General features: G+C 33.2%; 41 protein-coding genes, 4 tRNA genes, 3 rRNA genes and 1 pseudogene (1 of these 49 running past the window's edge). 25 read left to right on the plus strand and 24 right to left on the minus strand.

What is annotated here, in order from left to right:
* Positions 1-6: 6 nt before the first annotated feature.
* The 8 genes from rrf to AJ882_RS04050 all read right to left on the minus strand — a co-directional run bounded on the left by rrf (position 7) and on the right by AJ882_RS04050 (position 10,628).
* Positions 7-123, minus strand: a 5S ribosomal RNA gene (rrf, locus tag AJ882_RS04015).
* A gap of 256 nt (positions 124-379) precedes the next feature.
* Positions 380-3,435: ribosomal RNA gene (locus AJ882_RS04020) — 23S ribosomal RNA — on the minus strand.
* 533 nt (positions 3,436-3,968) lie between these two features.
* Positions 3,969-4,045: transfer RNA gene (locus AJ882_RS04025), tRNA-Ile, on the minus strand.
* A gap of 8 nt (positions 4,046-4,053) precedes the next feature.
* Positions 4,054-4,129, minus strand: a tRNA-Ala gene (locus tag AJ882_RS04030).
* A 102-nt stretch (positions 4,130-4,231) separates the two neighbouring features.
* Positions 4,232-5,744: ribosomal RNA gene (locus AJ882_RS04035) — 16S ribosomal RNA — on the minus strand.
* The 16S, 23S and 5S rRNA genes sit together here with 2 tRNA genes alongside, the layout of an rRNA operon.
* 603 nt (positions 5,745-6,347) lie before the next feature.
* Positions 6,348-7,355: a type II asparaginase gene (locus AJ882_RS04040; protein ID WP_255005614.1), complete on the minus strand. Its 1,008-nt coding sequence runs from the start codon at positions 7,353-7,355 to the stop codon at positions 6,348-6,350.
* 83 nt (positions 7,356-7,438) lie between these two features.
* Complete coding sequence (gene recJ, locus AJ882_RS04045; protein ID WP_002853146.1) at positions 7,439-9,010, minus strand: single-stranded-DNA-specific exonuclease RecJ; 1,572 nt, start codon at positions 9,008-9,010, stop codon at positions 7,439-7,441.
* A complete protein-coding gene (locus AJ882_RS04050; RefSeq protein ID WP_002855601.1) occupies positions 8,997-10,628 on the minus strand; it encodes a CTP synthase in 1,632 nt (543 codons plus the stop codon). The genes recJ and AJ882_RS04050 overlap by 14 nt, the downstream gene beginning before the upstream one ends.
* A gap of 119 nt (positions 10,629-10,747) precedes the next feature.
* On the opposite strand from AJ882_RS04050, the gene thyX reads away from it, so the two are divergent.
* Together thyX and AJ882_RS04060 are read left to right on the plus strand one after the other, a co-directional pair.
* Positions 10,748-11,371 carry an FAD-dependent thymidylate synthase gene (gene thyX / locus AJ882_RS04055; protein ID WP_002853111.1) on the plus strand — a complete coding sequence of 208 codons (624 nt, stop codon included), beginning with the start codon at positions 10,748-10,750 and terminating at the stop codon, positions 11,369-11,371.
* Between the two features lie 119 nt (positions 11,372-11,490).
* A complete protein-coding gene (locus AJ882_RS04060; RefSeq protein WP_070279673.1) occupies positions 11,491-12,876 on the plus strand; it encodes a cation:dicarboxylate symporter family transporter in 1,386 nt (461 codons plus the stop codon).
* A gap of 38 nt (positions 12,877-12,914) precedes the next feature.
* Here the strand turns inward: AJ882_RS04060 and AJ882_RS04065 are convergent, their stop codons facing one another.
* Positions 12,915-15,284, minus strand: a complete 2,370-nt coding sequence (locus tag AJ882_RS04065) for a ribonucleoside-diphosphate reductase subunit alpha (RefSeq protein ID WP_002859734.1) — start codon at positions 15,282-15,284, stop codon at positions 12,915-12,917.
* Positions 15,285-15,299: 15 nt separating this feature from the next.
* Positions 15,300-16,628: an adenylosuccinate lyase gene (gene purB, locus AJ882_RS04070; protein ID WP_002857713.1), complete on the minus strand. Its 1,329-nt coding sequence runs from the start codon at positions 16,626-16,628 to the stop codon at positions 15,300-15,302.
* A gap of 77 nt (positions 16,629-16,705) precedes the next feature.
* On the opposite strand from purB, the gene AJ882_RS04075 reads away from it, so the two are divergent.
* From AJ882_RS04075 to dsbI, 6 genes are all read left to right on the plus strand, one after another.
* Complete coding sequence (locus AJ882_RS04075; protein WP_002877921.1) at positions 16,706-17,608, plus strand: RluA family pseudouridine synthase; 903 nt, start codon at positions 16,706-16,708, stop codon at positions 17,606-17,608.
* A 112-nt stretch (positions 17,609-17,720) separates the two neighbouring features.
* Positions 17,721-18,599, plus strand: coding sequence for a fumarylacetoacetate hydrolase family protein (locus AJ882_RS04080; protein ID WP_002857697.1), 879 nt, complete (start codon positions 17,721-17,723; stop codon positions 18,597-18,599).
* A 63-nt stretch (positions 18,600-18,662) separates the two neighbouring features.
* The gene (locus AJ882_RS04085; protein ID WP_002886505.1) at positions 18,663-19,577 is read left to right on the plus strand and encodes a cytochrome-c peroxidase; all 915 of its coding nucleotides are present in this window, start codon (positions 18,663-18,665) and stop codon (positions 19,575-19,577) included.
* Positions 19,567-21,345: a methyl-accepting chemotaxis protein gene (locus tag AJ882_RS04090; RefSeq protein WP_002853148.1), complete on the plus strand. Its 1,779-nt coding sequence runs from the start codon at positions 19,567-19,569 to the stop codon at positions 21,343-21,345. Before AJ882_RS04085 ends, AJ882_RS04090 begins: the two co-directional genes overlap by 11 nt.
* A gap of 105 nt (positions 21,346-21,450) precedes the next feature.
* Positions 21,451-21,618, plus strand: a complete 168-nt coding sequence (gene dba, locus AJ882_RS04095; RefSeq protein WP_002779270.1) for a disulfide bond formation protein Dba — start codon at positions 21,451-21,453, stop codon at positions 21,616-21,618.
* 11 nt (positions 21,619-21,629) lie between these two features.
* Complete coding sequence (gene dsbI / locus AJ882_RS04100) at positions 21,630-23,156, plus strand: disulfide bond formation protein DsbI (RefSeq protein WP_002859731.1); 1,527 nt, start codon at positions 21,630-21,632, stop codon at positions 23,154-23,156.
* A gap of 20 nt (positions 23,157-23,176) precedes the next feature.
* Here the strand turns inward: dsbI and queC are convergent, their stop codons facing one another.
* Positions 23,177-23,851, minus strand: a complete 675-nt coding sequence (gene queC / locus AJ882_RS04105; protein WP_002779268.1) for a 7-cyano-7-deazaguanine synthase QueC — start codon at positions 23,849-23,851, stop codon at positions 23,177-23,179.
* A gap of 77 nt (positions 23,852-23,928) precedes the next feature.
* Here queC and AJ882_RS04110 point away from each other — a divergent pair, with 77 nt between their 5' ends.
* The gene (locus AJ882_RS04110; protein ID WP_002855588.1) at positions 23,929-25,155 is read left to right on the plus strand and encodes an HD domain-containing protein; all 1,227 of its coding nucleotides are present in this window, start codon (positions 23,929-23,931) and stop codon (positions 25,153-25,155) included.
* Positions 25,156-25,246: 91 nt separating this feature from the next.
* A pseudogene (locus AJ882_RS04115) lies at positions 25,247-25,643 on the plus strand (DUF1440 domain-containing protein).
* Between the two features lie 11 nt (positions 25,644-25,654).
* On the opposite strand, the gene ilvD reads toward AJ882_RS04115, so the two are convergent.
* Positions 25,655-27,331 carry a dihydroxy-acid dehydratase gene (ilvD, locus tag AJ882_RS04120; RefSeq protein ID WP_002886503.1) on the minus strand — a complete coding sequence of 559 codons (1,677 nt, stop codon included), beginning with the start codon at positions 27,329-27,331 and terminating at the stop codon, positions 25,655-25,657.
* 159 nt (positions 27,332-27,490) lie between these two features.
* On the opposite strand from ilvD, the gene AJ882_RS04125 reads away from it, so the two are divergent.
* From AJ882_RS04125 to AJ882_RS04135, 3 genes are all read left to right on the plus strand, one after another.
* A complete protein-coding gene (locus AJ882_RS04125; RefSeq protein WP_002855562.1) occupies positions 27,491-28,138 on the plus strand; it encodes a ferritin family protein in 648 nt (215 codons plus the stop codon).
* Positions 28,139-28,202: 64 nt separating this feature from the next.
* Positions 28,203-28,442, plus strand: a complete 240-nt coding sequence (locus AJ882_RS04130; protein ID WP_002853093.1) for a ComEA family DNA-binding protein — start codon at positions 28,203-28,205, stop codon at positions 28,440-28,442.
* Positions 28,443-28,474: 32 nt separating this feature from the next.
* The gene (locus tag AJ882_RS04135; protein ID WP_002853153.1) at positions 28,475-29,050 is read left to right on the plus strand and encodes a ribonuclease HII; all 576 of its coding nucleotides are present in this window, start codon (positions 28,475-28,477) and stop codon (positions 29,048-29,050) included.
* On the opposite strand, the gene AJ882_RS04140 is transcribed toward AJ882_RS04135, so the two are convergent.
* The 3 genes from AJ882_RS04140 to AJ882_RS04150 all read right to left on the minus strand — a co-directional run bounded on the left by AJ882_RS04140 (position 29,051) and on the right by AJ882_RS04150 (position 36,437).
* Positions 29,051-30,496 carry a glutamate synthase subunit beta gene (locus tag AJ882_RS04140; RefSeq protein WP_011049569.1) on the minus strand — a complete coding sequence of 482 codons (1,446 nt, stop codon included), beginning with the start codon at positions 30,494-30,496 and terminating at the stop codon, positions 29,051-29,053. It lies immediately after the preceding gene.
* Between the two features lie 9 nt (positions 30,497-30,505).
* A complete protein-coding gene (gene gltB / locus AJ882_RS04145) occupies positions 30,506-34,996 on the minus strand; it encodes a glutamate synthase large subunit (RefSeq protein ID WP_011049568.1) in 4,491 nt (1,496 codons plus the stop codon).
* A 133-nt stretch (positions 34,997-35,129) separates the two neighbouring features.
* Positions 35,130-36,437 carry a Na+/H+ antiporter family protein gene (locus AJ882_RS04150; RefSeq protein ID WP_072227286.1) on the minus strand — a complete coding sequence of 436 codons (1,308 nt, stop codon included), beginning with the start codon at positions 36,435-36,437 and terminating at the stop codon, positions 35,130-35,132.
* Between the two features lie 204 nt (positions 36,438-36,641).
* Between AJ882_RS04150 and AJ882_RS04155 the strand changes: the two genes are divergently transcribed.
* Together AJ882_RS04155 and AJ882_RS04160 are read left to right on the plus strand one after the other, a co-directional pair.
* Positions 36,642-37,880, plus strand: coding sequence for a sulfite oxidase (locus AJ882_RS04155; RefSeq protein WP_002853131.1), 1,239 nt, complete (start codon positions 36,642-36,644; stop codon positions 37,878-37,880).
* A 2-nt stretch (positions 37,881-37,882) separates the two neighbouring features.
* Positions 37,883-38,224 (plus strand): monoheme cytochrome C, encoded by a 342-nt coding sequence (locus AJ882_RS04160; protein WP_002853099.1) that lies wholly within the window; start codon positions 37,883-37,885, stop codon positions 38,222-38,224.
* Between the two features lie 25 nt (positions 38,225-38,249).
* On the opposite strand, the gene gyrB is transcribed toward AJ882_RS04160, so the two are convergent.
* From gyrB to dnaA, 3 genes are all read right to left on the minus strand, one after another.
* A complete protein-coding gene (gene gyrB, locus AJ882_RS04165) occupies positions 38,250-40,559 on the minus strand; it encodes a DNA topoisomerase (ATP-hydrolyzing) subunit B (RefSeq protein ID WP_002853129.1) in 2,310 nt (769 codons plus the stop codon).
* 28 nt (positions 40,560-40,587) lie between these two features.
* Positions 40,588-41,655: a DNA polymerase III subunit beta gene (gene dnaN / locus AJ882_RS04170; RefSeq protein WP_002855594.1), complete on the minus strand. Its 1,068-nt coding sequence runs from the start codon at positions 41,653-41,655 to the stop codon at positions 40,588-40,590.
* A 159-nt stretch (positions 41,656-41,814) separates the two neighbouring features.
* Positions 41,815-43,137 (minus strand): chromosomal replication initiator protein DnaA, encoded by a 1,323-nt coding sequence (dnaA, locus tag AJ882_RS04175; RefSeq protein ID WP_002876079.1) that lies wholly within the window; start codon positions 43,135-43,137, stop codon positions 41,815-41,817.
* A 95-nt stretch (positions 43,138-43,232) separates the two neighbouring features.
* On the opposite strand from dnaA, the gene ruvC reads away from it, so the two are divergent.
* From ruvC to metA, 4 genes are all read left to right on the plus strand, one after another.
* Complete coding sequence (gene ruvC / locus AJ882_RS04180) at positions 43,233-43,715, plus strand: crossover junction endodeoxyribonuclease RuvC (RefSeq protein WP_010891952.1); 483 nt, start codon at positions 43,233-43,235, stop codon at positions 43,713-43,715.
* Positions 43,716-43,918: 203 nt separating this feature from the next.
* Positions 43,919-46,486 (plus strand): flagellar hook protein FlgE, encoded by a 2,568-nt coding sequence (gene flgE, locus AJ882_RS04185; protein WP_044261790.1) that lies wholly within the window; start codon positions 43,919-43,921, stop codon positions 46,484-46,486.
* Positions 46,487-46,912: 426 nt separating this feature from the next.
* Positions 46,913-48,184, plus strand: a complete 1,272-nt coding sequence (locus AJ882_RS04195) for an O-acetylhomoserine aminocarboxypropyltransferase/cysteine synthase (protein ID WP_002855597.1) — start codon at positions 46,913-46,915, stop codon at positions 48,182-48,184.
* An 83-nt stretch (positions 48,185-48,267) separates the two neighbouring features.
* Positions 48,268-49,149 carry a homoserine O-succinyltransferase gene (metA, locus tag AJ882_RS04200; RefSeq protein WP_002783526.1) on the plus strand — a complete coding sequence of 294 codons (882 nt, stop codon included), beginning with the start codon at positions 48,268-48,270 and terminating at the stop codon, positions 49,147-49,149.
* Between the two features lie 4 nt (positions 49,150-49,153).
* Here metA and AJ882_RS04205 read toward each other — a convergent pair whose 3' ends face one another.
* The gene (locus AJ882_RS04205) at positions 49,154-49,753 is read right to left on the minus strand and encodes an NAD(P)/FAD-dependent oxidoreductase (protein ID WP_002795202.1); all 600 of its coding nucleotides are present in this window, start codon (positions 49,751-49,753) and stop codon (positions 49,154-49,156) included.
* 159 nt (positions 49,754-49,912) lie between these two features.
* Here AJ882_RS04205 and queF point away from each other — a divergent pair, with 159 nt between their 5' ends.
* Both queF and AJ882_RS04215 read left to right on the plus strand, forming a co-directional pair.
* Positions 49,913-50,296 carry a preQ(1) synthase gene (gene queF, locus AJ882_RS04210; protein WP_002783530.1) on the plus strand — a complete coding sequence of 128 codons (384 nt, stop codon included), beginning with the start codon at positions 49,913-49,915 and terminating at the stop codon, positions 50,294-50,296.
* A gap of 137 nt (positions 50,297-50,433) precedes the next feature.
* Positions 50,434-51,078, plus strand: coding sequence for an outer membrane beta-barrel protein (locus AJ882_RS04215; protein ID WP_002860141.1), 645 nt, complete (start codon positions 50,434-50,436; stop codon positions 51,076-51,078).
* Between the two features lie 35 nt (positions 51,079-51,113).
* Here the strand turns inward: AJ882_RS04215 and AJ882_RS04220 are convergent, their stop codons facing one another.
* Entirely contained in the window at positions 51,114-51,743 is a 630-nt protein-coding gene (locus AJ882_RS04220; protein ID WP_002853105.1) for a hypothetical protein, read from the minus strand.
* Positions 51,744-52,062: 319 nt separating this feature from the next.
* Between AJ882_RS04220 and leuA the strand changes: the two genes are divergently transcribed.
* Genes leuA through leuD form a run of 4 tightly spaced genes read left to right on the plus strand, consistent with a single transcriptional unit; the run spans position 52,063 to position 56,674 of the window.
* Complete coding sequence (gene leuA / locus AJ882_RS04225; protein WP_002867508.1) at positions 52,063-53,598, plus strand: 2-isopropylmalate synthase; 1,536 nt, start codon at positions 52,063-52,065, stop codon at positions 53,596-53,598.
* Positions 53,595-54,671, plus strand: a complete 1,077-nt coding sequence (gene leuB / locus AJ882_RS04230; protein ID WP_002867509.1) for a 3-isopropylmalate dehydrogenase — start codon at positions 53,595-53,597, stop codon at positions 54,669-54,671. Before leuA ends, leuB begins: the two co-directional genes overlap by 4 nt.
* Positions 54,658-56,070, plus strand: coding sequence for a 3-isopropylmalate dehydratase large subunit (gene leuC, locus AJ882_RS04235; protein WP_072227287.1), 1,413 nt, complete (start codon positions 54,658-54,660; stop codon positions 56,068-56,070). The genes leuB and leuC overlap by 14 nt, the downstream gene beginning before the upstream one ends.
* Before the next feature lies 1 nt (position 56,071).
* The gene (gene leuD / locus AJ882_RS04240; RefSeq protein WP_002867510.1) at positions 56,072-56,674 is read left to right on the plus strand and encodes a 3-isopropylmalate dehydratase small subunit; all 603 of its coding nucleotides are present in this window, start codon (positions 56,072-56,074) and stop codon (positions 56,672-56,674) included.
* On the opposite strand, the gene AJ882_RS04245 is transcribed toward leuD, so the two are convergent.
* From AJ882_RS04245 to AJ882_RS04260, 4 genes are all read right to left on the minus strand, one after another.
* Complete coding sequence (locus AJ882_RS04245; RefSeq protein ID WP_002867511.1) at positions 56,654-57,184, minus strand: GNAT family N-acetyltransferase; 531 nt, start codon at positions 57,182-57,184, stop codon at positions 56,654-56,656. The two genes, leuD and AJ882_RS04245, sit on opposite strands and share 21 nt — an antisense overlap.
* Before the next feature lie 27 nt (positions 57,185-57,211).
* Positions 57,212-57,287: transfer RNA gene (locus tag AJ882_RS04250), tRNA-Val, on the minus strand.
* Between the two features lie 3 nt (positions 57,288-57,290).
* A tRNA-Ala gene (locus AJ882_RS04255) sits at positions 57,291-57,366 on the minus strand.
* A 139-nt stretch (positions 57,367-57,505) separates the two neighbouring features.
* A protein-coding gene (locus AJ882_RS04260; protein WP_002867512.1) for a glycosyl transferase family 90 crosses the window boundary here: on the minus strand, positions 57,506-57,671 show its 3' end. 791 nt of this gene lie beyond the right edge of the window; the window shows 166 of its 957 coding nt (coding positions 792-957); its start codon lies beyond the right edge, outside the window; it ends in the stop codon at positions 57,506-57,508.

A 57,671-nucleotide genomic window follows, 5' to 3' on the forward strand; every position in this document is an offset into this window, starting at 1 on the left:
TTAACAAGTCCGCAATGAGCTACTTTCCCCCTGCCAGTAAGGCGTAGTATCATCACCCACGATGTGCTTAGCTTCTTGGTTCGGGATGGAGCAAGGCGTTTCCACATCTGTATAATCACGGACATTGTTATTTAAATATTCTTTGAAAGATTGAATTTAAAAAATAAAGCTTAATCTTTTATTTCTTTACTTTTTTCTTTATTCTCTTTCTTCTTTTCTTATCTTTTATCTTTGATAAGTTTTTATATAGAATACTTAAAAAACAATGTTAAGAGCAAGTTCTAATACAAACTCTACTTGAAAGATTTCTATTAAACTCTAAATATTATCTATATTCAAAGTCTTCTTAAAAACCTTAACAAGGAAGTGATGCTTTATTAAAGATAAGCCAAACGCTCTATTAGTACTGGTCAGCTAAAGGACTTTCATCCATTACACACCCAGCCTATCAAACTAGTAGTCTTCTAGAGAGCTTAGAGAAGATTCATCTTAGAGTTGGCTTCACGCTTAGATGCTTTCAGCGTTTATCCTTTCCAAACTTAGCTACGCTGCGATGCTCTTGGCAGAACAACAGCTACACCAGTGGTTTGTTCAACCCGGTCCTCTCGTACTAGGGTCAAATCTCTTCAATCTTCTTACGCCCACGGCAGATAGGGACCGAACTGTCTCACGACGTTCTGAACCCAGCTCGCGTACCGCTTTAAATGGCGAACAGCCATACCCTTGGGACCTGCTCCAGCCCCAGGATGCGATGAGCCGACATCGAGGTGCCAAACCTCCCCGTCGATGTGAGCTCTTGGGGGAGATCAGCCTGTTATCCCCGGGGTACCTTTTATCCTTTGAGCGATGGCCCTTCCACACAGAACCACCGGATCACTAAGACCGACTTTCGTCTCTGCTTGACTTGTATGTCTTGCAGTTAAGCTGGCTTATACCTTTATACTCTACGAACGATTTCCAACCGTTCTGAGCCAACCTTTGTAAGCCTCCGTTATTATTTGGGAGGCGACCGCCCCAGTCAAACTACCCACCAGACATTGTCCCACTTGAGGATAACTCAAGCTGGTTAGCTACCCAAATAAGAAAGAGTGGTATCTCAACAATGGCTCATATACAACTGGCGTCATATACTCAAAGCCTCCCACCTATCCTGCACATTCTTATCCAAGTAGCAGTGTCAAGCTGTAGTAAAGGTCCACGGGGTCTTTCCGTCTTGCCGCGGGTAGGAGGAATTTTCACCTCCACTACAATTTCACTGGATCCCTCTTTGAGACAGCTCCCATCTCGTTACGCCATTCATGCAGGTCGGTATTTAACCGACAAGGAATTTCGCTACCTTAGGACCGTTATAGTTACGGCCGCCGTTTACTCGGGCTTCGATCAAGAGCTTCGCTAATGCTAACCCCATCAATTAACCTTCGAGCACCGGGCAGGCGTCACACCCTATACATCCTCTTACGAGTTAGCAGAGTGCTGTGTTTTTGGTAAACAGTCGGGAGGGACTCTTTGTTGTAAGTTTCCTTGCTTTCGGAGTAAATCCTAATACAAAGCTAACCACACCTTATACCGAAGATACGGTGCTATTTTGCAGAGTTCCTTAAAGAGAGTTCTTCCACGCGCCTTAGAATACTCATCCCACCCACCTGTGTCGGTTTACGGTACGGGCAACATTAGCTAAACTTAGAAACTTTTCTTGGCTCGACGGCATCAGGGGTTCTTCTATCCATCCGAAGACTTCAAAAAGCCTTTCAGTTCTCGGAGTATTGTTATACGGATTTGCCTGTATAACCTCCTACGACCTTAGACTAGCACTTCCATCCGCTAGCCCCCTTAGCCCTAAGCGTCCTTCCATCGCACACTAATGTTGGTATTGGAATATTAACCAATTTGCCATCGTCTACCCCTTTCGGACTCGACTTAGGACCCGACTAACCCTACGATGACGAGCATCGCGTAGGAAACCTTGGGTTTACGGCGTTAATGATTCTCACATTAATTATCGCTACTCATGCCTGCATGCTCACTTCTATTCGCTCCAGCACTCCTTACCGGTATACCTTCGACGCAAATAGAACGCTCTCCTACCACTTGCACACAACTTAAACTACTTAACTTTAGTCTAAGAATATTTTTACTGATTTTACTAAGTTTTATTTCTATCTTTACTCTATAAAAATCAGTAAAAATATAACTAAACATATAACTTAGTTTCTCATATTCTAAACTTAAATAATCTAAGTTGTGTGCAAGTCTACAGCTTCGGTACTTACTTTAGCCCCGTTATATTTTCCGCGCAAAATCACTAGACCAGTGAGCTATTACGCTTTCTTTAAAGGATGGCTGCTTCTAAGCCAACCTCCTGGTTGTTTAAGTAACTTCACATCGTTTTCCACTTAAGTAAGATTTAGGGACCTTAGCTGGTAGTCTGGGTTGTTTCCCTCTTGACGACGGATTTTATCACTCGCCGCCTGACTGCTGTGATTACATATAAGGTATTCGGAGTTTGATAGGGTTTGGTACATTGGTGTATGCCCTAGCCCATTCAGTGCTCTACCCCCTTATATTACGACACAACGCTATACCTAAATATATTTCGGAGAGAACCAGCTATCACGAAGTTTGATTGGCCTTTCACCCCTATCCACAAGTCATCCCGGGGCTTTTCAACGCCTATGGGTTCAGTCCTCCACTAGTTCTTACACTAGCTTCAACTTGCTCATGGATAGATCACTTCGTTTCGGGTCTGCAGCATCTGACTAAGCGCCCTATTCAGACTCGCTTTCGCTACGGCTTCGCGTTTGCTTAACCTTGCCAGACACCACAACTCGCAGGCTCATTATGCAAAAGGCAGTCCATCACCCTGTATTGCTACATAGGGCTCTGAATGATTGTAAGCAAATGGTTTCAGGTTCTATTTCACTCTGATCACCTCAGTTCTTTTCACCTTTCCCTCACGGTACTTGTGCACTATCGATCTGGTATTAGTATTTAGGGTTGGATCGTGGTCGACCCGGATTCAGACAGGATTCCTCGTGTCCCGCCCTACTCAGGATACTGCTAGCTAAGGTTTGTTTTTCGCATACGGGACTATCACCCTCTATGGTTATACTTTCCAGAATGTTCTGCTAAACTTACCTCTTGCACATTGCAGTCCTACAACCCCCAGTGCAAGCACTGGGTTTGCCCTCTTGCGCTTTCGCTCGCCGCTACTGACGCAATCTCTATTGATTTCTTTTCCTGAGGGTACTAAGATGTTTCAATTCCCCTCGTTCGCTCCTATATAGGTAATGTATATCTCTATACATTGGGTTGCCCCATTCGGAAATCTACGGATCAAAGCTTCTTGACAGCTCCCCGTAGCTTATCGCAGTCTAGTACGTCCTTCATCGCCTTTACCAGTCAAGGCATCCACCATTCGCTCTTAGTAGCTTACCTTTTTTACCTTTTATTATTGATTCTAAAACGCATCACTTCCTTGTTAAAGTTTTTATGATAAGACTTCTTTATCTTAAGACGGAAAGCATTCAAACACTTAATATAAAACTAAATGATTTAGTCTCAACTAAGCTGTGAGTTTGAAACTTGTCTTTAATTTATAATCCTTAAATCTAATATTCTCTTTATTCATAGAAGAGAAGACAGCTAAAAGTTAAGTTAAACTAAAGAAAAGATAAATAGGTTTTATCCTTTAACAAGTCCTGTAAAATTGTTTTTATTAAAACTTGCTTGTGACTCTTAACAATGATAATTAAAAGAACATTTAGGTTTAAAACCTAAAGGAAGTATATATATTAACATAATCATTATAAATATAAATGCATAATGTATATGCTACTTATATCTATTAAAGTATATTCTTTTATAGTTAAAGATAAAAATAAATCTAAGTATAGAGTTTATATTTTATATTTAATCTATTTTATATACTTGCTTTAGATTTTAAAGCTTCTTTATTCAAATCTTTTTTATGGTGGGCCTAACAAGACTTGAACTTGTGACCTCACCCTTATCAGGGGTGCACTCTAACCAGCTGAGCTATAGGCCCTTAATAAATGGTGGAGAATAGCGGGATCGAACCGCTGACCTCCTGCGTGCAAAGCAGGCGCTCTCCCAGCTGAGCTAATTCCCCATAAACAATTAGCTTTATCATCAATCTTTGAAATCTAAACAAGAATCAATTGAGTTTATATATTGAAGTAATAGTTGTGAGACTTATTACTTTGTACTCTAGAAAGGAGGTGATCCAACCGCAGGTTCTCCTACGGTTACCTTGTTACGACTTCACCCCAGTCGCTGATTCCACTGTGGACGGTAACTAGTTTAGTATTCCGGCTTCGAGTGAAATCAACTCCCATGGTGTGACGGGCGGTGAGTACAAGACCCGGGAACGTATTCACCGTAGCATGGCTGATCTACGATTACTAGCGATTCCGGCTTCATGCTCTCGAGTTGCAGAGAACAATCCGAACTGGGACATATTTTATAGATTTGCTCCACCTCGCGGTATTGCGTCTCATTGTATATGCCATTGTAGCACGTGTGTCGCCCTGGGCATAAGGGCCATGATGACTTGACGTCGTCCACACCTTCCTCCTCCTTACGAAGGCAGTCTATTTAGAGTGCTCGGCCGAACCGTTAGCAACTAAATACGTGGGTTGCGCTCGTTGCGGGACTTAACCCAACATCTCACGACACGAGCTGACGACAGCCGTGCAGCACCTGTCTCTAAGTTCTAGCAAGCTAGCACCCTCTTATCTCTAAAAGGTTCTTAGGATATCAAGCCCAGGTAAGGTTCTTCGCGTATCTTCGAATTAAACCACATGCTCCACCGCTTGTGCGGGTCCCCGTCTATTCCTTTGAGTTTTAATCTTGCGACCGTACTCCCCAGGCGGTACACTTAATGCGTTAGCTGCATTACTGAGATGACTAGCACCCCAACAACTAGTGTACATCGTTTAGGGCGTGGACTACCAGGGTATCTAATCCTGTTTGCTCCCCACGCTTTCGCGCCTTAGCGTCAGTTGAGTTCCAGCAGATCGCCTTCGCAATGGGTATTCTTGGTGATATCTACGGATTTTACCCCTACACCACCAATTCCATCTGCCTCTCCCTCACTCTAGACTATCAGTTTCCCAAGCAGTTTAATGGTTAAGCCATTAGATTTCACAAGAGACTTGATAATCCGCCTACGCGCCCTTTACGCCCAGTGATTCCGAGTAACGCTTGCACCCTCCGTATTACCGCGGCTGCTGGCACGGAGTTAGCCGGTGCTTATTCCTTAGGTACCGTCAGAATTCTTCCCTAAGAAAAGGAGTTTACGCTCCGAAAAGTGTCATCCTCCACGCGGCGTTGCTGCGTCAGGGTTTCCCCCATTGCGCAATATTCCCTACTGCTGCCTCCCGTAGGAGTCTGGACCGTGTCTCAGTTCCAGTGTGACTGATCATCCTCTCAGACCAGTTAAGCGTCATAGCCTTGGTAAGCCATTACCTTACCAACTAGCTGATACTATATAGTCTCATCCTACACCGAAAAACTTTCCCTACTCAACTTGTGTTAAGCAGGAGTATAGAGTATTAGCAGTCGTTTCCAACTGTTGTCCTCTTGTGTAGGGCAGATTAACTATACCTTACTCACCCGTGCGCCACTAATCCACTTCTAGCAAGCTAGAAGCTTCATCGTTCGACTTGCATGTATTAGGCACGCCGCCAGCGTTCACTCTGAGCCAGGATCAAACTCTCCATAAAAATTATAGATAGTTTAATCTTTTTCTTCAAAGAAAAAGTTATGAAAGATTAAAAGAAAAACTTTTAATCTTTTTAATTATTAGATTGAATAGATTTTACATAATTACTTATGCCTAAATCTTTCTGGCTCAATCGATCACTTATTTAGATTTCAAAGATTGACTAATAAGATTTGAATAACAATACTAAGTTAAAAGAACAAAACAAAAAATCATTTTTAAAAGAAAAGTTTTTAAATTAAAAAACAAGATTTATAAAAAAGCTTTTAGTTTATAAGACAAAAACCAAAAGAGTTAATTTATAAAATCTACTAAGCTAGTGAAACTTTATAATTTAAAAGATTTTAAGTCCTTTTTTCAAAAAAAGGAAATGAAAGTATAACCAATTAAACTTAAAAGGGGATTAAACAAAGGATTAAATAGTATAAATATTTGTGTAAGTATTTATATAAGTATTTGGTGGGTTTAAAAATGGGGGGGGGAGGGGTTAAATGATAATAAAAAATACAAGATATAATATAAAGATATAATATACTATTAATAGGATTGAAAGGCTTGACTTAGGGAAGATAAGTTCCCTAAGTTTAGAAATATTTAAAAAATTTTAATATTTTAAAAAATACTCTTGAATTTTTTTAGGATCACTTGTTTTTGTAAGTGCTAATATAAGCAAAACTCTTGCTTTTTGAGGATTTAAATCTTCAGCACTAATAAAACCTAATTTTTCATCTGAATCACTCACAGCAACACAACCTGCTACAACCCTTGAACTTACAACAACCTTAAGCCCTTTTTTTAAAAGCTCTTTTAAAACATCTTTTTGATTTTTGTGTATACTTCCTGCTCCACTTCCTGCAACAACTATGCCCTTAGTTCCATGTTCAAATAAAGCTTTTGCAGCGACACCACTACCATCATTTGAATAGCTATAAAGAATATCTACTTTTGGCAAACTTGTGAGTTTGCTTACATCAAAAGGAGCGTTTTTTGTGTGAGCTTTAGTAACATTATTATAGAAAAAGACTTTACCATCTACTATATAACCCAAATCCCCAAAATCAGGAGAAGAGAAAGCATCAACATTTAAACTATGAGTTTTTACTACGCCTCTAGCGCTTAAAATTTTATCATTTATAGCTACCATAACACCCTTATTCTTAGCTTCTTTATTGGCAACTAATGCCACTGCATTATAAAGATTTTTCGGACCATCCGCACTTATAGCAGTTGATGGACGCATAGCGCCAACTAGAACTACGGGCTTATCACTTTTAATGGTTAAATTTAAAAAATAAGCAGTTTCTTCCATAGTATCAGTACCATGAGTTATCACCACACCGTCTATCCCCTCAGCAAAAAGCTTAGCAATTTTTTTAGCAAGCCTTAACCAAATTTCATCACACATATTTGAACTATCAATATTTGCTATTTGCTCCCAACTAATATCTGCTAAATCTCTAATTTGCGGAACTGCTTTAATTAATACATCTATATCAATGGCTCCGGCCGTATATCCTGTTGTAGCAATAGTGCTATCAATGAAGCCTGCTATCGTTCCGCCTGTTCCTAAAATAGCAATCCTTGATTTAGCTTTTTTCATGCATACTCCTATAAAAAGACAACATATAAATAATTTTTTAATCTCTTGTATATTAATTTTTTAATGTTATTAATGCAAATTATAAGTAAAAATTTTTATAAAATCTCTTTAACAACAAACTGTGGAGTTACCATTCCCCTAAATTCATTCTTAGAAATACTTCCAAGCAAAGAAATATTTTGATTCAATTCTGGCTCTTTATCAAAATTAAAAAATAAAGCTTCTATGGTTTTATTTTCCTTAGTTAAAACAAGCTTTAAGTGTTTTTCATCTTTACCTAGAAGTTTTTTATTTTTTACACAAAGATTTTCTAAAACAAAAAAAGGTCGTGGATTTTTATGTCCAAAAGGTTCAAAAGATTCTAAAATTTCAAGCATTTCAAAATCAATTTCGCTAGGTTCTAAGATTCCTAAAATTTCATCTGTATCCAAAAATTCACTTTCAGAAATTTGCGAACATTCTTTTTTGATTTTATTTTTAAATTGTTCAAAATTTTCAGAGTTTAAACTGATTCCAGCAGCACCTTTATGACCACCATAATTGCTTAATATAGAATTTGTCTTAGAAATTAAAGCTAAAATATCAATCTTGCCAACACTTCTTGCGCTGCCTTTTAAGTGTTCTTCATTTTGAGAAAATACAAAAGCAGGTTTATTAAAATGTTTAGCTAAACGACTTGCCACAATCCCTAAAACACCTTCATGCCAATTTAAACCCGATACCACAATACAAGAATCGTTTTCATCGATTTGATTTAAACTATCTTCAAAAAGCTGTTTTTCTTCATCTTTACGACTTTCATTAAAACTAACAATTTGCTCTAGATATTCTAAAGCTTTATTAAAATCTTTAGTGTGTAAAAATTCATAAGAAATACTTGCATCATCCATTCTTCCAGCACTATTTATAAGCGGAGCAATTAAAAATCCTATATTATCAAGAGCAAATTTATCCTTTTGATAATAATGCTTAATAGCTCTAAAAGCAGCCCTTTTAGATTTGTTAATATGATCTATGCCACGCCTTACTAAAGCACGATTTAAATCTCTAAGTTCCATCATATCTGCAACAATTGCAATCGCCAAAAGTTCTAAAAATTTACACATGTCATATTTAAGCTTGCACACCTCTTTTAAAGCCGCTATCAAATACCATGCGACTTGAGCTCCACAAATTTCAATTTCTGGAAAATCACAATCTTTTTGCTTTGGATTGATAATGGCAAAAGCATCAGGTAAAATATCTTGAGGCATATGATGATCAGTGATAATCAAATCTATATTTTTTTCTTTACAGAGTTTGGCTGCTTCAAGAGCAGCTATTCCATTATCTACTGTTATTATTAAATTTACATCAAGTTCGTTGATGATCTCAGCATTTAATCCATATCCATCTTTAAAACGATTCGGAATTCTTATAATATAATCAAAACCTATATCATCGAAAAATTCTGCCATAATAACACAAGAAATGATTCCATCAACATCATAATCTCCTACTATAGCGACTTTCTCATTTTTTTCTACAGCTTCTTTGATGCGATTAGCTGCTTTATATGCATCCTTTAAACAGCATGGCAAAGGCAGATCACAAAGTTTGGTATGCAAATCTTTTTCAAAGCGTGAAGCCAAAATTTTTTTAATTTCATTTTTATTAATTATCTTCATAGTTTATAGCTGCCTTGATAAAACTGCAAATCACAGGATTAACATGCTCAAGTCTTGATGTAAATTCTGGATGAAACTGCACAGCCAAGAAAAAAGGATGACAGTTAAGCTCAACTGCTTCAATCAATCCTTTGCTTTCACCACTTACAATCAAACCGTGTTTTTCAAAATCTGCTCTATATTTTGGATTTGCTTCATAGCGATGACGATGGCGTTCTTTTACACTCTTTACTTCATTATAAACCTTAGCCAAAAGGGATTTTTCCTTGATATCACATTTATAAGCCCCTAAACGCATAGTTCCACCTAAAGGAGTTTTTGCAGTACGAATTTGTTTTTCTCCATTTGTATCCATAAATTCATCAATCAAATAAACCACAGGATTTTGGCATTTTTCATTAAATTCACTTGAATTTGCATCTTTAAGTTTTAATACATTTCTAGCAAATTCCACCAAAGCAAGCTGCATACCTAAACAAATTCCTAAAAAAGGAATTTTATTTTCTCTTGCGTATTGAATGGCTTTTATCTTACCTTCTACACCACGATATCCAAATCCCCCAGCAACCAAAATTCCACTCACATCTTTAAATACTTCAGAACTTTCCATATTTTCAAGTTTTTCACTATCTACCCATTTTAACTCCACTTTAGTATCTAGGGCTGCACCTGCGTGTATAATAGCTTCAGTAAGGCTTTTATAACTTTCTTTTAAATCCACATATTTGCCTACAAAAGCGATTTTAACTTCATTGCTTGGAGCTATAACTCTTTTTACCAAAGAGTCCCAATTTTCCATATTAGGTTTTAAATTTTTCAAATCCAAAATTTCAGCAATAGGGCTTAAAATATCTTGCTTTAAAAAATTAAGTGGAATTTGATAAATACTAGCCGCATCAACACTTTCTATCACGCAATTTTTTTCCACCCCGCAAGAAATAGCAATTTTATCTTTTAAATCTCTATCAAGAGCTTTTTCACTACGACAAATAATCATATCAGGACTAATGCCTATGCGCCTTAACTCGCCTACACTATGTTGAGTTGGCTTTGTTTTTAATTCCCCTGCAGCCTTAATAAAAGGTACTAGAGTAAGATGAATATTCATAGCATTATTTTTACCCACTTCCAAACGCAAAGCACGAATAGCTTCTAAAAAAGGCAAGCCTTCTATATCCCCAACAGTTCCGCCTATTTCAACGATAAGTATATCTTTGCCTTCTCCTGCTTTTTTAATGCGATCTTTGATTTCTCCTACTATATGAGGGATAACTTGAATGGTTTTGCCAAGATATTCTCCACGCCTTTCTTTTTCAATCACACTTTGATAAACCCGTCCTGTAGTGAAGTTATTATCTTGAGATAAACTCTCATCCAAAAAACGCTCATAATGCCCCAAATCAAGATCCGTTTCTGCTCCATCATCAGTTACAAAAACCTCTCCATGCTCAAAAGGACTCATAGTGCCTGGATCAACATTGATATAAGGATCAGCTTTTAAAATACTCACTTTAAGCCCTGAATTTTTTAAAAGTGTTGCGATAGAAGCAGCGGCTATCCCTTTACCCAAAGAACTTAAAACTCCACCTGTTACAAAAATATATTTTGTTTGTTTCATTGATAATAAGCCTTATTTTTTTATCTAATTATAGCTTGATAAAACTTTTTATTTCATTAGAATTTTAAGTAAAAAATGCAAGAATTACAAAAAATATTTTTATCAAAAAAGGAATAAGCATGCAAATCACTTTACTTTTTCACACTCCATTATCTGTTTGTTCTCATGCAACAAGAACTTGTTGGCAAAGCTTTGAAAAAGGCGATTGCGGTGGCGAAAAAGATAAAGAACTTATCGATCGCGTGGGCAACAAATTCAAACACGCTTCAACCTTAGAACATCTAAACTATACTTTTTATATACAAGGAATTTCAAGAGCTTGCTTACAAGAAGTTGCAAGACACCGTCACACTAGTCCTAGTGTAAAAAGCACGCGTTATACCTTAAAAGAACTTCGCAATGAAGCTGAATTTAAAATAGGAGATTTTGAAAATGCAAGCCGTTATCTTGTGCTTTGTGGTAATGAAGAGGTTGATAACGCAAGCATTAAAGCCTTAGAAAATTTACGCACTATTTTACAAAAAAGCATTAGTCTAGATATAGCCAAATACTGCTTACCAGAAAGCTATAAAACTGAACTTACACTAACGATTAATGCAAGAAGTTTGCAGAATTTCATTTCTTTGCGTAGTTCAAAATCAGCTCTTTGGGAGATTAGAAATTTAGCAAATGCTTTATTTGAAGCCTTGCCACAAGAACACAAATTTATATTTGAACATTGCTTACATAAAGATATAGAATAAATCATACTGATTTTATCTTATTTAAAATATTGTTATGCTACCATTTATAAAATCAAGCTTTACGCAAGTATATTTTCATATACCTTGTGCTTGATTATAGTTTCTTATAAGGACTTTTTATGGATAAACAATTTTTTCAAGATTTTCTAATGCTTTCACAAGCTCATACTATAACTACTCTTGCTATGCTTTGTGTTGTTTTTTACGCATTAAAAAAAATGCGGAATATAAAAATCAATTTTTCTCTTCGCATGCTATTTGCGCTTTTAATGGGTTTGGGGTTTGGTTTTGCTTTGCAATATTTGGCAAATTTTCCAGATGCTAAAGAAGCAAGTAATATTCTTTGGTATAGCGAAACAAAACATTGGTTTGCATTTGTAAGTTCTGTTTTTGTAGCTTTTATAAAAATGCTGGTTGTTCCTCTTGTAAGTATTTGCATTATAAAAGTAATTATAGAAATTGATAAAAATATCAAAATATCCTCCTTGCTTGGAATAAGTCTTTTTTGGATACTCTTTAGCACAGCCATAGCTGCAACCTTGGGTATATTTTTAGGTTATAGTTTTGATTTAGGAAGTAATTTTGCTATATATGAAGGAAATAAACAAATTCGCGAAATTCAAACTTTTTCAAATATTATACTAGGGCTAATACCTAGCAACATCATTGCAGCTATTAATAAAGAAAATATTATAGCTATTGTTATTTTTTCTTTTTTTATAGGAATTAGTGCTAAAAAAATTTCTAAAAAAGAAGAGTATGAACAAGCCTTTAAAAGTTTTCATAATTTTATCCTAACCTTTTATAATATTATGATGAACATGACTGCTACAGTTATTAGATTTATGCCTTATGCTGTAGTTTGTATGATGGCTAATGTGCTTTTAAGCAATGGTTTTGAAGCTATCAAAACAGCTGGACTTTTTATAATGCTTATTTATATAGCTATGTTAATAATGTTCGGGGTGCATTTTTTACTTCTTGCTTCACAAGGGCTAAACCCTATAAAATATGCAAAAAAAGCATTTCCTGTATGGTTATTTGCATTTAGCTCAAGATCTTCTTTGGGCACTTTGCCTATGACTACTTCAACTTTGCAAAATAAATTTGGAGTTAATTCAGCTATAGCTAATTTTGTAGCATCTATAGGTACAACAACAGGACTTAATGGTTGTGCGGGATATTTTCCAGCTTTAGCGGCAGTTTTTGTAGCTTTTGCTACACATACACATATTGATTTTACATTTGCTTTAATGATAGTTTTGGTAGCTGTTATTGGATCCTTGGGTATAGCTGGAGTACCTGGAAGTGCAACTATGGCAGCTTCTATTATGCTAGCAGGGATTGGATTTGGTAATAATTTTGTCATGCTAAGTTTGATTTTAGCTATAGATCCTATTATAGATATGGCAAGAACAGCAAGTAATGTCTCAGGAGCTATGACTTCGGCACTTTGTACTGCAAAAAATCTAAAAGCCCTAGATAAAGAAATTTACAATTCTTAATCTCTTAAAACCCAATATTTTTCATTGGGTTTTAGTATTTATTGGCAACCTTCACATTCTATGCTACGATCTGCAACATTGACTTTTTCACTATCAGGGCTTTCGCTTCTTAGATAATAAGTAGATTTTACTCCAAGCTCCCAAGCGAGTTGATAAATTTCATTTAAATATCCCCCACTTGCTTTATCAAGCGATAAAAAGATATTTAAACTCTGCCCTTGATCGATCCATTTACCACGCACAGCAGCAGCCTTTACAAGAATTTTTTGATCAAGTTCGTAGGCTGGAGTATAGTATTGCCAAGTATCAAGGCTTAAATTTGGCACAACAACAGGTATCATACCACTTAAATTTTGTTCAAACCACTTTCTTTTGTAAACAGGTTCTATAGTCTGCGTAGTACCCACCAAAATAGAAATAGAAGAAGTAGGTGCAATGGCCATCAAATAACCATTTCTCATACCATCTTTTTTAACTTTTTCTCTAAGTTTAACCCAGTCGCATTCACTTTGATCAAATAAGCCCTCTCTTAAAGTTAAAGCTTTAGCCTTAGGACTTGCTACATCAATAGGAAAAATCCCCTTGCTCCAATTTGATCCTTCAAAATCCTCATAAGAACCTTTTTCAAGAGCTAAATTTGAACTCGCATTAATAGCCTCAAAGCTAATTTGTTCCATAATCTCATCGATTTTATTTAAATGCTCATCGCTTCCCCAATAAATCTTAGCTTCAGCAAGCATTTGTGCCTCACCCATGACTCCAAGACCTATGGCGCGAGATTTTAAATTTGTATCTTTTACTTTTCTATGAGGATAAAAATTTAAATCTATCACATTATCAAGCATACGAATAGCCGTTGGCACAACACGCTCTATATCTTCTTTAGTATATACTTTGCTAAGATTTATACTTGCTAGATTACAAACGGCTGTTTTTCCATCATTTTTATATTTTTCTACTATATAAACTTTATTACCATCAATACTATCTAAAGTTGAGATTTTTTTGGCTGGTTTTTCATATCCCCCATCGATCGCAACTTTTTGTTCTTCATCAAAATGAAGTTCATCTCCATTTTCAAAAACTACTTTAATTTGATAATAATTTGGCTCGGTATTTTGAAAAATTTCAGTACATAAATTTGAACTTCTAATAATTCCTACATGAGCATTTGGATTTGCTCTATTAGCACTATCCTTAAAACATAAAAATGGCAAGCCTGTTTCAAAATAATTTAGCAAAATTTTCTTCCAAAGCTCTTTAGCTTCTACGATTTCTTTGGTAATGCTTTCATCTTTTTCATATTCTTCATAGCGTTTTTCAAAAGCCTCGCCATATAAATCACATAAATCTGCTGTATCTGCAGGATCAAAAAGAGTCCATTTATCATTAGCTCTTACTCTCTTCATAAAAAGATCATTGATCCATAAAGCAGGGAAAAGTTCATGAGCACGGCGTCTTTCTTCACCTGAATTTTTACGCAAATCAATAAAATCACTTATATCCATGTGCCAAGGTTCTATATAAACAGCTATAGCTCCTTTTCTGGTTCCTAGCTGATCTACTGCCACGGCAATATCATTAGTAATTTTCAAGAAAGGTATAATCCCTCCTGCGGCATTTTTATGCCCATCTATGCTTCCACCCATAGCACGCACTTTAGACCAATCCCAACCTATACCGCCACCAAATTTAGAAAGCAAAGCCATTTCTTGGTAAGAATCAAAAATACCTTCAATATTATCAGGGGTTGATCCTATATAACAAGAACTAAGCTGATGGCGCGTTGTTCTTGCATTAGATAAAGTCGGAGTTGCAAGCATGAGTTCAAATTTAGAAATTAAATCATAAAATTTCTTCGCCCATTCTTGAGGATTAAATTCATTCTGCGCTAAAAACATCGCAATGGCCATAAACATTTGTTGAGGAAGTTCTATAGGCATACCTTTACTATCTTTAATCAAGTATCTATCATATAAAGTTTTAATACCAAGATAAGTAAATTGCATATCGCGTTCAGGTTTAATATAAGCATTTAAATCATCTAAATCGTATTTTTCTTTAAGACCAAGTAAGATTCTTCCTTCTTTTTCGCCCTTTTCAAAATACTCACGCAAATGATTATAGCGATTCATACCATTAACTTTTTTATATAAATCAAATAAAAAAAGTCTAGCTGCAACAAAGGTCCAATTTGGACAATCAATATCTATCTTATCTACTGCAGTTTTAATTAAAGTTTTTTGAATTTCTTCAGTTGAAATTCCATCACGAAATTGAATCTTTGCATCGAGTTCAAGTTCGCTTAAATTCACACCTTCTAAATCTTTTACAGCATCAGAGGTGCATTTTTTGATCTTAGAAACATCCAATTCTTCTGTACGACCATTTCTTTTAATAACTTTCATTGCCTTCCTTGCTTTTTATTTAAATGTTCTTTTAAAAATTACATCAACATTTTTTGTATAGTAGTTATAATCGAAACATTTTCTTACATCCTCTTCGCTCAAACTTTTTCTTAAATCTTCATCGCTTAAAAGCGCTAACAAAAACAAACTTTCATTTTTTTCATTGATAGCAGCCTTACCATTTTGCAAATCTGCCCAAACTTTCATAGCGTTTCTTTGAACTATTTTATAAGCTTCTTCACGACTAATGCCTTTAAATGGAAGCTCTAAAAGCACCCTCCCTGAAAATACAAGCCCGCCTGTAAGATTTAAATTTTTCATCATATTTTCAGGATAAACTAAAAGCTTATCAATCAAATTTGTAAGACGCATAAGCATAAAATCAGCCGTGATAAAAGCATCAGGCAAAATAAATCTTTCAACACTAGAATGAGATATATCTCTTTCATGCCAAAGTGCAACATTTTCTAAAGCTGGAGTTACAAAAGATCTAAGCACACGACAAAGCCCTGTGATATTTTCACTTAAAACAGGATTTCTTTTATGTGGCATAGCTGAACTTCCTTTTTGTCCTACACTAAAATACTCTTCAGCCTCATAAACTTCAGTTCTTTGAAAATGTCTTATCGCTACAGCGATTTGCTCACAACTTGAAGCTAAAATTGCAATAGCAGAAATAACTTGAGCATAACGATCTCTTTGGATCACTTGATTTGAAACAGGGGCAGCTTTAAGACCTAAATTTTTACAAACTTCTTCTTCAAATTCTAAAGGAGCATGAGCAAAATTTCCCATTGCACCACTGATTTTTCCATAGCTTATCACTTCTTTTGCATGTTCTAAAAGCTCTTTTGCATGCAAAATTTCATCATACCAAATAGCTAACACTAAACCAAAAGTGATAGGCTCTCCATGAATTCCATGACTTCTTCCTACCATTAAGGTATTTTTATGCTCCAAAGCACGCTTTTTGATCACTTCTAAAAGCAAAGAAACATCTTCTAAAATAAGCTCCAAACTCTCTTTTATCTGTAAAGCAACAGCCGTATCTATACAATCAGAACTTGTCATTGCATAATGCACAAAACGACTCTCTTCTCCCAAACTTTCACTTACACTTGTAAGAAAAGCGATAACATCGTGTTTTGTGGTTTTTTCTATTTCGTCTATTCTTGCAATATCAAATTTTGCATTTTTAAGAATTTTTTCGCAGTCTGTGTCATTAATGAGACCGAGTTTATTCCAAGCTTTTACAGCGGCTAATTCTACTTTTAACCACGCATCGTATTTTGCTTGCATGTCCCATTTTTTAGCCATGATTTCTCTGCTATATCTTTCAACCATCTTTGAAACCTTTTTAGCTATAATTTTATATTTTAAAAAACAGAAATTATATCAAATTATCCTAAGAAAGTTATTAAATGGCTTACATAAAAATAAAACTCTCAAATAATGGAAAAAAGGCATTTCAAGTCCTTATGGAAAATTTAAAAATTAGCATAAATGAAGCACAAAAACTCATAGACAAAAAAAGACTTTTTTGCGATGGAATTTTAGTAGAAGAAAAGAATGAAATTTTAAATGGTTTAGTAGAGCTTATAGTCTATGAAAACAATCCCAAAGGAGTAGAAATTGTCTTTGAAAATGAAGACTTTGCCATACTTGAAAAAGAAAGTGGGATCTTAAGTCATCCAAATGGTAGACATTGTAAATACAGTCTTAGTGATGAAATTTGGCATCTTTGGGGAAAAGAAGCTTGCGTAGCACACAGACTTGATAAAGAAACGAGCGGACTTATACTTGTAGCCAAAAATAAAAAAGCTCAAATTGATCTTAAAGCTTTGTTTGAAAAAAAACTGGTTCAAAAAGAATACCTTGCTCTAGCTAACGGAAAAATAGAAGAAAATTTTATAATTGATAAAGCCATAAATTTAGCCAAAAACTACGATGATGTAAAAACAAGGATGCAAATTTGTAAGGAAGGAAAACAAGCTATCACTGAGTTTGAAATTTTAGAATACTTTCCTAAAATCAACGCTACTCTTTTACTCTGCAAACCCTTAACAGGCAGACAACACCAAATAAGAGTGCATTTACACTATAAAAATCATACCATTTTAGGCGATCCACTTTATGGGCTTAGCAAAGAACAAATCGAAAGTATTTTAGATGAAAAATTAACCCCCAAAGAACGCTTAAAACTTACAGGTGCCTTGCGTTTGTGTTTGCATTCTTATCGTTTGAAATTTCAATATAAAAATCAAAATTTTAATATCAACTCAAAAATAAACATAAAAGAAATTTTCAACAATTCTATAAAATAAAATGATGTTTCACTACGCTACAATCAATCACTTTTTTACCAAATTTTAAAACAAAAAAATAATTCTTGCTAAAACTTTAAGTATAATTAAATAAAAAAGCGAGATTTTCCAAATGAAATTTGTTAATTTTATACAGGGTCAAAAACCCAATCTAGGAGTACTAAATTCTAGTGGAAAAATTGTAAGTTTTGATGATCTTGGCATTGAAACTAACGATATGAATGAATTTATTATCCATTTTGATAAATTTAAACACAAACTTACAGACTTGGATTCTAAAATAGCCTATGAAATTCCTCAAGAAAATTATCTAGCCCCTATTATAGAACCTCGTCAAGATATTATATGTCTTGGGATTAATTTTTTAGATCATGCCAAAGAATCTGCCAAATTTAAGGGTGAAAAATTTGAAGAAAGAGAATATCCTGTATATTTTGGAAAACGCTGCAATCAAGCTACGCCACCTTTTGGCGATATACCTTTACATGCAGATGTAACTTCTCAGCTTGATTATGAATGTGAGCTTGCATTTATTTTAAGTAAAGATGCTTATAAAATCAAAGCTAAAGATGCAAAAGATTATATCTTTGGCTATACTATTATCAATGAAATTTCAGCTCGCGAACTTCAAAAACGCCACAAACAATTCTACCGAGCAAAAAGTCTTGAAGGTAGCACTATAATGGGACCTTATATCACAAGCGTAGATGAAATTTCTTATCCTCCTAAACTCCAACTTCAAAGCTATGTCAATGATGAACTACGCCAAAACTCTAACACTCAATTGTTTATTTTTGATATTGCTTATGTCTTAGAAGAACTTAGTGCAGGCATGCTTTTAAAAGCTGGAAGTATTATATCTATGGGAACTCCTAGTGGAGTAGGTATGGGGTTAAATCCACCTACTTTTTTAAAATCAGGAGATAAAGTACGCTGTGTAATAGAAAATTTAGGAGAACTTTGTAATAAAATAAAAAATATCAATTATTAAATAATTTACTAAAATTATACTATAATGGCATTTTAAAAACTTAAATTAAGGCAGAAATTTATCATGAAAAAAATAATAATGATTTTATGTTTATCTTATGCAAATATAGTCTTTGCAGTAGATATGATAACCCCTATTCCAAATTCCATCTCTTATGATAAAGAAAAAGCTAAACTTGGAAAAAGTCTTTATATGGATAAAAGTTTATCCAAAGATGGAAAAGTTTCGTGCAATACTTGCCATAGGCTTGATCAACACGGTGTTGATGGGCTTGAATTTTCAATAGGAGTTGATAATCAACTCGATAAACCCTTTAACACTCCTACAACCTTTAATTCTGTGTTTAATTTTGTGCAATTTTGGAATGGCAGAGCTAAAGATTTAACAGAACAAGCTATGGGACCTTTTTTCAATCCAAAAGAAATGGGGCTAAGTCCTGAACTTCTTTTACAAAAAGTTAATTCAAATGAAAATTATGTAAAAACTTTTAAAAAACTTTATGGAGAAGTTACGGTAGAAAACATAGCTCTTGCAATCGCCGAATTTGAAAAAACCTTGATCACTCCAAATTCTCCTTTTGATCGCTATCTTAGCGGGGATCAAAATGCTATTTCAACTCAAGCTAAAAAAGGTTACGAAGATTTTAAAGCTAATGGCTGCATCTCTTGTCATCAAGGTCAAAATATAGGTGGGAATATGTTTCAAAAAATCGGTATTTTTGAAGAATACCCAAACCAAGAAGATTTAGGGCGCTATGAAATCACAAAAAGAGAAGCTGATAAAATGGTATTTAAAGTTCCTAGTCTTAGAAATATAGCCAAAACCGCGCCTTATTTTCATGATGGTTCTATACCTACTTTAGATGCTTGTGTTCAGTTTATGGCTTACTATCAACTAGGAAAATTTTTAGATCAAGAAACAGTTGACAATATAGTTGCATTCTTAGAAAGCTTAACAGGAGAATATCATGACAAATAAAAAAAGTTCATTTTTGATAAAATTTATTATCTTATCTATACTAGTTTTGACTTTCATTCTTGTTTTATTGGCTATTATTTTTAATAACTATTCTTCATCTAAAAATAACAAAGACTTGATAAACATAGTTCAGCAACTAGAAATTTCAGATGAAAAAATCAATTCTATTTTTCAAAATAGTTTTAATTTTATCAACTACGATCCAAGTGTGCAAGCGATAAAAAAAATGCAAGAAAACTTTACAAAACTTAAAACTTTTGGGATTGACATAAACAAAGCAGAAGAAATTTTTAATGCCAAACTAATCCAGCTTAATTATTTTAAATCCGCAAATTCCATAGCAGTAAATTCAAAACTTTATTTATTTGAACTAGCTAAAAATTATTTTGAAGAATTGGAACAAAACCATGAAACAAATAAAAACAACTATAAAACAATGAGTTCTATGTTAAGCGTTCTTTCAACTGAAAATATTTTACAAAAAACAACACTAAATCAACTCAACAATCTTATGAAAGAAATCAAAAATGATACAAAAAGTGAAAATTTACAACTTTTTTTAAAACACTATAAAATGATTGTAAAGCAAATTTCTATTATGCAAGATAATTCTTCTATTTATGAGAATAATTCTCTCATGAAAGAGTTAAAACAACTTAACACTTTTACCCAAAATACTATAGAACAATCTAATTTATTTAAATTTTATATCGCTTTAGCAGTATTTGGAATCACTCTTGTATTATTTGTATTTTTTATTTTATTAACACTAAAAAAAGTCATCATGCCAATTCATACTTTAGAAAAACTAAGCGCTAATTTAGCTAGCAAAGAAGCCAATCTACACTCTCGTTTAAATATAGATCCAAAAAGTGAGCTTGGACAAAGTGCTCAATATATTAATTCATTTATTTCCACCGTTCAAAACTCAATCATAGAAGCCATAGAAAATGCTAAATCAAGTCATCAAAATTCACAAAAACTCAAAAACAACTCTATGATGCTTGAAAACAGCTCTAATTCGCAACATGAACAAATTCAAGGAGTTAAAGAAATCACTCATGTTTTAGATGATCATATCAATCTTGCGGGAAATTTAGCACAAGAAAGTATAGAAAATATGCAAGATATGCACATACTAATGGATAAAGTAGAACTTACTCTATCTGAACTTGTAAATTTAATAAATGAAAACAATGAAAAAGAACAAAATATAGTAGCCAATATGGACAATCTAACCCAAAGTGCGGATAATATTATAGAAATCACAAACTCCATTAAAGACATAGCTGATCAAACTAATTTACTTGCCCTAAATGCAGCTATCGAAGCTGCAAGAGCAGGCGAACATGGGCGTGGATTTGCTGTTGTAGCCGATGAAGTTGGACAGCTTGCTGATAAAACAAGTAAATCTCTTTTAAACATCAATGCTACTGTTAATACTATAGTCCAACAAATCAATGACAACAAAGCCTTAATGGATCTTATCCATGATTCTATGAAAGAAACCTCTTCAAAAACCAATGATTTACAACAAGAACTTGTAAATTCTATGCATAAATTGGAAAGCTCTATAGAATCAACCCAAACCATGAAAGATAAAAGCATGGAAGTAAAAGATAAAATGCTTATCTTAGGAACAAATATAGATAAAGTTAACGAACTTGCAAATTCTGTTAAAGATTTATCATGTGAAATCAATAATATCTCTCAAAATGTTCTAAATGGTGCCTCTAAACTCTCCGAAAAATTAAGTAGCTTTCAGTAACTTTTTTCACGTTAATTTAACTTAACGTGAAATTTCAATAAAAATTTTATTTTTAATTTATGTTTTTCAAGTAAAATTAGCAGTTTTTATTTCAAAGGAGATACTATGGAGTTTCTTGAACTTTTATTAGTTTTAATCGCCTTGATACTGATTATCAAAAAACCAGAAAAAGAAAATTTGGCTTTTGGTTTGGTAATGGTAGCTTGGCTTTTAATGGTTTTTTTCTATGTTGGCCACAAAACAGGCGCACTATTAACAATAATGAATCTGTAAGGAAGGGCTAAATGAACGAAATCAATAAAACAAAAAATTTCTACACACTAATGTGTTTAGCAGGCTTTTTGATTATACTCTTGCCTGTAGGTATTGCAAATTTGATATTTGGTTATATGTTGGGCGATAGTCCTTGCACGCTTTGCTGGGGACAAAGAGAAGCAATGATCTTTATCGGTGTAATGGCGCTTTTCATTGTTCGTTATGGTATGAAAGGTAAATACCTTGCTGCTCTTTTAATCATGACAGCAGTAGGGCTTTATCAATCTTTTGCTCACTATGGTAATCACGCTCATAGAGATTTAGATCAAGGTTTTGGTTTAGCAGTTTTTGGTATCCATACTTATTTTTGGGCTGAAGTAGTATTTTGGGCTGTTGTATTGCTCTTAGGTGTGATTTTTGCTTTTGCTCCTAAATTTAATGCTTTTGAAGCTGAACTAAATGGAGAAAAGTTTAGAAAATATACTAAATTTAGCTTTGCAGCAGTTTTAATCAGTGCTATCATCGTAGCATCAAATGTTTTCCAAGCCTTTGTTAGCACAGGTATTCCTCCTTATGTAGGACAAGGCGATCCTGTAAGATTTAGTTTAAATCCAAAATACATCATTTGGAGTAAAGAAGGTTGGAATGGTTTATGGCAAAATATTTCTTTCTTAGGAAAACGCGATGTTAAAGCTCCTGATTATGCTTTTGCACCTGCAAGTGAAAAACTTGGCATAAAATTTGATAATGATATCAACAATGCTCCATTTGCAAAAATCAATGATGAGCTTAAAATCACAAATGAACAAACCATAAATTTTGACAAAGCCATCAATACTCTTGATTATATCAATAACGAATTTGTAGCAAGTTCTAAATGGGATGTAGCTTTCTTAGATAATAATTTTAGCGTTAAAGAAGGTTTTGAACTTGATCCTTATTTTTCAGCTACTATTGATCCAATCATCGGTATCATACCTTATATGAACGATAAATTCATTCTTATGGGCTCAAACAAATCTTTCTTAAGATTTGCAAAAAATCCTAATGCAAGTGAAGAAGATATCGCTAAACAATACGCTGACTTTGTAAAAGGCAATGATAAATTTAAAGGTCAAGGCGAAAGTTTAGGTCGCGGAAGACTTGATACCGTAAGAGCAAAATTTAACCATGTAGCAAGTATGACTACAGATGGAAATTATCTTTATCTTGCAACTGTTCCAAACAACAAAGACGCTAAAACTTTTGTAATCTCTAAAGTTTCTTTAAAAGATCGTGTTCTTTCAGGAGAATTTACTCCAAAAGCAAATCTTAAAGAAGGTAAAACTTTAGGCGATCTTTATGTAACTTCTATGACTTTTAAAGATGGGGAAATTTATGCACTTAGCAAAAATCACAATGTCATTGCTGTAATTGATCCAGTCAAAGAAGAAGTAGTGAAAACTATCGCTTTCCCAAGCTCTATCACTAATGCTAGAAGCATTTTCTTTAAAGATGGAAAAATCAATATTCTTTCTTATCAAGATGGAGCAAACAAGCTTTATACTTTAAACTAAGCTTTAAGTCCTAGTGAAAACTAGGACTTATATTTAATCTTATCTTTAAATCCTGCTTTTTCAAAACCTCTTAAACGAAGCAAACAACTATCGCACTCCCCACAAGCTTCATCTTCACTCTCATAACAAGACCAAGTAAGTTCTAAAGGTACATTTTCTTTTAAGGCTAGTTCTACAATTTTAGCTTTGTTTAGTCTAACAAGCGGAGTTTTTATACAAACTTTGAAATTCTTACTCGTACCTTCATTGATAAATTCTTGTGCCTTTTGTATAAACTCATCAGTACAGTCAGGATAACCACTGCCATCTTCTTCTACCACCCCTATAAAAATACTCTCACAATTTTCCTTTTCAGCCAAAGATCCTGCTATACTTAAGAAAATTCCATTGCGAAAAGGCACATAAGTGATAGGTGGAGTATCGCTTGTACAAAGCTCATTTTTAGGGATGTCTATACTTTTATCGGTTAAGGCATTGCCCCCTATATCTTTGATAAAACTCACATCTAAAATATAAGATTTTTCTACTTTTAAAGCCTTGCAAATTTGCTTAAAACATTCTTTTTCTTTTTCTTGAGTGCGTTGTTCATAGTCAAAATGCAAAGCGATGATTTCATAACCTTCTTTTTTGGCCAGATAAGCACACAAAGTACTATCCATACCGCCACTTATGATACAAAGTGCTTTTTTACTCATTTTTATCCTTAAATTTGCTATAATTTCACAATTTTAACGAAAATTTTTAAATTTAAATTGCAAAAAAAGGCAAAAGCATGATAAACATAAAACTCATAGAACACATTTTTAAAGCCGCTTCTATCAGTCGTTGGAATGATTATCCAAGAATGGCAAATTTGGTTGAACTTGACAAACAAGCTCATAAATTCATCATCGCATATTTTATCGCTAAAATGGAAAAAGATGTGGATATGAGAGTGATTATAGAAGGGGGAATTTTTGAGTTTTTAAGTCGTGTTGTGGTAACTGATATACGCCCTGATGTGTATCATGAAATCGTGCGTCAAAAAAAAGCTGAAGTTAATGCTTGGGTTTTAAGCAAAATCGAACCTATGATAGAAGATATAGAAGATGGGGAATTTCTAAAGCGTTTTGAAGCGTATTTAAACGGTAATGCTTATGCTAAAGAAAGACTTATCTTAAAAGCAGCTTCATATTTTGCTACAAGATGGGAATTTAACATAGTTTATCAAACCTCAGCTTTTTTAAATGATATTGATGAGATTAAAAACAAAGTTGAAGAAGAATTAGAAGATTACTATGAGCTTATAGGAGCTAGAAAAATTGCTTTAAATCAAAAAATAGCCAAAATTATTGATCTTAGCGGAAGACTTCGCTTTCAAAAACGTTGGGCTCAAACTCCACGCATACCAGAAACCGCGGTTTTAGGACATATGCTTGTGGTGGCGATTTTAGGATATTTTTACTCACTAAAAATCAAGGCTTGCGATAAAAGACTTGAGAATAATTTTTATTGTGCTTTGTTTCATGATTTGCCAGAGTCTTTAACACGTGATATTATCAGCCCTGTAAAATACGGCATTGATGGACTTCATGATATCATAAATGATTATGAAATGAAACTTATTAATGAAAGAATTTTACCCTTTGTACCTGAGGGTTTAAGGGCTGAGTTTTCTTATATTTTAGGCATTAGAGAAGGTAGAAACGGTGAGTCAAATTTTGTAAAAAATGAGTTTGAAAATCGCACTTATAAAAATGCTAAAATCGAGCTTTGCAGCGGAAGTTTAAGCTCTTTTAATGAAAATGAATTTGGTGCTATAGATGGTAAGGCGCTTAAATACTGCGATAAAATTGCTGCTTATATAGAAGCAGGACTTAGTATAAGTTATGGTGTAAAGTCTAAAGAACTTGAAAGTGGTTTTTTAGGAATGTATGAGTTTTTTAAAGAAAATCCTACCATAGATGGGGTGAATTTTTTTGAAATTTGTGAAAGTTTAAGAGAGTATTTTAAAATTTAAATAAGATTTTTATACTACTATTTTCAATATGTTTTAAATAAAAATATTATAATTTCAAATTTTATTTTGTATAAAATATAAAGGAGTTATTATGAAAAAATACTTTCAAAAGCGCTATACTTTAGCCTTTTTTATAGGTATATTAGCGGGTATTTTCGGAGCTATTGTTAAATGGGGTTGGGAAGTACCTTTTCCTCCAAGAAATCCCAATGTTTTTTGACCAGCAGATGCTTTAGAACGTGTTACTCCACCTAAAATTTTTCTAGAACAACTAGGCTTACCTACTGAAAGGTGCAGTTTTTGGATTTTTTGTTTATCTTTTTGCCCATGTTATTGTAATGCCTTTAATTGCAGAAGTTCCACCACTTTCTGAAATTCCTTTTGATGAACACCTGTCTGAAATTTTTGGCCATATTGTTTGGCTGTGGGGCATGGAAATAGTTCGTAGAGATATAAGAAATCGTATAACCAAAGACATAGAAGAATGAAAGGAAACCTTTCATTCCATATCTAAAACCGCACCTTTACTAGCATTGCTAACAAGTTTTTGATACATTCTAAGCCATCTTGAAGACACCTCTTTTTGAGGCAATGCAAATTCTTTTTTACGTTTAGCAATTTCTTCTTCACTTACATTTGCATGGATAGTATAAGCATCTACATCAATTTCTATTTCATCTCCATCTTTTAAAAGTCCTATAAGACCACCTTCAGCTGCTTCAGGGGAAATATGACCAACGCTTAAACCCCTTGTAGCCCCGCTAAAACGACCATCGGTGATTAAAGCTACATCAGCACCTAAACCCATACCCATTAAAAGTGAAGTAGGACTTAACATTTCTTGCATACCAGGACCCCCTTTTGGACCTTCATAGCGTATTACACAAACATTTCCTTTTTGCACCTTGCCTTTGATAATGCCTTTTATAGCTTCATCTTGAGAGTTAAAACAAACAGCTTTGCCTTTAAATTTTCTTTCTCCGATTATTCCTGCGGTTTTTATAACGCAACCTTGCTCGGCTAAATTTCCAAACAAAATGGCAAGCCCACCTACTTTTGAGTAAGCATTATCTACTTTACGAATGATATTTTCATCTTTGATTTTGGCATTTTTTAAGCGTTCTTTGAGACTTTCTCCTGTAATGGTCAGTGCATCAAGTTCTAAAATATGTCCTTGTCTGCTTGAAATTTCAGCCATAACTGCACTCACACCGCCTGCTTTGTGGATATCATCCATATAAACACTATTTAGCGACGGGGCTATTTTTGCTATGTGTGCAACTTTGCTTGAGATGAAATTTAAATCTTTAATATCTAGTGCCACCCCTGCTTCACGCGAAATGGCAAGCATGTGTAAAACAGTATTGCTACTTCCACCCATTGCCATATCTACTACCATAGCATTACGCACGGCTTTTTGAGTGATGATATTGCGAATTTTAAAACGCTCATCTAAGGCGATTTCACAAATACGACGCGCTGCTTTTCTTAAAAGCTCTTCTCTTTCTTTGCTTAAAGCTAAGATGGTTCCATTACCTTCTAGTGCTATACCCATAGCTTCGCATAAGGTATTCATAGAATTTGCTGTAAACATTCCCGAGCAAGATCCACCACTTGGACAGGCTGAACATTCTATATCTTTAAATTCTTCTTCGCTAATTTTTTTGGCTTCATAAGCCCCTACAGCTTCAAAAACAGAGCTAAGACTAATCTTTTCTCCTTTTTTAGTTACCCCTGAAGCCATAGGCCCACCACTTACAAAAATGGTTGGAACATTTACTCTTAAAGCTCCCATTAACATACCAGGAGTGATTTTATCGCAGTTTGGGATGCAGATTAAAGCATCAAGTTGATGAGCATTCATCACTGTTTCAATGGAATTTGCGATGATTTCACGACTTGGTAAAGAATAAAGCATACCTTCATGTCCCATAGCTATACCATCATCTACACCTATGGTATTAAACTCAAAAGGCACACAACCATTTTTGCATATCTCATCTTTAATGATTTTAGCATAATTATTTAAAAAATAATGTCCTGGGATTATATCTATATAGCTATTTGCTACACCTATAAAAGGTTTGTCAAAATCTTCATCTTTCAAACCACAAGCACGAAGTAAAGAACGATTAGGTGCTTTTAAATGTCCTTTTTTTATCGCATCGCTTCTCATTGTAACTCCTGATAATAATTTTTTAAAATTATATTTAGCAAAGCTTAATTTTTGTGAAATTTATTTTGATATACATTTTCATAAATGATAAAAATTATTAATTGACAAAAATATTTTTTTATAATACAATGCTTTTTGATAATCAAAAAAGGAGTCAAAATGAGACAATATGAAACCTATAAATGCCAAAAATGTGGTAATGAAGTAGAAGTTCAAAATGTAGGTGGAGGTAAGCTTAGTTGTTGTGGTGAAGAAATGAAATGTATCACTACAGATTTAACTGCAGTAAATTTGATGAAAGCTTTTGCGGGCGAATCTATGGCGAGAAACAAATACGATTTATTTGCTGATGTAGCTGAAGAAGAAGGTTGGCATGCGGTTGCTAGACATTTTAGAGAAGCAGCTGAAAATGAAAAATGGCATGCAAGAGCAGAATTTAAAGCTTATCATGAAATCGTTGATGGAAAACCTTTAGAAGTAACTACAAAAAACCTAGTAAGTGCTGCAGAAGGTGAAAACTATGAGCACACAACTATGTATCCAAATTTTGCAAAAATTGCTGAAGATGAAGGTAAAAAGGCTATAGCAAGATTATTTACAGCTATTGGCAAAGTAGAAATCGAACACGAAAGAGAATATCTAGCGCTTAAAAAAATGCTCGAAGAAGAAGAATTTTTTAATAGTGAAGTAGAAGAATTATGGGTTTGTGAAGTATGCGGACATATACATCGTGGCAAAAAAGCTCCAGCAGCCTGTCCTTTATGTAAAGCACCAAAAGAGTATTTTAAACGCGAATTTTTGGGTTAAGTTAAGAAATTCTTATCCTTTTTAAGATAATATTATAATTATTTTTTAATAAAAGGATAAGAAAATGAAAAAATTACTATTTTTATTTTTTGCTTTAACGGCTTTTCTCTTTGGTGCTGTAAATATCAACACTGCAACACTAAAAGAATTAAAAAGTTTAAATGGTATTGGCGAAGCTAAGGCTAAAGCGATTTTAGAATACCGCAAAGAAGCAAATTTTACAAGTATTGATGATCTTAAAAAAGTTAAAGGCATAGGTGATAAGCTTTTTGAAAAAATCAAAAATGATATCACAATAGAATAAAAGGGCATTTTTGCCCTTCTTTTTAGAAAAATTTGAAAACTTTATTTGACACAAAAGAACTTTTAAACGAATTTGATATAAATTTAATCGGTATTGATGAAGCAGGACGCGGTGCTTTAGCAGGTCCTATGATGATGGCAGCTTGCAAACTGAACAAACAACTTGATGGGTTGTGTGATTCTAAAAAACTAAGCGAAAAAAAACGCGAAGAACTTTATGAAATCATCATCAAAAATTCAAACTATCTCATACTTGCTTTTTCTTCAGAACAAATCGACGCACTAGGCTTAAGCACTTGTTTAAAAAAAGGCTTAAAACTTATAAAAAAGCATTTTAAAACAGAAAATAACTTCTTATATGATGGAAACACCAACCTAGGTATAAACGGGATAAAAACACAAATCAAAGCCGACACTAGCATTTTGCAAGTAAGTGCAGCTAGCATACTCGCAAAAGTTAGTAAAGATAGGGTGATGAATTTCTTAGCTAAAGACTTTCCTTGTTATGAATTTGAAAAAAACAAAGCCTATGGCACAAAAGCTCATAAAGAATTTATAGCTAAATTTGGAATTTGCAAACTCCACCGAAAAAGTTTTAAACTTTTATGATTATTTTGCTAAATTTTGATGCAAACTCAAAGCACATTCTATACCATCTTTTATAGCCCAAACAACTAAAGATTGTCCTTTTCTAGCATCTCCACAAGCAAAGATTTTTTTATGAGTGGTTTGGAAATTTTCTGTGCTTATGTTGTTTTTCTCATCTAATTTCACTCCAAAATTTTTAGAGATAGCTTCTTCGCACCCGCTAAAACCCATAGCTAAAAGCACTAAATCCGCTTTATAAGTTTTTTTAGAATTTGAAATTTCGACATTTATAGCTTTGCCTTCTTTAAACTCGCGTTTTAAATCATTTGCTTCAACACCTTCTACATGAGTTTTTCCTAAAAATTTCTTTGTCATTTTTTGATATTCCCTAGGATCTTTGCCATATACAGCAATGGCTTCTTCTAAACCATAATCAGTAGTAAAAATGTCAGCTTTTAAAGGCCAAGGATTGTTTTGGCTTCTTTGCAAAGGTCTTTTTGGACTTCTTTCAAAACGCACTATAGATTTAGCCCCTTGTCTTGTCGCTACAGCGATACAATCCACACTTGTATCCCCGCTTCCTATAACCAAGACATTTTTACCTTTGGCCGTATCTGCACCCTTGCCTGTTTTTAACAAAGTTTTGGTATTTTGCGTTAAAAAATCAAGGGCAAATTCAACCCCTTTTAGCTTTCTACCTTCTATATCAAGATCTATAGGCTTACTTGCTCCTGTACAAAGCACCAAAGCATCAAATTCTTTTAGAAGTTTTGAAACCTTATCTCTGCTGTCTATATTTTCATTCACTTTAAATTCAATCCCACTTTTTTTAAGCAAATCCACCCGTCTTTGAACTATACTTTTATCAAGCTTCATATCAGGGATGCCATACATCAAAAGTCCGCCTATTTTATCGCTTCTTTCAAAAACACTTACTTTATAACCTAGTGAATTTAAAGTATTAGCACAAGCAAGACCAGCAGGCCCACTTCCTATGACAGCGATTTTTTTGCCATTGTATTGCTTAGGTTTATTTACTCTTACTAAATTTTCCTTAAAAGCATTTTCTATAATGGATAATTCATTATTTTTTATGCTCACACTAACACCATTTATCGCACACACACAAGAATCCTCACAAGGAGCAGGGCAAACACGACCGGTAAATTCAGGAAAAGGATTGGTAAGATCAAGTCTTTCATAAGCTTCTTTCCATAAAGAACGATAAACAAGATCGTTCCATTCAGGAATGAGATTGTTTAAAGGACAGCCCACATCTTTTCCTTCGCTCATCACACCCGTATGACAAAAGGCCACACCACAATCCATACATCGTCCACCTTGAATTTCTTGTTCTTTTTTATCCAAAGGTATAGTAAATTCTTTGAAATTTAAAACCCTTTCCTTAGGAGCAATTTTTTTAAAATCCATTCTTTTAAAGTCTAAAAAACCTCTTGCATTTCCCATTTTTACTCCTTATTTTTGTGTGATTTTCAAAAATGCTGCTAAATTTGGATCTTTTTCATTTTTACAAAGATCAAGCATTTTTAACATCTTTTCATAATCTCTTGGCATGACTTTAAAAAAGTCTTTTTTATCGAATTTTTCTAAGATATCTTTAGCCTTTTTAGAATCTGTATAAGCGATATGTTTTTCTATCACGGCTTTTAATTCTTTTTCATCCTTGGCATTAAGATCTTTAATATCCACAAGCTCGGTATTTACATGAGCTTCATTGTGTCTTCCAAAGATATAAACAACGCCCCCACTCATACCAGCAGCGAAATTCGCACCCACATCTCCAAGAACTACAACTTTTCCACCTGTCATATATTCACAACCATGCACACCTGTTCCTAAAACCACAGCCAAAGCTCCTGAATTTCTTACACAAAATCTTTCCCCTGCTATACCATCTAAATACACTTCACCTTTTGTAGCTCCATATAAACAAGCATTTCCTGCGATAATATTTTCTTCAGGTGAAAAAGTGGCTTCATTTGAAATTTTTGCTATGATTTTACCACCACTTAAACCCTTGCCTAAATAATCATTGCTATCGCCTATAATCTCAAGTTTAATGCCCTTTAACAAAAACGCTCCAAAGCTATTGCCTGCATTGCCTATAGCTTTGATATGGATACTATCTTCATCTAAAGCATCTTTTCCATAAGTTTTTAAAATTTCACTTGAAAGCATAGTTGCAAAAGTACGACTTTGATTTCCTACTTCTAAAGAAAGTTTGATAGGCTCTTTTTTCTCCACAGCATTTTTACAAAGTGGTAGTAAAATTCTATAATCAATCGTTTTTTCAAGTTTATTGTCTTTATAATCTTTAAAATGCACAGCGGTTCTATTATAAGTAGGCAAGGATTTTAAAATTTTATCTAAATTTAGCTTTCCTGCTTTACCTTGCACACTTTTTTGGCGGAGTTTATCCACGCGACCTATCATATCATCTAGGCGTTCAAAACCAAGCCTTGCCATGTATTCTCTAAGCTCCTCAGCTATAAAATACATGAAATTAATCACATCATCTACTTTGCCTTTGAAACGATCTCTAAGTTCTGTATCTTGAGTGGCTATACCAAAAGGACAGGTATTTAGATGACAAACTCTCATCATTGTACAACCTAAAACAATCAAAGGCGCGGTTGCAAAACCAAATTCTTCAGCTCCTAAAAGTGCTGCTATGGCTAAATCACGCCCGTTCATAAGCTTTCCATCAGTTTCTAATCTTACCCTATCTCTAAGCTTATTTAAGATCAAAGTTTGATGCGTTTCAGCTAAGCCTAACTCCCAAGGAATTCCAGCATGCGGTATAGAAGTTCTAGGACTTGCACCCGTACCTCCATCATAACCTGAAACAAGGATTAAATTCGCGCCTGCCTTAGCCACACCTGCAGCAACCGTTCCTATGCCATTTTCGCTTACAAGTTTTACTGAAATTTTAGCGTCTTTGTTCGCATGTTTTAAATCATAAATGAGTTGAGCCAAATCCTCAATAGAATAAATATCATGATGAGGAGGTGGGGAAATAAGCGTCACACCTGCAGTAGAATGTCTAGCCTTAGCTATCCAAGGATAGACTTTAAAGCCCATTAATTGTCCGCCCTCACCTGGTTTTGCACCTTGAGCGACTTTGATTTGAATTTCTTTTGCATGACTTAAGTAGTTTAAATCCACGCCAAAACGCCCACTTGCTACTTGCTTAATGGCTGAGTTTTTATCCACACCCTCTTTGATTTCATAGCGTTCTTCATCCTCGCCACCTTCACCTGAATTTGATTTAGCACCTATTTTATTCATAGCCTGTGCTAAACACTCGTGTGCTTCTTTAGAAATAGAACCATAACTCATCGCTCCTGTTCTAAAGCGTTTAACTATACTTTCTACACTTTCAACCTTATCTATACTGATAGCTTCACTAAAATCAAATTCCATCAAAGAACGCAAATTAACTTGTTTTTCATCTACTAAAGCCGAGTATTTTTTAAAGCTTTTATAGTCTTTGTTGCGACAGGCTTGCTGAAGATTAAAAATCACAAGTGGATCGATTAAATGTTCTTCTTTAGCACTTCTAAAACCATGAATTCCTTTAGAATCTAAAGCCTTATGCGTATCGTTAAAAGCATGTTTATGTAAAGCAATGAGCTCTTTTTCAAAATCTTCTAAATCCATACCTTCAATGCGTGAAGTTGTAGAAGTGAAGTATTTATCAATCACTTTAGAGCTTAAGCCCAGACATTCAAAAAGTGCAGAGCCATTATAACTTTGCAAGGTAGAAACTCCCATTTTAGAAGCAATTTTGACTATGCCACTTGAACTTGCCTTGATGAAATTTTCTACCGCCTTTTCATAACTTAAATTTAAATCTTTATTGGCAATGAGTTTTTGTATGCTCTCATAAACCAAATAAGGATTAATAACAGTCGCACCATAACCTAAAAGACATGCAAAATGATGAATTTCTCTAGGTTCACCACTTTCGATAATAAGACTTGTGTGTGTTCTTAAATTTTTTCTTACTAGATGATTATGCACTCCAGAAACAGCAAGCAAAGCGGGGATATAAGCGTTTTTTTCATCCACTCCTTTATCGCTTAAAATGATAATAGAAACACCTTTTTTAACCTCATCTTCTATCTTAACGCAAAGCTCATCTAAAGCCTTTTCTAAAGTTTTTTTAGAATAATCATAAAGTATAGAAAATTCTTTAACTTGAAATTTATTTAAAGCCTTAACTTCAAAAAGTTCTTCATTGCTTATCACAGGCAAGGCTATTTTTACGCGTTTTGCATTGTTTTCATCAGGTTTTAATAAATTGCCTTCGCTTCCTAGATAAATCCTTGTAGAAGTAACAATCTCTTCTCTTATGGCATCAAGAGGAGGATTAGTTACTTGTGCAAAAAGTTGTTTAAAATAATTATACAAAGGTTGATAAGTTTTAGAAAGTATAGCCAAAGGAGTATCTACACCCATAGCTGCTATAGCTTCTTTACCATTTTGAGCCATAGCAGCCACACTCATTTTAAGCTCATCATAACTCCAACCAAAAGCTTTTTGGAGTTTTAAAACCTCATCTTCTTTTAAAAACTGATGTTTATAAACTCCGCTTTTTTGTTTTTCAAGTTCAACTAAATTTTTAAGCCATTTTTTATAAGGCTTAGCATTAGCATAATGCTCTTTGATTTCATTATCAGCTATAACCCTACCTCTTGCTGTATCAACGAGTAAAAGTTTTCCAGGTTCTAAGCGTTTTTTGGCTTTGATATTTTTTTCATCAAGTTTTAAAGCCCCTGTTTCACTTGAAAGTATGAGCATATCATCTTTTGTAAGATAATACCTTGAAGGACGAAAACCATTTCTATCCAAACTCGCCCCCATAATCACTCCATCAGTAAAAACTATAGCAGCAGGCCCGTCCCAAGGCTCCATCAATAAAGAATGATATTCATAAAAAGCACGCTTTTTGCTTTCCATATTTTCATTTTTATGCCAAGGTTCTGGCACCATCATCATAAAAGCTTCTTCTAAAGTACGACCATTTAGAGCTAAAAATTCTAAAGTATTATCAAACATTGCAGAATCACTGCTAGGCTTAGCTATGATAGGAAAAATTTCATCTAAATTTTCAAAATACTCACTTTGCATCAAGCCTTCTCTAGCTCTTATGCTATCAACATTTCCGCGTATGGTATTAATCTCTCCATTATGCACCATATAACGGTTTGGATGGGCTCTTTCCCAACTTGGGAAGGTATTAGTCGAAAAGCGAGAATGCACCAAAGCGATGGCTGATTTCATATTGACATCTTTAAAATCAAGATAAAAATCGCTCAATTGAGTTGAAAGAAGCATTCCTTTATAAACTATGGTGCGTGAAGAAAAACTTGAAAAATAAAATTTTGGCACATTAATAGCTCTTTTTTCTATAAGGCGACGCGTACTATAAAGCACTCTTTCAAACTCAAGTCCTGCACTTATTTTACTTGGTTTTTTCACAAAGGCTTGTAAAAAATAAGGCATAGCTTTTAAAGCACTTGCACCTATATCGCTAGGATTAAAAGGCACTTCTCTAAAACCTAAAAATTCAAGTTTTTTATCCTTTAAACCTTGTAAAAATATCTCTTTTGCTTCTTCTTTTGCATCAGTATTGGGTGATAAAAACATCTGTGCTACGGCATAATCACCCTTTTTAGGAAGTTCAAAACCCAATTCTTGAGTTTTAAAAAAATCATGTGGAATTTGGATCAAAATCCCCGCCCCATCACCTGAATTTTCTTCAGCTCCTGCACCACCTCGGTGCTCAAGATTCATCAAAATTTCTAAAGCATCACAAATAACCTTATAAGAGGCAATACCGCGTATATTAGCAACTGCAGCGATACCACAGGCATCGTGTTCGTTCTTTGGGTGATATAAACCTATGCTTTGATTATTTTCTAGGATATTTTCTAAATCCATTTTGCTCTCCTTATAAGACTGATTTAAATTTTGTTAGCTTTATAAGGATTATAGCATACATTTTTTTAAAATCGATATAATTTTTATCTTAAAAATAAATAAATTAAAAAATATTTTGATAGATTTGTAAAAATTATAAAAACATGGCGATAATACTACCTAAAATCAATAATGGGCCATTATAAAAAATAAAAGTTGGTATGCAAGTATCTTTAATGTGATCGTGTTGTTTATCAGCATTTAATCCTACAGTAGTTCCCATGGTTGTTTCACTGGCTGGACTTCCTGCATCTCCTAAAGCTCCTGCTACTCCTAAGATAAATATAATAAGTGCTGTACTAAAACCAAGTTCCAAACAAATAGGACAAAAAAGCGTAGCTATGATAGGTATAGTTCCAAAAGAAGTACCTATACCCATAGTGATGATAAGTCCTATTAAAAGCATGAAAAATACTGCTAAAAATTTACTTTGCTCCATCCAAGGAACGACTGAATTTACAAGATCTACTACTGATCCACTTTCTTTTAAAACTTCTCCATATCCTGCAGCAACAAGGATAACAAAAGCTATAAAACCCATCATTTTAAGCCCATCATCAAAAACTTCATTGACTTTTGAAAATTCAACTCCACCCAAAATAACCATTAAAACAAAACCCAAAAGCCCTGATAAAGGTAAATTCATAGTCAAAATTTGCAAAATTAAAGTTAAAACAAGCCCAGCTAAAACACCCCATTCTTTACGCGTCATTTCAAGATTTTCTAAATCCACTTTAGCAATTTCTACTTCTTGATACTCTCTTGACTTACGATAAAACACAAAAAGCGCTAGAAAAAGTCCTGCTATCATACAAATAGCAGCGAAATACATAGTATTTGTAACATCATTTAAAGATACACTTACATTATTTGCATTTAAATTATCTTTTAAAAGATCTTGAAAAGTAAGTCCAAAGCCTACTGGCAAAACCATATAAGGCGTAGTAAGTCCAAAAGTTAAAGCACAAGCAACCGCTCTACGATCGATTTTAAGTTTATTAAAAAGACTTAAAAGAGGTGGAATCAACAAAGGTATAAAAGCTACATGAATAGGAATTAAATTTTGAGAAAAACAAGAAATCAAAGCTATAGACAAAAGCAATAAATATTTTTTATGAGATATAAAATGACTTACTATCTTAATCAAATATGCAGTTAAATTTGTCTTTGAAATCGCTGCGGCAATGGCCCCTAAAAGTATATAGCTAAGAGCTGTTTTTAAATTTTCTTTCATTCCGCTTATAAGTATATTCATAGTATCTACGAGTTCAAGATGAGAAAATACACCTGCAACAAGAGCTGAGATCAAAAGACTCAAAAGTACATTAAAACGAAACAAACAAAGTAAAGTCATCAAAACAACACTGATAATGATAGGATTAGTAAGTAAAGTCAAAATCATTCCTTAAATAATTTTAAAAATTTAATTGTAGAAAAAACTTAGTTAAAATGTAATAAAACTCGAACATATGATGATTTTATTTTAATATGTAAAATTATAAAAATAATTAATTTTTTTAATTTAAATAATTAATTATATTAATTATTTAAATTTTTAAAATTTATAATAAAATAAAAGATTATATAAATATTTAAGGATATTTCAATGAAACAGAACGATCAAAAAGAAAATCGTAGAGACTTTCTAAAAAATATAGGACTTGGTTTATTTGGCATTAGTGTATTGTCAAATTTTTCTTTTGAGAATTTTTTAGGAAGTAAGGCTTTGGCAAAAGAATTGCCTGATTTTAAAATAGAAGGTAAAAAAGATCTTATCTACCATGGCGAAAAACCATTAACAGCAGAAACTGAAATTTATGCTCTTGATTCTGATTTTACTAAACCTGAAAATTTCTTTGTTAGAAATAATGGCTTACCACCAAGCCTAGAAACGATAAAAGAAAGACTTCATAAAGGTTGGACTTTAGAAATCGATGGAGAAAGCATTATCAATAAAAAATCTTACACCATAGAAGATTTAAAAAAGAAATTTAAAACCTATACTTATGCCTTAACAGTTGAATGCGGTGGAAATGGTAGATCCGAAGTTATACCTAGCACAAAAGGAACTCAATGGGGTTATGGTGCAGTAGCTTGCGGTAGATGGACAGGAGTGCGTTTAAAAGATATTTTAAAAGATTGTGGCATCAAAAATGATGCGGTTTATATCGGATATTATGGCATAGATACAAAATTAAATGGTGAAGAAACTTCACCTATTAGTAGAGGAGTTCCTATTTCTAAAGCTTTACAAGATGAAACTCTAATAGCTTGGGCTTATGAAGGCAAAGATATTCCTTTAGTCAATGGCTATCCACTTAGACTTGTTTGTGGTGGTTACCCTGCAAGTACAAGCGGTAAATGGCTTTATAAAATTTCAGTAAGAAATAAAATTCATGATGGTGAAAAAATGGAAGGTTCTTATAAAGTTCCTGTAAATCCGGTAAAACCAGGAGATTTTAACTATAAAGGCGAGATGAAAATCATAGAATCAATGCCTATAAGATCTGTAATTACTAATATCAAAAATGGTTCTGAAATAAAAGCAAATAAAAAATTTGAAGTTAGAGGTAAAGCTTGGGCTGGAGAACTTGAAGTTAGTGAAGTTTATGTAAGCAATGATTATGGCGTAACATGGACTAAAGCAAAGGTAGAAAAACCATTAAATAGATTAGCATGGCAAAAATGGAGTGCTCAAATATCAATACCAACAAAAGGATATTATGAAATTTGGGCAAGAGCTATCGATAGTCAAGGTAACAGTCAACCTATGGTTTTAGCACAGTGGAATCCAGGAGGATATATCAATAATGCATGCCATAGAGTTAATGTTTATGGAGTTTAAGTATGAAAAAAATTATATTGATCTTAGCATTGTTTTTAAGTGCAAGTTGGGCTCAAAATCTTGAAATTAACCCTGATACAGGATTGATTATCGATCCTGATTCACCTTTAGTGGAAGCAAATTGTTTAGCTTGTCATGGATCCAATCTCATTACTAATATGCATGCAAGTAGAAAAGCTTGGTTAGCAGCTATAAGATGGATGCAAGATAGTGAAGGACTTTGGGAAATAGAACCTGAAGATGAAGAAAAAATTTTAAATTATCTTGAAAAATATTATGGAGAAAAATACGATACAAGAAGAAGAATTCCTCTAGCTATACTCTTACAAAACAAAACTCATTGAAGAAATCATTTCTTCAATGATAAATTTACACATCCAAATGCTTTACATCTTTAGCGTGTGCTTGGATATAATCGCGTCTTGGTTCAACCTCATCACCCATAAAGAGATTAAAGGTATCATTTGCACTTTGTGCATCTTCAATAGTGATTTTTAAAAGTCTTCTTACACTTGGATCCATTGTGGTTTCCCAAAGTTGCTCAGGATTCATTTCCCCTAAACCTTTATAGCGTTGTATAGTAGCACCTTTTTTAGCATTGGTTTCAACATCTTCAAGAACTTCTAAAATATCTTTATCAAATTCCAAGCCTCTATCTTTAATCTTATCAAAAATATAATTTGCTTCTTCATATAGTGGATGAGTGAAAAGTTCTTCATTGATCACAAGTTCTTCTAAGCCATTTTGAGTTTGAACGAAAGCTCGAATTTCATTTTCGTTGATATAATGATTTAAGATATTGTGTCCTTGTGTTTCTAAAAATTGTTTGATTACACTAAATAATTCTTCATTATTTCCTTTAACTAAATTTGAATTTTCTATCATATAGCGTATCACAGAAATCACATTAAAACGCTTTTCAAGATCTTTTAAAATCGCACGATAAGCTGCAACGATTTTTAAATAATCTTTTAAATCATTCATTCCTATACCTTCATAGTTTAAACCTTCTATTCCTGTTTCTATCAGGTATTCGCTCAAAGCTTTTTCATCTTTTAAATAAATTTGCTTTTTAGCTTTTTTATAAAGATATAAAGGTGGTTGTGCTAGATAAATATGTCCATTTGCTACAAGTTCATTCATAAAACGGAAGAAGAAAGTTAAAAGCAAGGTTTGTATATGTGATCCATCAACATCCGCATCTGTCATGATGATGATTTTATGATATCTAAGTTTTGAAAGATCAAAATCTTCACCTATACCACAGCCAAAAGCGGTAATCATATTTTGAATTTGCTCAGATTTTAAAATTTTATCTAGTCTTGCTTTTTCAACATTTAAAATTTTACCACGCAAAGGCAGTATAGCTTGGAAAGATCTTTCTCTACCTTGTTTTGCAGAACCTCCTGCAGAATCCCCTTCCACAAGATAAATTTCACTTTCACTTGGATCTTTACTTTGACAATCAGCTAATTTCCCTGGTAAAGTTCCTACGCTTAAACTTTCTTTTTTACGCGTTAATTCTCTAGCTTTTTTCGCTGCTTCTCTTCCTCTAGCTGCCATTAAGGCTTTGTTCATTATAGCTTTAGCTTCGATAGGATTTTCTTCAAAATATTTAGTCAAATATTCAAAACTTGCTTTTGAAACTATAGGACGCACATAAGTTGAACCAAGTTTTCCTTTGGTTTGTCCTTCAAATTGTGGTTCAGGCACCTTTACACTCACAACAGCGATCAAGCCTTCACGCACATCTTCGCCTGTGATTTTATTATCCTTTTCTCTAGCACTTGCATTTGCTTCTATATAGTTACTTATCACACGAGTTAAACCCATTCTAAAACCAGCTTCGTGTGTTCCACCATCTGGAGTTTTGATATTATTTACAAAAGAGAGTAAATTTTCACTATAAGTATCATTGTAAAGCAAAGCTACTTCAACATTCACATCTTCTTCATCTACGCTAAAGAAAATTGCTTTAGTTAAAGCTTCTTTTTTATTTAAGTCTATAACAAACTGAGAAATTCCACCTTCAAAGTGAAAACTTTCATGTTTGCCTACGCGGTTATCTTTAAAATTTATAGTGATTTTTGGATTTAAGTATGCAAGTTCACGAAATCTTTTAGCCAAAATTTCATAATCAAATTCAGTCACTTCAAAAATTTGATCATCAGGCCAAAATTCTATAGTTGTTCCTGTTTTTTTACTTTTTCCTATCACACCAAATTCACTGATAACTTTACCTTCTGAAAATTCTTGACGATAAATTTCTCCATTTCTTTCAACTGTAGCTACAAGTTTTTTAGAGAGTGCATTTACAACTGAAACCCCAACACCGTGCAAACCGCCTGAAACTTTGTAAGTATCTTTATCGAATTTTCCCCCTGCATGTAGGACAGTTAAAACAACAGTTAAAGTTGGCATATTTTCAGTTGGGTGCATATCAACAGGAATACCACGACCATTATCACTAACTATACAGCTTCCTTCAGTAGTGATTTCTACATCTATAGTATCACAATGTCCTGCCATAGCTTCATCGATAGAATTATCCACAACTTCATAAATCATATGATGAAGTCCGCCTATGTTTGTATCTCCTATATACATACCTGGGCGTTTTCTAACAGCTTCTAGGCCTTTTAGGACTTTAATATTACTCGCACCGTAATTTTCTTGCATATTTTTCCTTTATCTTTTACTTGTTTTATTACAAAATCATAGGCATAATAATCATTGATAGTCCTTGGGATTTGACTATAAATGCTGAATTAGGTTCATTTACACTTAAAGTGAATTTTTCTTCTTCTATAGAAGTTAAGAAATCAAGTAAATATTTGATTTTTATAGTAAGATTAAATTCTTCACTTACTCCTGTTTGAATTTCAAGCTCTGTTTTTGCTTCCATATTGTCTAAACTTATACCTTCAAAGATGATTTTATCTTTGTTAAAATGAAGTTTCATTTTTTCAGTTACAACGCTGATTTTTTTAAGACTATCTATAAAATCTTCAGTTGAAAAGCTGAGTTCTTGTTTGAAAGTTTTTGGTATAACTTTTTCATAATCTGGAAATTTATCGTTAATAAGTTTTGTAAAGAATTCAAAGTTTTCATTTTTAGCAATAAGCATATTTTGATCATAAAAAATTTCTATTTTTTCATAGAAAAGTTTTTGCATTTCCATAATAGCTTTTTTAGGGATACTAAAACTAAATTCTTGATTATTTGCTTTTTCTAAAGTATAGATTGCAAGGCGTTTTGTATCAGTTCCTACGAAGTTAATTTTATCTGTTTTTATATCTAAAAATGCACCATTTAAGGAGTATTTTGGGTTGTTTGTATCAATACTTGGTAATATCTTTTTAAGAGAACGGCTTAAATCACTTGAATCAATGTCAAATTGGTTTTTTCCTTCTGTATTTGGAAAATTTGGAAAATCTTCGTGATTAAACATAGGAAGTTTGTATTTTGTACTCTTTTGTCTTATAAATAAAAAATTATCAATGGTTTCTAAAACAACTTCTTCATTGTTTAAGCTTTTAATAACATCTGCAATACTTTTTGCGTTTGCAGTAGCAAAACCACTTGATTCTACGCGGATTTTTTTTATTTTATAGTTGATACCTATTTCATAATCACTAGCTCTAATAAGAAGTTTATCTTCATCAGCATGAAAAAAAAGATGAGAAGTAATGGTGCTTGAGTCTTTTTTTTCTACATAAGCATTACATAAAATCACTGCAGATTCTAAAGTATTTTTATTGATACTTAACTTCATTTTTTCTCCTTGGTTTATTTTAATTTTAAATTCGTTGTAATAATAAGCTTGTTGAAATTGTGAAATTCTTCAAAGCAAAATAATCAAATTTGTATTTTATCATACTTTGCTTAATTTCTTTTTTTCACACTCTAGAATTTATTTTTCACATCCTTTCACTTAACTTTGACTTTTAACAAGAATTTTGTTTTTAAGTTCTTCGATTTTTGCTTTTAAAGAACCATCATTTTCTATCATTTCTGTGATTTTTTTAACATTATGTGAAATAGCTGTATGATCTTTCATTTCAAAATAATTCGCAAGTTGTGGCATAGTCAAAGCCGTAAGTGCCCTAGCTAGGTAAATCACAATGCGTCTTGCTGTGACTATATTTTGAGTTTTTTTATTGGATTTCACATCGCTTGGTTTGATGTTAAATTCTTTACATACCAAAGATAAAATGTCATCTATAGTGATATTTTCTTTCTTTTCTTTGATATGATCTTTCATCACACTTTTGGCAAGTTCGAGTGTGATTTCTTGTCCTAGTATGGTTGCATAAGCATTTAAACTTATGATGATACCTTCGATTTCTCTTATATTATCCCCTAAAGAAGTAGCGATATAGTTTATAATATCATTAGAAAGATTGATATCGTTAAATTCACATTTTTTTCTTATGATGGCTATTTTTGTATCTAGTTGAGGTGGAGTTATATCAGCTATGATCCCATGTGCAAAACGACTTTTTAAGCGTTCGGTTATACCTTTTAGCATGTTGGGTGGATTGTCTGAAGTCATGATGATTTGTCCATCGTTATTTTTGATTTCATTAAATATAAAGAAAAATTCTTCTTGAATTTTATCGGTTTTTCCTAAAAACTGCACATCATCTATAAGTAAAACATCGCAGTTTCTATATTTTTCATGAAATTTATCTAAAGAGCCATTTTTTAAATTTGAAGTAAAATCATTGATAAAATTTTCACTGGTAGCGTAAATAACTTTTTTTCCCATTTCTAAGCTTGCATTTCCAACTGCTTGAAGTAAATGTGTTTTTCCAAGTCCTGTAGGCCCATAAACAAAGATAGGATTATAAAGTTTTCCAAGCTTGTCTTTATGTGTTATAGCTTTACATGCTCCATAAGCGTATTTGTTAGAATCCCCCACAACAAAACTGTCAAAAGTAAAAGAAGGATTTAAAATTGTGCTTTGTGCTTTTATATGAGCTATGTCGATTTTTGTGCTTTTGTTACTTTGTTTAGCACTTTGTGCTTGTATATTTATGATGGCTTTATTTCCACTTTGCACTTCATAAAAATGTGCGATTTTTTTACCGTATTTTGTTTGTATGAATTTAGCCATGAGTTCATTTGGAGCGTTGAAAACTAAAAGATCTGCTTTGCTTTGTTTTTCGTTGAATTTTAAATTTGATAAATAGTTTTCGTATTCGTTTTCACTTAATTCTTTTTTTAAATTTTCAAGTATTTGGCTTGGATTCATAATCTCTCTTTAAATTTTGCATAATGTATAAATTTTATCTTAAATTTTATAAAAAAAGGTTAAAATCCGCTTTCGTATTTTATTTTTCAAAAGGTATGAATTTGAAAATTTTAGGTATAGATCCAGGTTCGAGAAATTGCGGTTATGCTATCATAGAAGCTGACAAAGGAAAAAACATTCTCATAGAAGCAGGACTTATAAAGATAAAGCCAAGTACCTTACAGTATCAAATCACAGAGCTTTGCGAGGGTTTGGACTTGATTTTTAAAAATCATTCTTTTGATGAGGTGGCTATAGAAGATATCTTTTTTGCTTACAATCCAAAAACCGTTTTAAAACTCGCACAATTTCGCGGAGCCCTATCTTTAAAAATTCTTCAAATTCATGGAGACTTTGCAGAATACACTCCCTTACAAGTGAAAAAAGCCGTTACAGGAAAAGCCAAAGCAACTAAAGAACAAGTTGCTTTTATGGTAAAAAGGCTTTTAGGACTTAGTAAAGATATCAAGCCTTTGGATATCACAGATGCTATCGCAGTGGCTTTAACCCATGCAGCAAATTTAAGAGTTAGGGTGTGATTTTGGTAATTTTCATTACACAAAAGACCAAAGCTTCATAAACTCCCAAAATACCTTTAAATTTTTTCTATAAATTTTTAAAAAATTCATAAAAAATTTCAAAAGTTGGAACAGAACTTGCTTGTAAACTTCACATAAACGCAAAAGTTTTTTAAAGCCAAAGCGTTAAATTTTTTAAAGCAATATTTTATAAAGGATTTAAGATGATGAGATCACTTTGGTCTGGCGTAAGCGGACTACAAGCACATCAAGTTGCGATGGATGTTGAAGGTAATAACATTTCAAATGTTAATACCACTGGTTTTAAATACTCCCGTGCAGATTTTGGGACTATGTTTAGCCAAACTGTGAAAATCGCTACAGCTCCAACTGATGGAAGAGGTGGATCTAATCCACTTCAAATCGGTCTTGGCGTTTCAGTAAGTTCTACAACTAGAATTCATTCTCAAGGTTCAGTTCAAACCACAGATAAAAACACTGATGTGGCTATAAATGGTGATGGTTTTTTTATGGTGAGTGATGATGGGGGGCTTACTCGCTATCTTACAAGGAGCGGGGATTTTAAACTCGATGCTTATGGAAATTTTGTTAATAATGCAGGTTTTGTTGTCCAAGGGTGGAATATCAACTGGGATACTCAAAGTATAGATAGCTCAAGAACTCCGCAAAATATTTTTATCGATCCAGGTATGCATATCCCTGCAGCAAAATCTACTGAAGTTGCTATCAAAGCGAATTTAAATAGTGGTTTAAGCGTAGGAACAGCAAAAACTCCTATATATGGACTTGATTCTGTTCATGGTTTTAACAAAAAAGATGGAACTGCAAAAAATGAAAATGATACAGGTATAACTCAATTTTACACAACTTCAAAAAATTCAGTAGAAGTTACAGAAAAAGGGGTTGACTGTGCTGCTTTATTTAATGGTAAAGGTGATGGATTAAATCTAAGAGATGGACAAGGTATATGGGTAAGCTATACGGATGCTAAATTTAGCACTTTTAAAGCTCCAAATGTAAATGTTTTTGATCCAAATAGTAAAACAAATCAAGCAGGTGTTATATTTTGGGGAGATAAAGACAATAAAGTAATTTTAGATATAACCTTAAATGGCGTTCATATAGAAAACAAAGACATACAAAGCTTAGATCAAGCTATAGAATACATAAATACTTTTACAACTCCTACAGATACTCGTCCTGGAACAGGAGTAAAAGCAGTAAGAAAAGCCGATGGTAGTGGTATAGAATTTATAAATACCAATGCTGATGGCACTACAGATAATATGAAAAATATAAAATTAACAGTTAATAATGCAAATACAGCTGGTGAAAGACAAAATTTAACATATAGTGCTCAAAATGATAATTTTACAGCGGCAATGCCAGGTGCTGGTAAAAATGGTAACTCTGCTTGGATACAAGGTGGGGCAAATGTAAATGGTAATGCCGAAAGTATAGAAATAATAACAGCACATAAATATGTATATAGTTCAACTCCGGTTCAACTAGAGCCTATGTATAACCCAGATGGCGGACCTGCTTTTAATAACACTCCTGTAGGTGGTGGTCCGCAATTACAAGATCCAGCAAGTGAAAATTATAGACAAGCTATTATGGGTGGACTTAAAAACAATGAAGTAAGAAGCTTTAGAACTACTGAAGATTTAAGAGAACTTTTACAAAGAGATGCTAGATATGGTGTTGACTATAATGGCAATGGAAATATAAGAAATGGTGCTCCTACTTATGATGCTGGAGATGTAAATGAAAATGTTACAGTTACTATAAGTGCAACAGGTGAATTTATAGTATCAAATCCAAATGAAACAAGCACTTTACCAGGTGTTGGTGCTGGGGGTCCTGCAGCCGGTCAAAATATACCACCTAAAGATATAAGTTTTAATGTTACAGCTTATACAGATGCAAAAGGTAAAGTAAGCACAAACACAGCATTTACAAATATATTTAAAGGTTTTGATGGAGTTTTAACAGTAGGAAATTCAAATCGCCAAAGCGAACAACTTTTCTTAAGTGCGTTTTCTGCTGGACTTGAGATATTTGACTCTTTAGGATCAAAACACACTATAGAAGTGCAATTTGTAAAACAAAGTACAACTCAAGATGGTGGTAATGAATGGCAAATGATAATACGCGTTCCAGAACCAGCAGAGATTAACGCTACAGGAGAAGGACCAAATAATATCATCGTAGGATCAGCAAGATTTAACAATGATGGATCTTTGGCAAATTATAGTCCAAAAACTATAAATTTCTCACCAAACAATGGTGCTGCTCCAAATCAACAAATAAAACTTAGCTTTGGAACAAGTGGAAGCAATGACGGCCTTGTAAGCTCAAATTCTGCTTCAACTCTAACAGGACAAGCAACTGATGGTTATACTTCAGGTAACTTAAAACCTGATGCTATCCGTGTGGATGACAAAGGTAATATCTTAGGTGAATTTACTAATGGCAAAACCTTTGCTGTAGCAAAAATAGCAATGGCTTCAGTGGCAAATAACTCAGGTCTTGAGGAAATTGGTGGAAATCTTTTTAAAGTCACTGCAAATAGTGGTAATATCGTAGTAGGTGAAGCAGGAACAGGAGGTCGTGGTGAGATGAAAACCTCAGCTCTTGAAATGTCAAATGTGGATTTAAGTCGTTCTTTAACAGAGCTTATTATCATTCAAAGAGGTTATCAAGCAAATTCAAAAACCATTTCAACGAGTGATCAAATGCTTCAAACTCTAATCCAGCTTAAACAATAATTTAAGCTTAGTATTCTATAAAATATTGTTTTTTGCTCCCTTTAAGGGAGCAAGCCTTGCTTTACAAGCCTATCTCGGTAGTCTTGTAATACTAGGCTTAGGCTTGAACTGCCTTCAATTTATTGCTAACTCACTCTTGCTAGGGGGTGAGTTGCAATAAAATTTTAAGCAATGTGATATAAATTTTTTAAAATTTAATTTTAATTTTATTTTTTAAAGATAGAATAATCAATAATTTTTTAGAAAGGAGAAAAAATGTCTTATATTAGTTTTAACTTAATGCTTTCTTCTTTCTGTATGCGTGCTTGGCACGCTTAATCTACTCGTATATACTCATATTCTATAAATTTACATTTTCAAATAGCCTAGTTTAAAGCCGATAAAAAGCTTTTTAACATTTTTTCATTGACACAATAAGGATAAAAAATGAATTTCAATAAAGAAACTTTAGCATTATACGGAGCTTATAATTTTGATACTCAAAGAAGTATTAGTGTGCCTATATATCAAAACACTGCGTATAATTTTGAAAATTTGGATCAAGCTGCAGCAAGGTTTAATCTTCAAGAACTTGGCAATATTTACTCAAGACTTAGCAATCCTACAAGCGATGTTTTAGGACAAAGACTTGCTAATATCGAAGGAGGGGCTTTTGGAATTCCTGTTGCTAGCGGTATGGCAGCTTGTTTTTATGCTCTTATCAATTTAGCAAGTTCGGGAGATAATGTCGCGTATTCGAACAAAATTTATGGTGGGACTCAAACTTTAATTTCTCACACACTTAAAAATTTTGGCATAGAAGCTAGGGAATTTGATATCGATGATTTAGATAGCTTGGAAAAAGTTATAGATCAAAACACAAAAGCGATTTTTTTCGAAAGTCTTTCAAATCCTCAAATTGCCATAGCTGATATAGAAAAAATAAGCCAAATAGCAAAAAAACATAAAATCGTTAGCATTTGTGATAATACCGTTGCTACTCCTTTCTTACTCCAACCTTTTAAACATGGCGTGGATGTAATCGTGCATAGTTTAAGTAAATATGTAAGCGGTCAAGGCAGTGCTTTGGGTGGAGCACTTATAGAAAGAAAAGATTTAAACGACTTGCTTAAAAATAACGATAGATATAAAGCTTTTAACACTCCTGATCCAAGTTATCATGGACTGAATTTAAATACACTTGATTTGCCGATTTTTAGTATTAGAGTCATCATCACTTGGCTTAGAGATCTAGGAGCTAGCTTAGCACCTCAAAATGCTTGGTTACTTTTACAAGGACTTGAAACCTTGGCAGTGCGTATAGAAAAACACAGTCAAAATGCTGAAAAAGTTGCGAATTTTTTAAATTCTCATCCTGATATCAAGGGCGTAAATTATCCTACTTTAGCAAGTAATGCTTATCATAATTTATTTAAAAAATATTTTGATAAAAATTTTGCTAGCGGGCTTTTAAGCTTTGAAGCTAAAGATTATGAGCATGCTAGAAGAATTTGTGATAAAACTCAACTTTTCTTACTTGCTGCAAATTTGGGTGATAGCAAGTCTTTGATCATCCATCCTGCTTCTACTACTCATTCGCAACTAAGCGAAGAAGAACTCCAAAAAGCAGGCATTACGAAAGCTACTATACGCTTAAGCATAGGACTTGAAAATAGCGATGATTTGATAGCGGATTTAAAACAAGCTATAGAAAGTTAAAAGTGTGTTTGCATTGAGTGGAATGAGATAAAAATTCCACCATGCTTTATCATAAATAAGGTTTATTAAATAAAGGAGAAAAAATGCCACTGATTATTCCAGAAAATATACCCGCTTATGAGCTTTTAAAAGAGCATGCTTTTATCATGGGATTAAGGAGAGCAAAGCATCAAGATATCAGGCCGCAAGAAATTTTGATTGTCAATCTTATGCCAAAAAAAATTGAAACAGAAAATCAAATTCTAAGCTTACTTGCAAATTCTCCTTTGCAAGTAAATATCACACTTTTAGCCACGACTAGCTATGTGGGTAAAAATACTCCTTTTACTCATTTGGAAAAATTTTACAAGGGTCTTGAAGAGGTTAAAAAACATAAATTTGACGGTGCTATCGTTACGGGAGCTCCTGTGGAACAAATGGATTTTGAAAAGGTTGCTTACTGGGAAGAATTGCTAGAAATTTTTGATTTTTTAAAGCAAAATGTAACAAGTTCTATGTATATTTGTTGGGGTGCCATGGCTGCTTTAAAATACTTTTATGGTGTGGATAAAATCTCTTTAGATAAGAAAATTTTTGGAGTCTATAAGCATGATAAAGTTTCGCCTGATCTGCTTTTAACAAATTTAGATGAAAAGGTTTTAATGCCTCATTCAAGACATTCTAGCATGGATGAAGAGCAAATTTTAGCACTACAAAAACAAGGGAAATTAAAAATTTTGCTTAGAAATAAAAAAATCGGTTCGGCTTTATTAAGAGATGAAAAGAATATTTTTATTTTAGGGCATTTGGAATATTTTAAAGAGACTTTACATCAAGAATATGTAAGAGATAATTTCATACAAAAAGCTAAAAATTATTATGATAAAAAGGGCAATATAAAATACAATTGGCGTTCAAATGCAAATACCATTTTTGCAAATTGGCTCAATTATGATGTGTATCAAAGCACACCTTTTGTGCTTTGATGATTTAAACTCTTGTAGTAGGTGTATCGTGATATACGCTTACTGCACCTTTGATATCGCTTAAAATCGCGCAAGCTGCTTCATTGGCACTTCCCATCGCGCAAGCTACCATAGTCGTAACACCTGAAGCAAGTCCTGCTGCGTAAATTCCTTCTTTGATAATCTGTCTCCCGTGATGTTTGAAGCAAAATTTGTTTGGTTTTGGCATAAGCTCATGCGGTATTACAAAATCTTCAAGTTCTTTGATATCGCTTTTGTTTGCCCCTGTTGCTACGATGATATAATCTGCTTTGATACCCAAGCCTTGCTCATCATTAACAGTAAAATCTCCTTTTTCTCCGCTTATGCTTACTACTTTTGAATCGATGTATTTTACTTCGAGCATAGAAGCAATTTGTGCTTTTATGTGAGTGTAAATTTCATCTGCTTTTGCACCTTTTGGGAAAAAAGGAACATTGTAAATTGCTGCTGCTTTTAAATCTGCTTTACCCTCATCAAAAACAGTGATATCAAAGTCAAGTTCTTCATTTTTAGCTGAAGCGAAAAATAAAGCCGCGCTAAGTCCTGCGATGCTACCGCCTATAATTGCAATTGATTTTCTCATTTTTTTCCTTTTGAAAGATTTGCCTTATTCTAGTATAAAAAGCTTTATTTAATATAATATTTGTCTTTTTTATGCAATTTGCTAAAAATGTTTATTTTTCAATTGCTCTAAAAGTAATTTTTTATATAATTTTCTAAAAATTTTCAATAAGGAAAGCTCATGCGTTATGGTGAAAAAGAAATCAAAGAATTTGATGTAGAAAATATGGAAATTTGGCCAAATGATGCGAAAAATGACTATATCATTAAAATCACTTTGCCTGAATTTATGTGTTGTTGTCCGCGTTCGGGCTATCCTGACTTTGCAACGATTTATCTTGAGTATATGCCTAATAAATTTGTGGTTGAGCTTAAGGCTATAAAACTTTATATCAATACTTTTATGTATAGAAATGTTTCACATGAAGCAAGTATCAATGAAATTTATAATACTTTAAAAGATAAATTAAAACCAAAATGGATTAAAGTTGTTGGGGATTTTAACCCGCGTGGAAATGTACATACGGTGATAGAATGTCGTAGCGATATGGTAGTGCCAAAATAATATTTGAGTAAAATATTAACATATTTTTATGTAAAGATTAAGTATTTTATAAAAAATTCTTATTTAATCTTTGAAGAATATATAATATAAAAAGATCTAAATTTTTTAGATCGAATTTTATTATAAGGAGTTAGGTTATGAATAAAAAATTATTAAGCATTATCGCAAGTGCTACTTTGTTTTCAAATTTGGCTTTAGCAGATGAGAATTCTGGTTTTTTTATAGGTGCTGATGCAGCTTGGATGCATGCTCAAGTAAAAAGTGAGTTAAAACATAAGAATACAAAGCAAAATTTTAATGGAGATATTTCAGGTAATATACCATCGTTTGGTCTAAAACTTGGATATCGTCTAAATGAAAATCATAGAATTTATGCTGGTTATAATTATTCTGATGAATTTAGTGATTTTATCAAAACTCCTAAAATTCAAATCGAAGGTGATTTTACTACACATAAATTTTTAACAGGTTATGATTTTACTCCTAAGCTTTTTGAAAAAACCAGAGCTGTTTTAGGTGTGTATGGAGGATATGCAAGAACAGATCTTACCTTAAAAACAAGCTTTTTATCTTTGTCGCAAAATTTTGACGGTTATTTTTATGGAGCGAAAATAGGTGCTTTATATGATTTGACATCACATAATGAAATAGAATTAGGCTTTAAAGCAGAGCAAATTCATTATAATTCTAGAAATTTTTATCAAAATAAAGTGGGTTCAAACTTTTACGATCCTAAACAAACAAATTATGGTGTATATTTAGGATATAATTATAAATTTTAATCTAATGCAAGTTTTTATAACTTGCATTAATGAAATCAACCTCCACCGATAAAGTATTTTTCAACATCATCAAGTAGTTTTTCACAAATTTGAGAATCTGTATTTTTTTCTACTACAAGATTGATATAAGTTTTAGTATCTCTGAAACTTCCTGCTGATTTTGAATTTTCACGAGTGAGTTTTTGATTCTCTTTAGTATATTCTATAGTGATGTTAAATTTTAGAGCAGCACTTGCTTCACCTAAATTCGTTTTTACTACCACATTCATTTTAGAAGCTTTAGCAAGTGTAGCTTGGGTTTTGTTTATGATCTCTTTAAAGCGTTGGCAAGATCGTATAAGTGTAGCGATAAATTTGTTATCAAGTCCTTCATAAGCTACTTTGAGTTTATTTTTGATATCTTTTGTACTTTCTTTTTCAGGGGCAACAAAAACCATATAAAAACCATTTTTTATAGTCACATTGTCTGTTTTTACATCGCGTCCACTTGACATAACTTTAACATAAATGGCATTATCAAGATAAACACGATCTACCATAGGCCCATAAATTTCGTATTCTTTTTTTCGGACTATGACTTCACGAGCTAGGACATTTAATTTCACATTGGCTTCGTGGATAACAGGTTCCATTTCTTTTTTAATCTCTAAGAGTTCTTTTAACATCAACTTCCTTTTTGTTACTTAAAATTACAATTATATCAATAATTTTCTTAATTTAAGAATTTTACAAACACATTTACTAAAAATATGATACATTAAGTATTAATTTTAACAAAGGAGGAAAAGATGAAACAAATTTTTGAAATTTCAAATTCAGTCCAACAAAAAAGTAAAGACAATACTTTTAATCTGCTACTGCAACTCTCACTCTAAAACTCAATTTTATTTTTAATCATTTTTTACATTTTTAATTTTTTATCATTGTTGTTAAGTTTTTGAATTTTTAATTCATTCAGTCTGTTTGGTTTTAAAGGATTAAATCATGAAAGATAATAAAATCATAATCTTTGATACCACTTTACGAGATGGAGAACAAGCTTTAGGTAGTTCTTTAGGTATCAATCAAAAATTACAAATTGCATTAGCGCTTGAAAATTTAGGCGTAGACGTTATAGAAGCAGGTTTTCCGGTATCTTCACAAGGGGATTTTAAAGCGGTGCAAAAGATCGCTTCTAAGGTGAAAAACTCAACTATTTGTGCACTTTCTAGAGCATTGGATAAAGATATAGATATGGCTTATGAAGCTTTAAAAGTGGCAAAGCATTTTAGAATTCATACTTTTATAGCCACTTCGACTTTGCATATGCAAGATAAATTAAAAAAAGATTTTGATGAAATTTTGTCTATGGCAAAAAGAGCGATTATAAGAGCAAGATCTTATACTGATGATGTAGAATTCTCATGCGAAGATGCAGGAAGAACTCCGATAGATAATCTTTGTTTTATGGTGGAAAATGCGATAAAAGCAGGCGCTAAAACTATAAATATCCCAGATACCGTAGGCTATACCTTGCCAAGTGAATTTGCTAATATCATCAAAATTTTATTTAACAAAGTGCCAAATATAGACAAAGCTATCATTTCTGTGCATTGTCACAATGACTTAGGTATGGCAACGGGCAATAGCTTAAGTGCTATTTTACAAGGTGCAAGACAGATAGAGTGCACTATAAATGGACTTGGCGAAAGGGCGGGCAATTGTGCTTTAGAAGAAGTGGTTATGGCGATAAAAACTAGGAAAGATTATTTAAAAGGTTTTTATACTGATATTAAATGTGAAAATATCTTTAAAACTTCAAAATTAGTTTCAGCTATCACTAATGAAAGCATACCTTCGCATAAAGCTATAGTGGGTAGCAATGCGTTTTCTCATAGTTCAGGCATTCATCAAGATGGAGTGCTTAAAAATAGGCAAACTTACGAGATCATAAGCCCTAGTGCCATAGGAATTCATGACAATCGTATGTTAATGACGGCAAGAAGTGGAAGGGCTATGATAAAAACTTGCCTTGAAAATTTAGGCTATGATGAAAATACTTATAATTTAGATGATGTTTATGAGCGTTTTTTACGCCTTGCGGATAAAAAGGGTCAAGTATATGATTATGATTTGGAAGCTTTGATGTTTTTAAGCTATGAAAATGAAGAAGAAAATGAATTTGTGATTGAAAAATTAAGCGTGATTAGTGGCAATATCCCAACCGCTTGTGTTTGTATGCGTATCAAAGAAGAGCTAAAAACTGAAGCTTGCACAGGAAATGGTCCTGTTGAAGCAGTTTTTAACTGCATTGCTAGGATAACAAATTTAAAGCCTGTGTTAAAAGCTTATAGTATCAATGCAAAAAGTTCAGGAGTAGATGCTCAAGGGCAAGTGGATGTGGATTTGGAATTTAAAGGGAGAAAATTCCATGGAAAAGGACTTTCAACAGATGTTATAGAAGCTTCAGCACAAGCTTTTGCGAGTGCTTACAATGCGATTTATCGCTCTTTAAAAGTAGAAGAAAGGAAAATGGCATGAAAGCTTATAAAGTAGCTGTTTTAGCAGGAGATGGCATAGGGCCTTTGGTGATGAAAGAAGCTTTAAAAATTTTAACTTTTATCTCACAAAAATACAATTTTAGTTTTGAATTTAATGAAGCTAAAATAGGCGGTGCAAGTATAGATGCTTATGGAGTGGCTTTAAGTGATGAAACTTTAAAGCTTTGTGAGCAAAGTGATGCGATTTTATTTGGCTCTGTGGGTGGGCCTAAGTGGGATAATTTGCCCATAGATCAAAGACCTGAAAGAGCCTCGCTTTTGCCTTTAAGAAAGCATTTTAATTTGTTTGCAAATTTGCGTCCTTGTAAAATTTATGAAAGTTTAACTCATGCTTCACCTTTAAAAAATGAGATTATCCAAAAAGGAGTGGATATTTTATGTGTTAGAGAGCTTACAGGTGGGATTTATTTTGGTAAGCAAGATTTAGGTAAAGAAAGTGCGTATGATACTGAAATTTACACTAAAAAAGAGATAGAAAGGATAGCTCATATCGCTTTTGAAAGTGCAAGAATAAGAAAGAAAAAAGTGCATTTAATCGACAAGGCGAATGTTTTAGCAAGTTCTATTTTGTGGCGAGAAGTGGTGGCAAATGTTGTAAAAGATTATCAAGATATAAACTTAGAGTATATGTATGTGGATAATGCTGCGATGCAGATTGTAAAAAATCCTAGCATTTTTGATGTTATGCTTTGTTCAAATCTTTTTGGTGATATTTTGAGTGATGAGTTAGCTGCCATTAATGGATCTTTGGGTTTGTTAAGTTCAGCAAGTTTAAACGATAAAGGTTTTGGACTTTATGAGCCAGCAGGTGGAAGTGCGCCTGATATAGCTCATTTAAATATAGCTAATCCCATAGCTCAAATTTTAAGTGCGGCTTTGATGTTAAAGTATAGTTTCAAAGAAGAACAAGCCGCACAGGATATAGAAAATGCTATATCTTTGGCATTGGCACAAGGAAAAATGACTAAGGATTTAAATGCTAAGTCGTATTTAAATACTGATGAAATGGGGGATTGTATTTTAGAAATTTTAAAGGAGAATAATAATGGCTAAAACTTTATATGAGAAAGTCTTTGATGCTCATGTGGTTTATGAAGGCAAAAACGAACTTCCTATACTTTATATCGATAGACATTTAATCCATGAAGTAACAAGCCCTCAAGCATTTTCAGGGCTTAAAATGGCTAAGCGTAGAATGGCAAGAGCGGATTTAACTTTGGCTACCATAGATCATGATGTTTCAACTAAAAGCGTGGATTTAAATGCTTGTTCTGATATGGCAAAAGAGCAAATTACAACTTTGATGCAAAATACTAAGGAATTTGGAGTAAGGCTTTTAGGACTTGGAGATAAAAATCAAGGCATAGTTCATATAGTAGGTCCTGAGCTTGGCTTTACTTTACCTGGGGTTACTTTAGTTTGTGGGGATTCTCATACGGCAACACATGGGGCTTTTGGAGCTTTAGCCTTTGGTATAGGCACGAGTGAAGTAGAGCATGTCATGGCAACGCAAACTTTAAAACAAGCCAAACTTAAAACTATGAAAATCGAATGTAAAGGGCAGTTTCAAAAAGGCGTTTATACTAAGGATTTGATTTTGTATTTGATCGCACAATACGGCACAGCAAAAGGCACAGGCTATGCTATAGAATTTTGCGGAGAACTTATAAGAAATCTAAGCATGGAAGCTAGAATGACTCTTTGTAATATGGCTATAGAATTTGGAGCGAAAGTAGGTATGATAGCTCCTGATGAGATCACTTTTGAGTATATTAAGGGAAAGGAATTTGCACCTAAAGGAGAAGAATTTCAAAAGTATTGTGAGTATTGGAAGAGTTTAAGAAGTGATGAAGGAGCAAAATATGATGCGAGTATTACTCTAGATGTAAGCAAGATAAAACCACAAATTAGCTATGGAACAAATCCTTCGCAAGTGATTGGCATAGATGAAAAAATTCCAAAAATAAGTGATTTTAAAAATCAAAGCGAGCAAAAATCTTTGCTTGATGCTTTATATTATGTAAATTTAGAGCAAGATCAAGTTATAGAAGGGGTAAAAATCGACATTGTATTTATAGGATCTTGCACAAATGGGCGTTTAGAAGATCTTAAAATAGCTGCTGATATCTTAAAAGGGCGCAAAATTCATAAAAATGTTAAAGCTTTAATCGTGCCTGGTTCAATGCAAGTAAGAAAAGAAGCTGAAAATTTAGGACTTGATAAGATTTTTATCGAGGCAGGGTGTGAGTGGAGATATGCAGGGTGTTCTATGTGTCTTGGTATGAATGATGACAAAGCAAATTCAGGTCAAAGAGTTGCTTCAACTTCAAATCGTAACTTTGTAGGCAGACAAGGTAAAGGTTCTATCACTCATTTGATGAGTCCTGCAAGTGCGGCAGCTTGTGCCATAGAAGGTGTTATTTGTGATAATAGAAAGTATTTAGGAGTTTAATATGCAAAAATTTATTATACACAAAGGTATAGCTTGTCCTTTAGAATATGCCAATATAGACACAGATCAAATTATACCTAAGCAATTTTTACTTGCAGTGTCTAAGCAAGGTTTTGGTAGGCATTTGTTTCATGATTTGCGTTATTTAGATGATAAAGAAAGTGTTTTAAATATGGATTTTAATCTCAATAAAAAAGAATATCAAAATAGCTCTATTTTGGTGAGTTTTGAAAATTTTGGTAGTGGCTCTTCAAGAGAGCATGCGCCTTGGGCTTTGGTTGATTATGGTATTAGAGCTATTATCGCACCTTCTTTTGCGGATATTTTTAAAAACAATGCCTTAGGAAACGGTTTGCTCACTATAGAACTTGCTAAAGATGAGGTTTTGGAAATAGTTGATGAGTTAAAAAAATCCCAAGATAAAAATATAGAAATTTCTTTGTTGGAAAAAAGAGTATTTTTTAAAGATAAGATTTTTTCTTTTGATTTAGATAATTTTCACAGAATTTGTCTTTTGGAAGGACTTGATAATATAGCTTTAACTTTAAAACATGAAGCACAAATCAAAGCCTATGAAAAAAACTCAAAAAGCTTTTTGGTTTAGAATTTTTTCATAAGCTAAAAAAGGATCTTGGTAATTAGGTATGTCAAAGTTTCCACAAAAATTAAAATCAAGCTTTTTAAAAAGCGAATTCATAGGAAAATTTTTACTATGAGTATCTGCTCTTAAACTTGCCTTGTGATTTTCCAAGGCAAAATTTTCGCAAAAATTTAAAAGTTTTTGTGCCACGCCTTTGCCTTTTGCATTTTGTTTGACAGCTAAACGGTGTAGATAAAAGGCTTTATCATCATAATTTTTGTTAAAAATAACTTGTTTGTAAAATTCAGGTTCAAATTTTTCATTGATACAGATAAAGCCTAAAATTTCATCATTTTCTTTAAACACATAAAGTTCTTGTGCTTGTATATCTTCTTGAAAAACTATTTCATTGGGATAATTCTCATCCCATTGGTGAAAATTCATAGCTTTCATAGCATTTAAAGCATCTTTTGTGATTTCAAGTATAGAATTTAAATCTTTATTGACGGCTTTTTGTATGATAGTGTTTTGCATGATAATCCTTTGTATAAGGAAGGGTGATGGTGGCTCCGATTGGACTTGAACCAACGGCCACTACCATGTCAAGGTAGTGCTCTACCAGCTGAGCTACGGAACCATATGGTGGAGCATAGCGGGTTCGAACCGCTGACCCCAACGCTGCCAGCGTTGTGCTCTCCCAGCTGAGCTAATGCCCCTTTATAAGTCTGAGATTTTATCGCAATATTACTTGTTTTTGGCTGAAAACTAAAATCAAATTTTTAATTTATGATGTAATATATGTATAAAAAGATTTATTTTTTATGAAAAATTAGAGAATTAATGAGAGTAATTTTACTATTTGATTAATTCTAAAATATCTCTTTTTTTGTTAAGTTCAAGTTGTCTAGAATAATAAAAATATTTGGTCAAAACCAAAATTCCTATATGGAATTCTTTTTTCTTATCTAAAAATTTCTTAATATATTGATGAGCATTATTAATAATTTCCAATGCATCTTTT

Source organism: Campylobacter sp. BCW_6461 (assembly GCF_001762735.1).
Classification (GTDB): Bacteria; Campylobacterota; Campylobacteria; order Campylobacterales; family Campylobacteraceae; genus Campylobacter_D; species Campylobacter_D jejuni.

Excerpts from the sequence above, each read along its gene's own strand:
- recJ (WP_002853146.1), bottom strand. The coding sequence starts at position 9,010 with ATGAAGATAATTAATAAAAATGAAATTAAAAAAATTTTGGCTTCACGC.
- AJ882_RS04050 (WP_002855601.1), bottom strand. The coding sequence starts at position 10,628 with ATGAAACAAACAAAATATATTTTTGTAACAGGTGGAGTTTTAAGTTCT.
- thyX (WP_002853111.1), top strand. The coding sequence starts at position 10,748 with ATGCAAATCACTTTACTTTTTCACACTCCATTATCTGTTTGTTCTCAT.
- AJ882_RS04060 (WP_070279673.1), top strand. The coding sequence starts at position 11,491 with ATGGATAAACAATTTTTTCAAGATTTTCTAATGCTTTCACAAGCTCAT.
- AJ882_RS04065 (WP_002859734.1), bottom strand. The coding sequence starts at position 15,284 with ATGAAAGTTATTAAAAGAAATGGTCGTACAGAAGAATTGGATGTTTCT.
- purB (WP_002857713.1), bottom strand. The coding sequence starts at position 16,628 with ATGGTTGAAAGATATAGCAGAGAAATCATGGCTAAAAAATGGGACATG.
- AJ882_RS04075 (WP_002877921.1), top strand. The coding sequence starts at position 16,706 with ATGGCTTACATAAAAATAAAACTCTCAAATAATGGAAAAAAGGCATTT.
- AJ882_RS04080 (WP_002857697.1), top strand. The coding sequence starts at position 17,721 with ATGAAATTTGTTAATTTTATACAGGGTCAAAAACCCAATCTAGGAGTA.
- AJ882_RS04085 (WP_002886505.1), top strand. The coding sequence starts at position 18,663 with ATGAAAAAAATAATAATGATTTTATGTTTATCTTATGCAAATATAGTC.
- AJ882_RS04090 (WP_002853148.1), top strand. The coding sequence starts at position 19,567 with ATGACAAATAAAAAAAGTTCATTTTTGATAAAATTTATTATCTTATCT.
- dba (WP_002779270.1), top strand. The coding sequence starts at position 21,451 with ATGGAGTTTCTTGAACTTTTATTAGTTTTAATCGCCTTGATACTGATT.
- dsbI (WP_002859731.1), top strand. The coding sequence starts at position 21,630 with ATGAACGAAATCAATAAAACAAAAAATTTCTACACACTAATGTGTTTA.
- queC (WP_002779268.1), bottom strand. The coding sequence starts at position 23,851 with ATGAGTAAAAAAGCACTTTGTATCATAAGTGGCGGTATGGATAGTACT.
- AJ882_RS04110 (WP_002855588.1), top strand. The coding sequence starts at position 23,929 with ATGATAAACATAAAACTCATAGAACACATTTTTAAAGCCGCTTCTATC.
- ilvD (WP_002886503.1), bottom strand. The coding sequence starts at position 27,331 with ATGAGAAGCGATGCGATAAAAAAAGGACATTTAAAAGCACCTAATCGT.
- AJ882_RS04125 (WP_002855562.1), top strand. The coding sequence starts at position 27,491 with ATGAGACAATATGAAACCTATAAATGCCAAAAATGTGGTAATGAAGTA.
- AJ882_RS04130 (WP_002853093.1), top strand. The coding sequence starts at position 28,203 with ATGAAAAAATTACTATTTTTATTTTTTGCTTTAACGGCTTTTCTCTTT.
- AJ882_RS04140 (WP_011049569.1), bottom strand. The coding sequence starts at position 30,496 with ATGGGAAATGCAAGAGGTTTTTTAGACTTTAAAAGAATGGATTTTAAA.
- gltB (WP_011049568.1), bottom strand. The coding sequence starts at position 34,996 with ATGGATTTAGAAAATATCCTAGAAAATAATCAAAGCATAGGTTTATAT.
- AJ882_RS04150 (WP_072227286.1), bottom strand. The coding sequence starts at position 36,437 with ATGATTTTGACTTTACTTACTAATCCTATCATTATCAGTGTTGTTTTG.
- AJ882_RS04155 (WP_002853131.1), top strand. The coding sequence starts at position 36,642 with ATGAAACAGAACGATCAAAAAGAAAATCGTAGAGACTTTCTAAAAAAT.
- AJ882_RS04160 (WP_002853099.1), top strand. The coding sequence starts at position 37,883 with ATGAAAAAAATTATATTGATCTTAGCATTGTTTTTAAGTGCAAGTTGG.
- gyrB (WP_002853129.1), bottom strand. The coding sequence starts at position 40,559 with ATGCAAGAAAATTACGGTGCGAGTAATATTAAAGTCCTAAAAGGCCTA.
- dnaN (WP_002855594.1), bottom strand. The coding sequence starts at position 41,655 with ATGAAGTTAAGTATCAATAAAAATACTTTAGAATCTGCAGTGATTTTA.
- dnaA (WP_002876079.1), bottom strand. The coding sequence starts at position 43,137 with ATGAATCCAAGCCAAATACTTGAAAATTTAAAAAAAGAATTAAGTGAA.
- ruvC (WP_010891952.1), top strand. The coding sequence starts at position 43,233 with ATGAATTTGAAAATTTTAGGTATAGATCCAGGTTCGAGAAATTGCGGT.
- flgE (WP_044261790.1), top strand. The coding sequence starts at position 43,919 with ATGATGAGATCACTTTGGTCTGGCGTAAGCGGACTACAAGCACATCAA.
- AJ882_RS04195 (WP_002855597.1), top strand. The coding sequence starts at position 46,913 with ATGAATTTCAATAAAGAAACTTTAGCATTATACGGAGCTTATAATTTT.
- metA (WP_002783526.1), top strand. The coding sequence starts at position 48,268 with ATGCCACTGATTATTCCAGAAAATATACCCGCTTATGAGCTTTTAAAA.
- AJ882_RS04205 (WP_002795202.1), bottom strand. The coding sequence starts at position 49,753 with ATGAGAAAATCAATTGCAATTATAGGCGGTAGCATCGCAGGACTTAGC.
- queF (WP_002783530.1), top strand. The coding sequence starts at position 49,913 with ATGCGTTATGGTGAAAAAGAAATCAAAGAATTTGATGTAGAAAATATG.
- AJ882_RS04215 (WP_002860141.1), top strand. The coding sequence starts at position 50,434 with ATGAATAAAAAATTATTAAGCATTATCGCAAGTGCTACTTTGTTTTCA.
- AJ882_RS04220 (WP_002853105.1), bottom strand. The coding sequence starts at position 51,743 with ATGTTAAAAGAACTCTTAGAGATTAAAAAAGAAATGGAACCTGTTATC.
- leuA (WP_002867508.1), top strand. The coding sequence starts at position 52,063 with ATGAAAGATAATAAAATCATAATCTTTGATACCACTTTACGAGATGGA.
- leuB (WP_002867509.1), top strand. The coding sequence starts at position 53,595 with ATGAAAGCTTATAAAGTAGCTGTTTTAGCAGGAGATGGCATAGGGCCT.
- leuD (WP_002867510.1), top strand. The coding sequence starts at position 56,072 with ATGCAAAAATTTATTATACACAAAGGTATAGCTTGTCCTTTAGAATAT.
- AJ882_RS04245 (WP_002867511.1), bottom strand. The coding sequence starts at position 57,184 with ATGCAAAACACTATCATACAAAAAGCCGTCAATAAAGATTTAAATTCT.